This window comes from Pseudomonas sp. P7759 (assembly GCF_013386445.1).
Classification (GTDB): Bacteria; Pseudomonadota; Gammaproteobacteria; order Pseudomonadales; family Pseudomonadaceae; genus Aquipseudomonas; species Aquipseudomonas azotoformans_A.
This window is the reverse complement of sequence record NZ_JACART010000007.1, coordinates 273015-330008: the sequence shown is the minus strand read 5'-3', so window position 1 is coordinate 330008 and position 56994 is coordinate 273015. Positions and strand designations below refer to the sequence as shown.

The 56994-nt window shown below is 61.1% G+C and carries 52 protein-coding genes and 1 other RNA gene (2 of these 53 running past the window's edge); 27 read left to right on the top strand and 26 right to left on the bottom strand.

Going from position 1 to position 56994, the window contains the following annotated elements; genetic code table 11:
* From algG to HX823_RS10325, 7 genes are all read left to right on the top strand, one after another.
* Positions 1 to 1370: the 3' portion of a mannuronan 5-epimerase AlgG gene (gene algG, locus HX823_RS10355; protein WP_177074805.1), read on the top strand. It extends 220 nt beyond the left edge of the window; only the last 1370 of its 1590 coding nucleotides appear in the window; its start codon lies off the left edge, out of view; it ends in the stop codon at positions 1368 to 1370.
* 11 nt (positions 1371 to 1381) lie between these two features.
* Positions 1382 to 2830, top strand: coding sequence for an alginate O-acetyltransferase (locus HX823_RS10350; RefSeq protein WP_177074859.1), 1449 nt, complete (start codon positions 1382 to 1384; stop codon positions 2828 to 2830).
* Between the two features lie 8 nt (positions 2831 to 2838).
* Positions 2839 to 3948, top strand: coding sequence for a mannuronate-specific alginate lyase (locus tag HX823_RS10345; RefSeq protein ID WP_177074804.1), 1110 nt, complete (start codon positions 2839 to 2841; stop codon positions 3946 to 3948).
* A 228-nt stretch (positions 3949 to 4176) separates the two neighbouring features.
* Positions 4177 to 5718, top strand: coding sequence for an MBOAT family protein (locus HX823_RS10340; protein ID WP_177074803.1), 1542 nt, complete (start codon positions 4177 to 4179; stop codon positions 5716 to 5718).
* An 11-nt stretch (positions 5719 to 5729) separates the two neighbouring features.
* Positions 5730 to 6899: an alginate O-acetyltransferase gene (locus HX823_RS10335; RefSeq protein WP_038849947.1), complete on the top strand. Its 1170-nt coding sequence runs from the start codon at positions 5730 to 5732 to the stop codon at positions 6897 to 6899.
* 16 nt (positions 6900 to 6915) lie between these two features.
* Positions 6916 to 7572 (top strand): alginate O-acetyltransferase AlgF, encoded by a 657-nt coding sequence (locus tag HX823_RS10330; protein ID WP_021491856.1) that lies wholly within the window; start codon positions 6916 to 6918, stop codon positions 7570 to 7572.
* A gap of 105 nt (positions 7573 to 7677) precedes the next feature.
* Complete coding sequence (locus HX823_RS10325) at positions 7678 to 9129, top strand: mannose-1-phosphate guanylyltransferase/mannose-6-phosphate isomerase (RefSeq protein ID WP_038849944.1); 1452 nt, start codon at positions 7678 to 7680, stop codon at positions 9127 to 9129.
* A gap of 108 nt (positions 9130 to 9237) precedes the next feature.
* Here HX823_RS10325 and HX823_RS10320 read toward each other — a convergent pair whose 3' ends face one another.
* Together HX823_RS10320 and HX823_RS10315 are read right to left on the bottom strand one after the other, a co-directional pair.
* A complete protein-coding gene (locus HX823_RS10320; protein ID WP_177074802.1) occupies positions 9238 to 9657 on the bottom strand; it encodes a hypothetical protein in 420 nt (139 codons plus the stop codon).
* A gap of 155 nt (positions 9658 to 9812) precedes the next feature.
* The gene (locus HX823_RS10315; protein ID WP_177074801.1) at positions 9813 to 10280 is read right to left on the bottom strand and encodes a hypothetical protein; all 468 of its coding nucleotides are present in this window, start codon (positions 10278 to 10280) and stop codon (positions 9813 to 9815) included.
* 205 nt (positions 10281 to 10485) lie between these two features.
* Between HX823_RS10315 and HX823_RS10310 the strand changes: the two genes are divergently transcribed.
* From HX823_RS10310 to HX823_RS10290, 5 genes are all read left to right on the top strand, one after another.
* A complete protein-coding gene (locus tag HX823_RS10310) occupies positions 10486 to 10950 on the top strand; it encodes a hypothetical protein (RefSeq protein ID WP_038849941.1) in 465 nt (154 codons plus the stop codon).
* 14 nt (positions 10951 to 10964) lie between these two features.
* Positions 10965 to 11777, top strand: coding sequence for an SDR family oxidoreductase (locus HX823_RS10305; protein ID WP_033899544.1), 813 nt, complete (start codon positions 10965 to 10967; stop codon positions 11775 to 11777).
* On the top strand, positions 11777 to 12178 hold the full coding sequence (locus HX823_RS10300) for a DUF4440 domain-containing protein (protein ID WP_177074800.1): 402 nt from the start codon (positions 11777 to 11779) through the stop codon (positions 12176 to 12178). Before HX823_RS10305 ends, HX823_RS10300 begins: the two co-directional genes overlap by 1 nt.
* Before the next feature lie 105 nt (positions 12179 to 12283).
* Positions 12284 to 13210, top strand: coding sequence for a hypothetical protein (locus HX823_RS10295; RefSeq protein ID WP_050572488.1), 927 nt, complete (start codon positions 12284 to 12286; stop codon positions 13208 to 13210).
* Entirely contained in the window at positions 13200 to 13658 is a 459-nt protein-coding gene (locus HX823_RS10290; RefSeq protein WP_256350071.1) for a hypothetical protein, read from the top strand. Before HX823_RS10295 ends, HX823_RS10290 begins: the two co-directional genes overlap by 11 nt.
* A 6-nt stretch (positions 13659 to 13664) precedes the next feature.
* Here HX823_RS10290 and HX823_RS10285 read toward each other — a convergent pair whose 3' ends face one another.
* The 4 genes from HX823_RS10285 to HX823_RS10270 are packed head-to-tail and all read right to left on the bottom strand — an operon-like array spanning position 13665 to position 18428.
* Positions 13665 to 14528 (bottom strand): HlyD family secretion protein, encoded by an 864-nt coding sequence (locus HX823_RS10285; protein WP_177074799.1) that lies wholly within the window; start codon positions 14526 to 14528, stop codon positions 13665 to 13667.
* Positions 14529 to 14538: 10 nt separating this feature from the next.
* Positions 14539 to 14739 carry a DUF1656 domain-containing protein gene (locus tag HX823_RS10280; protein ID WP_012722318.1) on the bottom strand — a complete coding sequence of 67 codons (201 nt, stop codon included), beginning with the start codon at positions 14737 to 14739 and terminating at the stop codon, positions 14539 to 14541.
* On the bottom strand, positions 14729 to 16906 hold the full coding sequence (locus HX823_RS10275) for an FUSC family protein (RefSeq protein WP_177074798.1): 2178 nt from the start codon (positions 16904 to 16906) through the stop codon (positions 14729 to 14731). The genes HX823_RS10280 and HX823_RS10275 overlap by 11 nt, the downstream gene beginning before the upstream one ends.
* A gap of 10 nt (positions 16907 to 16916) precedes the next feature.
* Positions 16917 to 18428 carry an efflux transporter outer membrane subunit gene (locus HX823_RS10270; RefSeq protein WP_177074797.1) on the bottom strand — a complete coding sequence of 504 codons (1512 nt, stop codon included), beginning with the start codon at positions 18426 to 18428 and terminating at the stop codon, positions 16917 to 16919.
* 182 nt (positions 18429 to 18610) lie between these two features.
* Between HX823_RS10270 and HX823_RS10265 the strand changes: the two genes are divergently transcribed.
* The 5 genes from HX823_RS10265 (at position 18611) to HX823_RS10245 (ending at position 22935) form a co-directional block, all read left to right on the top strand.
* A complete protein-coding gene (locus HX823_RS10265; protein WP_016974978.1) occupies positions 18611 to 19579 on the top strand; it encodes a LysR family transcriptional regulator in 969 nt (322 codons plus the stop codon).
* A 62-nt stretch (positions 19580 to 19641) separates the two neighbouring features.
* Entirely contained in the window at positions 19642 to 20616 is a 975-nt protein-coding gene (locus HX823_RS10260) for a D-glycerate dehydrogenase (protein ID WP_177074796.1), read from the top strand.
* An 86-nt stretch (positions 20617 to 20702) separates the two neighbouring features.
* Positions 20703 to 21605 (top strand): chemotaxis protein CheV, encoded by a 903-nt coding sequence (locus HX823_RS10255; RefSeq protein WP_016974976.1) that lies wholly within the window; start codon positions 20703 to 20705, stop codon positions 21603 to 21605.
* Positions 21602 to 22084 carry an N-acetyltransferase gene (locus tag HX823_RS10250; RefSeq protein WP_038849927.1) on the top strand — a complete coding sequence of 161 codons (483 nt, stop codon included), beginning with the start codon at positions 21602 to 21604 and terminating at the stop codon, positions 22082 to 22084. The genes HX823_RS10255 and HX823_RS10250 overlap by 4 nt, the downstream gene beginning before the upstream one ends.
* Before the next feature lie 107 nt (positions 22085 to 22191).
* Positions 22192 to 22935, top strand: coding sequence for a YkgJ family cysteine cluster protein (locus HX823_RS10245; protein WP_038849926.1), 744 nt, complete (start codon positions 22192 to 22194; stop codon positions 22933 to 22935).
* A 51-nt stretch (positions 22936 to 22986) separates the two neighbouring features.
* Here the strand turns inward: HX823_RS10245 and HX823_RS10240 are convergent, their stop codons facing one another.
* Both HX823_RS10240 and HX823_RS10235 read right to left on the bottom strand, forming a co-directional pair.
* Complete coding sequence (locus HX823_RS10240; protein ID WP_177074795.1) at positions 22987 to 23757, bottom strand: transporter substrate-binding domain-containing protein; 771 nt, start codon at positions 23755 to 23757, stop codon at positions 22987 to 22989.
* A gap of 164 nt (positions 23758 to 23921) precedes the next feature.
* Positions 23922 to 24155 (bottom strand): hypothetical protein, encoded by a 234-nt coding sequence (locus tag HX823_RS10235; protein WP_033899501.1) that lies wholly within the window; start codon positions 24153 to 24155, stop codon positions 23922 to 23924.
* A gap of 214 nt (positions 24156 to 24369) precedes the next feature.
* Between HX823_RS10235 and HX823_RS10230 the strand changes: the two genes are divergently transcribed.
* From HX823_RS10230 to HX823_RS10205, 6 genes are all read left to right on the top strand, one after another.
* Positions 24370 to 25539 (top strand): efflux RND transporter periplasmic adaptor subunit, encoded by a 1170-nt coding sequence (locus tag HX823_RS10230; RefSeq protein ID WP_038849919.1) that lies wholly within the window; start codon positions 24370 to 24372, stop codon positions 25537 to 25539.
* Complete coding sequence (locus HX823_RS10225; protein ID WP_033899497.1) at positions 25536 to 28634, top strand: multidrug efflux RND transporter permease subunit; 3099 nt, start codon at positions 25536 to 25538, stop codon at positions 28632 to 28634. Before HX823_RS10230 ends, HX823_RS10225 begins: the two co-directional genes overlap by 4 nt.
* A gap of 31 nt (positions 28635 to 28665) precedes the next feature.
* Positions 28666 to 29343 carry a heavy metal response regulator transcription factor gene (locus HX823_RS10220; RefSeq protein ID WP_033899495.1) on the top strand — a complete coding sequence of 226 codons (678 nt, stop codon included), beginning with the start codon at positions 28666 to 28668 and terminating at the stop codon, positions 29341 to 29343.
* Positions 29333 to 30697 (top strand): heavy metal sensor histidine kinase, encoded by a 1365-nt coding sequence (locus HX823_RS10215; RefSeq protein ID WP_177074794.1) that lies wholly within the window; start codon positions 29333 to 29335, stop codon positions 30695 to 30697. The genes HX823_RS10220 and HX823_RS10215 overlap by 11 nt, the downstream gene beginning before the upstream one ends.
* 264 nt (positions 30698 to 30961) lie before the next feature.
* Positions 30962 to 32284, top strand: coding sequence for an OprD family porin (locus tag HX823_RS10210; RefSeq protein ID WP_177074793.1), 1323 nt, complete (start codon positions 30962 to 30964; stop codon positions 32282 to 32284).
* 86 nt (positions 32285 to 32370) lie between these two features.
* Positions 32371 to 33867, top strand: coding sequence for a sensor domain-containing diguanylate cyclase (locus HX823_RS10205; protein WP_133074623.1), 1497 nt, complete (start codon positions 32371 to 32373; stop codon positions 33865 to 33867).
* 52 nt (positions 33868 to 33919) lie between these two features.
* Here the strand turns inward: HX823_RS10205 and lpxC are convergent, their stop codons facing one another.
* The 18 genes from lpxC to rsmI form a co-directional block, all read right to left on the bottom strand.
* Positions 33920 to 34831 (bottom strand): UDP-3-O-acyl-N-acetylglucosamine deacetylase, encoded by a 912-nt coding sequence (lpxC, locus tag HX823_RS10200; protein ID WP_003171886.1) that lies wholly within the window; start codon positions 34829 to 34831, stop codon positions 33920 to 33922.
* A 112-nt stretch (positions 34832 to 34943) separates the two neighbouring features.
* The gene (ftsZ, locus tag HX823_RS10195; protein WP_016974964.1) at positions 34944 to 36149 is read right to left on the bottom strand and encodes a cell division protein FtsZ; all 1206 of its coding nucleotides are present in this window, start codon (positions 36147 to 36149) and stop codon (positions 34944 to 34946) included.
* Between the two features lie 65 nt (positions 36150 to 36214).
* Complete coding sequence (gene ftsA / locus HX823_RS10190; protein ID WP_010213031.1) at positions 36215 to 37477, bottom strand: cell division protein FtsA; 1263 nt, start codon at positions 37475 to 37477, stop codon at positions 36215 to 36217.
* 15 nt (positions 37478 to 37492) lie between these two features.
* A complete protein-coding gene (locus tag HX823_RS10185; protein WP_033899483.1) occupies positions 37493 to 38362 on the bottom strand; it encodes a cell division protein FtsQ/DivIB in 870 nt (289 codons plus the stop codon).
* Between the two features lie 4 nt (positions 38363 to 38366).
* The gene (locus HX823_RS10180; protein WP_099494070.1) at positions 38367 to 39323 is read right to left on the bottom strand and encodes a D-alanine--D-alanine ligase; all 957 of its coding nucleotides are present in this window, start codon (positions 39321 to 39323) and stop codon (positions 38367 to 38369) included.
* Positions 39320 to 40765, bottom strand: a complete 1446-nt coding sequence (gene murC, locus HX823_RS10175; protein WP_038849909.1) for a UDP-N-acetylmuramate--L-alanine ligase — start codon at positions 40763 to 40765, stop codon at positions 39320 to 39322. The genes HX823_RS10180 and murC overlap by 4 nt, the downstream gene beginning before the upstream one ends.
* On the bottom strand, positions 40758 to 41828 hold the full coding sequence (gene murG / locus HX823_RS10170; protein WP_038849908.1) for an undecaprenyldiphospho-muramoylpentapeptide beta-N-acetylglucosaminyltransferase: 1071 nt from the start codon (positions 41826 to 41828) through the stop codon (positions 40758 to 40760). Before murG ends, murC begins: the two co-directional genes overlap by 8 nt.
* A complete protein-coding gene (gene ftsW / locus HX823_RS10165) occupies positions 41818 to 43041 on the bottom strand; it encodes a putative lipid II flippase FtsW (protein ID WP_032864492.1) in 1224 nt (407 codons plus the stop codon). Before ftsW ends, murG begins: the two co-directional genes overlap by 11 nt.
* Positions 43038 to 44384, bottom strand: coding sequence for a UDP-N-acetylmuramoyl-L-alanine--D-glutamate ligase (gene murD, locus HX823_RS10160; RefSeq protein ID WP_177074792.1), 1347 nt, complete (start codon positions 44382 to 44384; stop codon positions 43038 to 43040). Before murD ends, ftsW begins: the two co-directional genes overlap by 4 nt.
* Positions 44385 to 44390: 6 nt before the next feature.
* Complete coding sequence (mraY, locus tag HX823_RS10155; RefSeq protein ID WP_028618893.1) at positions 44391 to 45473, bottom strand: phospho-N-acetylmuramoyl-pentapeptide-transferase; 1083 nt, start codon at positions 45471 to 45473, stop codon at positions 44391 to 44393.
* Positions 45473 to 46843 (bottom strand): UDP-N-acetylmuramoyl-tripeptide--D-alanyl-D-alanine ligase, encoded by a 1371-nt coding sequence (gene murF, locus HX823_RS10150; RefSeq protein ID WP_177074791.1) that lies wholly within the window; start codon positions 46841 to 46843, stop codon positions 45473 to 45475. The genes mraY and murF overlap by 1 nt, the downstream gene beginning before the upstream one ends.
* Complete coding sequence (locus HX823_RS10145) at positions 46836 to 48299, bottom strand: UDP-N-acetylmuramoyl-L-alanyl-D-glutamate--2,6-diaminopimelate ligase (protein ID WP_177074790.1); 1464 nt, start codon at positions 48297 to 48299, stop codon at positions 46836 to 46838. Before HX823_RS10145 ends, murF begins: the two co-directional genes overlap by 8 nt.
* Complete coding sequence (locus HX823_RS10140; protein ID WP_177074857.1) at positions 48299 to 50041, bottom strand: penicillin-binding protein 2; 1743 nt, start codon at positions 50039 to 50041, stop codon at positions 48299 to 48301. The genes HX823_RS10145 and HX823_RS10140 overlap by 1 nt, the downstream gene beginning before the upstream one ends.
* Positions 50041 to 50334, bottom strand: a complete 294-nt coding sequence (gene ftsL, locus HX823_RS10135; protein ID WP_016974953.1) for a cell division protein FtsL — start codon at positions 50332 to 50334, stop codon at positions 50041 to 50043. Before ftsL ends, HX823_RS10140 begins: the two co-directional genes overlap by 1 nt.
* On the bottom strand, positions 50331 to 51278 hold the full coding sequence (gene rsmH / locus HX823_RS10130) for a 16S rRNA (cytosine(1402)-N(4))-methyltransferase RsmH (protein WP_016974952.1): 948 nt from the start codon (positions 51276 to 51278) through the stop codon (positions 50331 to 50333). Before rsmH ends, ftsL begins: the two co-directional genes overlap by 4 nt.
* Positions 51275 to 51730 (bottom strand): division/cell wall cluster transcriptional repressor MraZ, encoded by a 456-nt coding sequence (mraZ, locus tag HX823_RS10125; RefSeq protein WP_003171868.1) that lies wholly within the window; start codon positions 51728 to 51730, stop codon positions 51275 to 51277. Before mraZ ends, rsmH begins: the two co-directional genes overlap by 4 nt.
* A gap of 354 nt (positions 51731 to 52084) precedes the next feature.
* Positions 52085 to 52438: RNase P RNA component class A (gene rnpB / locus HX823_RS10120), an RNA gene on the bottom strand.
* 96 nt (positions 52439 to 52534) lie between these two features.
* The gene (gene rsmI, locus HX823_RS10115; RefSeq protein WP_177074789.1) at positions 52535 to 53440 is read right to left on the bottom strand and encodes a 16S rRNA (cytidine(1402)-2'-O)-methyltransferase; all 906 of its coding nucleotides are present in this window, start codon (positions 53438 to 53440) and stop codon (positions 52535 to 52537) included.
* Positions 53441 to 53616: 176 nt separating this feature from the next.
* On the opposite strand from rsmI, the gene HX823_RS10110 reads away from it, so the two are divergent.
* From HX823_RS10110 to HX823_RS10095, 4 genes are all read left to right on the top strand, one after another.
* A complete protein-coding gene (locus HX823_RS10110; RefSeq protein WP_177074788.1) occupies positions 53617 to 55428 on the top strand; it encodes a penicillin-binding protein activator in 1812 nt (603 codons plus the stop codon).
* Positions 55428 to 55799 carry a YraN family protein gene (locus HX823_RS10105; protein WP_061435353.1) on the top strand — a complete coding sequence of 124 codons (372 nt, stop codon included), beginning with the start codon at positions 55428 to 55430 and terminating at the stop codon, positions 55797 to 55799. The genes HX823_RS10110 and HX823_RS10105 overlap by 1 nt, the downstream gene beginning before the upstream one ends.
* Positions 55800 to 55891: 92 nt before the next feature.
* Positions 55892 to 56485 carry a phosphoheptose isomerase gene (locus HX823_RS10100; protein WP_007904374.1) on the top strand — a complete coding sequence of 198 codons (594 nt, stop codon included), beginning with the start codon at positions 55892 to 55894 and terminating at the stop codon, positions 56483 to 56485.
* Positions 56482 to 56994, top strand: partial view of a BON domain-containing protein gene (locus tag HX823_RS10095; protein ID WP_016974948.1) — the 5' portion only. The gene runs 69 nt beyond the window's last position; 513 of the gene's 582 nt are visible here — the first part of the coding sequence; its start codon is at positions 56482 to 56484; its stop codon lies beyond the right edge, outside the window. The genes HX823_RS10100 and HX823_RS10095 overlap by 4 nt, the downstream gene beginning before the upstream one ends.

Below are 56994 nucleotides of genomic sequence, written 5' to 3'. Positions count from 1 at the left end.
ACACCGATGCGGCAATGGAAAAGAAAATCGTCAGAGGCAAGCCAGGCAAGGTCAGCCTGCGCCGCATGATGCAGGAAGACGCCCTCAAGGACTTCATCGGCGGTGACAACAAGATGGCCGAATGGGTGGTGCGCCAGCACGGCATTCCCCAGGCGATCTTTGTCGACGACGGCTACATGAACCTCAAGGACCTGCTGGGCAAGGTGCCCAAGCAGTACCTGAGCGAGACCTCGCCGGGTGTGATCGTGGCCAAACTGCCGATCGTGGTCGGCCGCAAGGGCATCCTGGAAATCGACAAGAAGACCCAGGAGCTTCGCCTGTCCCAGGAAGCCGGTTCGTTCCTGATCAACGACGGCCAGTTGTTTGTGCGTGACACCAAAGTCACCGGCTGGAGCGAAAAGGCCAACGGCCCGGCGCTGTTCAAGTCGCCGAAAGAATTCCGCCCGTTCCTGCTGGCCTGGGGCGGCACCGAGACGTACATCTCCAACACCAAGATGGCCAGTTTCGGCTACGCCAACAGTAAGTCTTACGGGGTGAGTATTTCCCAATACACGCCGAACATGGCCAAGGTGCTCAAGCGTGCGGAGCCGACCGGCTGGATCATCAACTCCGAGTTCTCGGACATGTGGTACGGCTTCTACTGCTACGAGACCACAGGCTTCGTGATCAAGGGCAATACCTACAAGGACAACATCGTCTACGGCATTGACCCCCATGACCGTTCCCACGGCCTGATCATCGCGGACAACACCGTCTACGGCACCAAGAAGAAGCACGGCATCATCATTTCCCGGGAAGTGAACGACAGCTTCATCTTCAACAACCGCAGCTACGACAACAAGCTCTCGGGCTTGGTGCTCGACCGTAACAGCGTCAACAACATCGTGGCCGACAACGAGTTCTACCGTAACCACACCGACGGCATCACCCTCTATGAGAGCGGCGACAACCTGCTGTGGGGCAACAAGGTGATCGCCAACCGTCGCCACGGTATCCGCGTGCGTAACAGTGTGAACATCAAGTTGTACGAGAACACCTCGATGGCCAACGGCCTGACCGGGCTGTACGGCCACATCAAGGACTTGACCGACACCGACCGTGACATCGCCCTCGACCCGTTCGACGCCAAGGTCTCGCTGATCGTGGTCGGCGGTGAGCTGGCGGGTAACGGCAGCGGGCCGCTGTCCATCGACTCGCCGTTGAGCGTGGAGCTGTATCGCGTGTCGATGCTGGCGCCGACCAAATCCAGCGGCATCAGCTTCAACGGCGTGCTGGGCGATCGCCAGGAAGAGATTCTCGACCTGCTGGTGCGCCAGCAGAAAGCCGTGCTGATCGACCCTGTCGAACGCCAGACCGAATTGCAGGACTGAGGATGACCCTTATGCACCCACACATGATCAAATTGCTGAGCCTCTCGGGTCTGACCCTCGGCCTGCTCGCGGCCAGCCAGGGCGTGCGCGCCGACGAAATCAAGGCGCCGACCTTCACCGCCGAGCCGTGCTGCAGCCTGTGCCCGGCCGCCCATGATGCGAAGAACTACACCACGCGCTACCAGCAGAACTTCACCACCCTGGTGCAAGCCCAGGGCGACTGGCTGTTCCGGACTCAGGAAGACCTGCGCACCGAGTTCGACACCACCCCGTCCGGCTACAAGCGCATGCAGCAGTTGCACGATGCGTTCAAGGCCAAGGGCGTGGAACTGGTGGTGGTCTACCAGCCGACGCGCGGCCTGGTGAACCGCAACAAGCTCAACCCAGAAGAGAAAGCCAAGTTCGATTTCGACAAGGCGCTGGGCAACTACAAGACCATGCTCGGCCGTTTCGCCAAGATGGGCTACGTGGTGCCGGACCTGTCGCCGTTGACCAATGAGCAGTTGCCGGACGAGTTGCCGGCCCACGACTTCTACTTCCGTGGTGACCAACACTGGACCCCGTATGGCGCCCAGCGCACCGCGAAAATCGTTGGCGAGAAAGTGCGCGCCATGCCTGAGTTCGCGGATATTCCCAAGCGCGAATTCGAGACCAAACGCTCCGGACGCATGGGCAAGACCGGCACCCTGCACAACATGGCCGGGCAACTGTGCGGCACCAGCTACGCGATCCAGTACATGGACCAGTTCACCACCGAGCCCAAGGGCGAAGCGGGCGACGGCGACCTGTTCGGCGACTCGGGCAACCCGCAGATCACGCTGGTGGGCACCAGCCACAGCGGCAAGAACTACAACTTCGCAGGGTTCCTGGAGCAGGAAATCGGCGCCGACATCCTCAACGTCGCCTTCCCTGGCGGTGGTCTTGAAGGCTCGATGATCCAGTACCTGGGCAGCGACGAATTCCAGAAGACCCCGCCAAAAATCCTCATCTGGGAGTTCTCGCCGCTGTATCGCCTGGACCAGGAGACCATCTACCGCCAGATGATGTCGCTGCTGGACAACGGCTGCGAAGGCAAGCTGGCACAGATGACGGCCAGCACTTCGTTGAAGCCGGGCAAGAACGAATTGATGGTGAACAGTTCGAACAAAGACCTGCGTAATGCCAATCACCAGGTTGATATCCGCTTCGCCGACCCGTCGGTGAAAACCCTGCAAGCCACCCTCTGGTACATGAACGGGCGCCACGAGGACATCAAGATCGAGAAACCCGAAACATCCGATACAGACGGGCGTTTCGCCTTCGAACTGCGTACCGATGAAGACTGGGCCTCGCAGAACTTGCTGGCCGTGGAAGTCCAGGGCCCGGAAGCGGGCCAGGCTGCGCAGAAGGTTGAAGCGAAAATTTGCACACGCAACGTATTCCCAGCGGGCGGTCAACAGACTGCCTCGACAGGGCAATGAGGTTACCTATGCAGAAGTTATTGATTCCAACGCTGCTGGGCCTGGCGATGTTCGCCGGTTCAGTCAACGCCGCCGCCCCACTGCGTCCACCCCAGGGCTATTTCGCCCCAGTGGAAGCGTTCAAGACCGGCGACTTCAAGAATGACTGCGACGCCATGCCGGCGCCGTACACCGGCTCGCTGCAATTTCGCAGCAAGTACGAAGGTTCGGACAAAGCCCGCGCCACCTTGAACACCCAGTCCGAAAAAGCCTTTCGCGACAGCACCGCCGACATCACCAAGCTGGAAAAAGACACCAGCAAGCGCGTGATGCAGTTCATGCGTGACGGTCGCCCGGAGCAGCTGGAATGCACGCTCAACTGGCTGACCAGCTGGGCCAAGGCAGACGCACTGATGTCCAAGGACTTCAACCACACCGGCAAGTCCATGCGCAAATGGGCGCTGGGCAGCATGGCTTCGGCCTATGTGCGCCTGAAGTTCTCCGACTCGCACCCGCTGGCCAACCACCAGCAGGAATCGCAGCTGATCGAAGCCTGGTTCAACAAACTGGCCGATCAGGTGGTGAGCGACTGGGACAACCTGCCGCTGGAAAAAACCAACAACCACTCCTACTGGGCCGCCTGGTCGGTGATGGCCACGTCCGTCGCCACCAACCGTCGCGACCTGTTTGATTGGGCCGTCAAGGAATACAAGGTCGGCGTGAACCAGGTCGACGACCAGGGCTTCCTGCCCAACGAATTGAAGCGCCAGCAACGCGCGTTGTCGTACCACAACTACGCGCTGCCGCCGCTGTCGATGATCGCCAGTTTTGCCCTGGTCAACGGTGTGGACCTGCGCCAGGAAAACAACGGCGCGCTCAAGCGCCTGGGCGACAAGGTGCTGGCCGGGGTCAAGGACCCAGAGATCTTCGAACAAAAGAACGGCAAAGAGCAGGACATGAAGGACTTGAAACAGGACATGAAATTCGCCTGGCTCGAACCTTTCTGCACCCTCTACACCTGTGCGCCGGATGTGCTCGAGCGCAAGCACGGGATGCAGCCCTTCAAGACGTTCCGCCTCGGGGGTGACCTGACCAAGGTCTACGACCCGACGCACGAAAAAGGCAACAAAGGCTCTTGAAAAAGCAACTGACGAAACGGGGCACAAATGTGGGAGCGGGCTTGCTCGCGAAGGCGGAGTGTCAGTCGACACATCTGTTACTGAACCACCGCTTTCGCGAGCAAGCCCGCTCCCACAGTTTGAACCGGTTTCGTCAGTAGGAATGTTGTACCGCCCTCCCCCGAATTCCGTGGGGGGGTTTGGGGGGGCTCTGGCCCTTGACTGTTGGTTAAACATGGAGAGATCGGGATGGTTTTCTCGTCCAATGTGTTCCTGTTTCTGTTCTTGCCGATCTTTCTCGGCTTGTACTACTTGAGCGGGCAACGCTATCGCAACTTGCTGCTGCTGTTGGCCAGCTACGTGTTCTACGCCTGGTGGCGAGTGGACTTCCTGGCACTATTCGCCGCCGTGACGCTGTGGAACTACTGGATCGGCCTCAAGGTCGGTGCGGCCGGCGTGCGCACCAAGCCGGCCCAACGCTGGCTGCTATTGGGCGTGGTGGTTGACCTGTGCATCCTCGGCTACTTCAAGTACGCCAACTTCGGCGTCGACAGCATCAACGTCATGATGAAGTCGGCCGGCCTGGAGCCGTTCATCCTGACCCACGTGCTGCTGCCGATCGGGATCTCGTTCTACATCTTCGAGTCCATCAGCTACATCATCGACGTGTACCGTGGTGATACCCCGGCGACCCGCAACCTGATCGACTTTGCGGCGTTCGTGGCGATCTTCCCGCACTTGATTGCCGGCCCGGTGTTGCGCTTTCGCGACCTGGCCGACCAGTTCAACAACCGCACCCACACCCTCGACAAGTTCTCCGAGGGCTGCACGCGGTTCATGCAGGGTTTCATCAAGAAGGTGTTCATTGCCGACACCCTGGCAGTGGTGGCCGACCATTGCTTTGCCCTGCAAAACCCGACCACGGGCGACGCCTGGCTCGGCGCGCTGGCCTACACCGCGCAGCTGTATTTCGACTTCTCCGGCTACAGCGACATGGCCATCGGCCTGGGCTTGATGATGGGCTTCCGCTTCATGGAGAACTTCAAGCAGCCGTACATCAGCCAGTCGATCACCGAGTTCTGGCGGCGCTGGCACATCAGCCTGTCCACCTGGCTGCGTGACTACCTGTACATCACCCTGGGCGGCAACCGTAAAGGCACGCTGACCACCTACCGCAACCTGTTCCTGACCATGCTGCTCGGTGGCCTGTGGCACGGTGCGAACATCACCTACATCGTCTGGGGTGCGTGGCACGGCATGTGGCTGGCTATTGAAAAAGCCATCGGCCTCAACACTTCGCCGCGCAGCTTCAACCCGGTGCGTTGGGCCTTCACCTTCCTGCTGGTGGTGATGGGCTGGGTGATCTTCCGCGCCGAGAACCTGCACGTCGCCGGCCGTATGTACGGTGCGATGTTCAGCTTTGGCGAGTGGTCGCTGTCGGAACTCAACCGCGCCAACCTCACCGGCCTGCAAGTGGCCACCCTGGTGGTGGCATACGCAACCCTGGCGTTCTTCGGCCTGCGCGACTTCTACACCAACCGCCCAGCCGAGAAGACCGAGGAAACCCAGCCAGCCGACCCGAGCCTGATCAAGGCCGTACCGGGCGACAACCCTGGCAGCATCCACGAACCCGGCTTCACCGTGGGCCAGGATGCCGCCGTGCAACCGGCCTACTGGACCGCTGACTGGCCACGCTACGCCATGCGCGCTGCGGTGCTGCTGCTGTTCGTGGCGTCGATTCTCAAACTGTCGGCGCAGAGTTTCTCGCCGTTCCTTTACTTCCAATTCTGAGGGAGCCGACCATGACCCGTTCATTACGCGTCCTCTATATCGGCCTGTTCCTGGTGCTGCTGCTGGCCCTGGGCGCCTGGTCGCTGCGCAGCTTCTTCGGCTTCAGCACCAACGCCGACGCCACCGTGCTCAATGGTCGCTGGACCAAAGCCGTCGAGACCCACTACGACGACGAGTTCCCGATCAAGCGCATCGGCACCAACCTGTGGGCCGCGCTGGACTACAAGCTGTTCAATGAAGGCCGCCCTGGCGTGGTGCTGGGCCGCGATCACTGGTTGTACAGCGATGAGGAGTTCAACCCCGCCGTCAACGAAGACCAGAACCTGCAAGGCAACTACGCGCTGGTCGAAGGCGTGCGCCAGAAGCTCAAGGCCCAGGGTATTCAACTGGTGATGGCGATCGTGCCGGCCAAGGTGCGCCTCTACCCGGAACACCTGGGTGAAGTGAAACCGGCGAGCATCCACGCCAACCTCTACGACGACTTCCACGCCCGTGTCGCGGCCGACAAGATCATCGCCCCGGACCTGCTCGGCCCGCTGCAACAGGCCAAGCTCGGCGGTAAGCAGGTGTTCCTGCGCACCGACACCCACTGGACCCCGGACGGTGCCGAAATCGCGGCCAAGCAATTGGCCAAGACCATCGCCGACAAGACGCCACTGAGCGGCGAGCCGCAGCGCTTTGTCACCGAGGCCGAGCACACCGCGCCGCACAAAGGCGACCTGCGTCTGTTCCTGCCGCTGGACCCGCTGTTTGAAAACCTGATGCCGCCGAAAGAGCCGCTGGAAAAACGCGTGACGCACCTGGCCGAAACCAAAGGTGACGACGCCCTGTTCAGCGACAGCGAAACCCCAGTGGCCCTGGTCGGCACCAGCTACAGCGCCAACCCCAACTGGAACTTCGTCGGCGCCCTCAAGCAAGCCTTGGGCAGCGACGTGGTCAGCTACGCCGAAGACGGCCATGGCCCGATCCTGCCGATGCTCAGCTACCTGAAAAGCGATGACTTCAAGAACAGCCCACCCCAGGTGCTGATCTGGGAGTTTCCTGAACGTTATCTGCCCGTGAACAACGAAATCGGTGATGCCGACCCCGCGTGGGTTGCGCAGCTTAAACAAGCCGGTTCGCGCCAACAGAACATGGCTATCAACACTAAATCCGAGACGCCCGACCGGGCGCAAAACTGAAAGAGAGGTAACTCACATGACTTTCACTACAACTCCTCGTCGTCTCGCTAAAACCCTGGCTATCGCGGCCGGCCTGAGCTTCGTTTCGATGTCCGCCTTCGCCGGTGGCGACGCGGCCCTGTACGGCCCTACCGCGCCAAAAGGCTCGAGCTTCGTGCGGATCTACAACGCCAGCAACCAGGAAGTCAGCGCCACCGTCGGCGCCACCAACCTGAGCGACGTTGCACCACTGGCCAGCAGCGACTTCAGCTTCATGCCCGGCGGTGACTACAGCGCCAAGGTCGGCAGCCAGACCGTACCGGTCAAACTCGCAGCCGACCACTACTACACCCTGGTCAACAGCGGCAGCGGCCAGCCACAACTGATCGAAGAGCCACCGTTCAAGAACAAGCAGAAGTCCCTGGTGCGCGTGCAGAACCTCAGCGACAAGGCCCTGACCTTGAAGACGGCTGACGGCAAGACCGATGTGGTCAAGGCCGTTGCGGCCAAAGGGCGTGGCGAGCGTGAAATCAACCCGGTGAAGGTGAGCCTGGCGTTGTATGACGGTGACAAGAAAGTTGGCGATGTGAAGCCGGTGGCCCTGGAGCGTGGTGAGGCAGCGGTGCTGTACGTCACCGGTTCTGGTTCGAGCCTGTCGCCAGTCTGGGTGAAACGCCCCGTGTCGACCCGCTAAACCATTTTCCGGGTTGGTTAAGACCAACCCGGACCGAGACAAAAACAAGAGTGAAACGACAAACCTTCGTAGCTCTGACCCAAATCGATTCAAGGAGAAACACCCATGATTCCAGTAATCCTTTCCGGTGGTAGCGGCTCACGTCTTTGGCCGCTTTCCCGTAAACAGTTCCCTAAACAATTCCTGGCCCTGACCGGCGAGCACACGCTGTTCCAGCAAACCCTGGAACGCCTGGTGTTCGAAGGCATGGACACCCCGATCGTGGTCTGCAACAAGGACCACCGCTTTATCGTCAACGAGCAACTGGCCGCGCGTAAGCTGGAAAGCCAGCGCATCCTGATGGAACCGTTCGGCCGCAACACCGCGCCGGCCGTGGCCCTCACCGCGATGATGCTGGTCAATGAAGGCCGCGACGAGCTGATGCTGGTGCTGCCCGCCGACCACGTGATCGACGACCAGAAAGCCCTGCAACGCGCGCTGGCACTGGCCACCGTGGCCGCCGAGCGTGGCGAGATGGTGCTGTTCGGGGTACCGGCCACCCGTCCGGAAACCGGTTATGGCTACATCAAGTCCACCAACGATTCGCTGCTGCCCGAAGGCGTGAGCCGCGTCGAGCAGTTCGTGGAAAAACCCAATGAAAAACGCGCCATCGAGTTCGTCAAAAGCGGCGGTTACTTCTGGAACAGCGGCATGTTCCTGTTCCGCGCCAGCCGCTTCCTCGAAGAACTGAAAAAGCACGATCCGGACATCTACGACACCTGCCTGCTGACTCTGGAGCGCAGCGAACAGGATGCAGACACCGTGTCCTTCGACGAAGCCACCTTTGCCTGCTGCCCGGACAATTCCATCGACTACGCCGTGATGGAAAAAACCCAGCGCGCCTGCGTGGTGCCGCTGAGTGCCGGTTGGAGTGACGTGGGTTGCTGGGCATCGTTGTGGGCCGTCAACGACAAAGACGTGCACGGCAACGTGAGCAAAGGCGACGTGGTGATCCAGGACAGCCGCAACTGCATGATCCACGGCAACGGCAAACTGGTGTCGGTGATCGGCCTGGACAATATCGTGGTGGTGGAAACCAAGGACGCGATGATGATTGCCCACAAGGACAAGGTCCAGGGCGTCAAGCAGATGGTCTCGACCCTCAACGACCAGGGCCGCAGCGAAACCCAGAACCACTGCGAAGTCTATCGTCCGTGGGGCTCCTACGACTCGGTGGACATGGGCGGGCGTTTCCAGGTCAAGCACATCTCGGTCAAGCCGGGCGCATGCCTGTCACTGCAGATGCACCACCACCGCGCCGAACACTGGATCGTGGTCAGCGGCACCGCCGAAGTGACCTGTGACGAGAACGTGTTCCTGCTCACCGAGAACCAGTCCACCTACATCCCGATCGCCTCGGTGCACCGCCTGCGCAACCCGGGCAAGATCCCGTTGGAGATCATCGAAGTGCAATCGGGCAGCTATTTGGGTGAAGACGATATCGAGCGCTTTGAAGATATCTACGGTCGCTCGACCCCGGTTGAACGTGGCGTGTCGGTGAAAACTATCGCGCAGTAACAGAGTCGTACAAGAAGCCCCCGTCCAGCCGACTGCGTCCCCTATCCGCAGCCGGTTGGGCGGGGGCTTTTTAATGCCGCGAATACCCCGCAGGCATTATGAGCGCCGTTACCGACGGTCAGCATTCTGGATTTTTTCAGCACCGTACAACTGGGCAACCTGTCCCCCCAAAGCCATCGCCGTACCCAAGACTTTGCCGAGCGTACCGTGACTGTTGGCAATCGTATGTCCAACGTCCTTGACCACAGCACCGCCCATGACAATCCCGACCCCCTTGGCTTTTTGGGCGTTCACACTGGCGCTGTCAGGACGCGTCTTCGGGAAACAACCCTGGGACGATTCCAGTATCTGTTGCTGCAAGCTCGTCAGTTTCTGACCTTGTCTTCGATCCAACGGGCGACAGGACGCGTTCGCACTCGTTTGCGCGGACGCGCCAGCATCGGACGTTCGCTGGGGAAGGATAAGAGAAGATGCCACAGAGGCAAGTGCAGAGGTCACGGCCGGGACAATAATGGCTGATGCGATCATAGTTCGTCTCACTGGGTCAGATTGCGGTGATACCCACTTGGGTAGTCTGTATTTCCCTATGTTCGATCTGTGGAAAAAATGAGTCATCAGGTTCCCTCTCGCCCAGCCGACCGCGTCGTTTATCCGCAGGCGGCTGGGCAGAGGACTCCTTAGCTCTATTTCGCCCAGTTACGCGGGGCAAAGGCGTTGTAACTGCCGCTGCTGTTGTCCTTACCCGCGTCTTTATACTCGGCCTTGCCAATTTTCTCGGCAGTTTTGCCCCCCCACATTAAAGCCGTACCGACGGCTTTTGTGGTTGCCCCCCCCGTTTTCGCCATGTTCTTCCCAACCGTTTTTGCCACTCCCCCAAAGATCGTCATGGCAGCTGCTTGGGCTTGGTCCGAGTTCGGCAGCATGGAAAGCCGCGGAGAGACGTATGAAGCAAGGTGCTCGTTGATGCCTTGCATCAACGTTTGCCGCAGGTTCGTAAGCCCCAGGTTTTGCATACGAGACACCATGGATGAACTGACCTCATGTTCAGGATGAGTTGCCCCCGTCTGGGTGGGTGCTGGTGCAGCGGTTGCCAAAGGTGTTGGCGCAATTGGAGACGTCAGTACGGGTGTCGAAATAGTTGAAACGGTCATAAAAATCTCGCTTTGCAAGCTTTAGGTTAAGGACCGTCCTGGTTTTGCAGTGTTTCCTTCCGTGCTCAATCTCAGTGGAAAGATCTCGGAACCGGTTCCTGTCTTTAAAAAATAAACAGCTGCGCGCCCTCAAGAGTGCAAGCCGCAATAGGCATCAAGCCCAACCCGCAGGTAGGATGTTTTATCCGCATATGAGGTTGTCACCATGTTCTTCGGCGTCCTACTGATCATCACCTGGCTGGTCCTGCTGCTGCGCTACCCAGCCAAAGCCTTGCCGGTGTCGTTGGCTGCCGCCGTCGGCCTGGGGTTCGTGGCGATCTGGGTGGTCTGGCTGGACAACCGCGAAGCCTCCCAACTGGCCCGCCTGGAGCTGCGCATCATCTACGCCGTCGACGAATGCCCCGCCGACCGCCCGCTCAAGTTGACCTTGAACAACGGCAACGACGTGCCGCTTACCGAACTACGCTGGCGCGTCGCCGCGTATGCGCCGGGCGATACGGTGAACCTCGCGGACAACGTCTATGCTGCCCCACGCTATCGCGGCCCCGGTGAGTTGCAAGCCGGCGCCACCTGGGAAGACTGCCTGCCCACTCCGCCCTTGCGCCCCGGCTACCGCGCACAAACCCTGGAATTTCGTGCCGAGCACCTGCAAGGCAGTTTCTCGGACTGATTAAGGATCGATCCATGCCCAACGTACTCATCACCGGTTGTTCCAGCGGCATCGGCCGCGCCCTGGCGGACGCATTCAAAGCCGCCGGCTACACGGTATGGGCCAGCGCCCGCCGCCCAGAAGACGTCGCCGCCCTCGCTGCGGCGGGCTTTAATGCCGTCGAACTGGACGTCAACGACAGCGCTGCCCTACGGCGCCTGGCCGAGCAATTGGGCGAATTGGATGTGCTGATCAACAACGCCGGTTATGGCGCCATGGGTCCGTTGCTCGACGGCGGCACCGAAGCGATGCAACGTCAATTCGAAACCAACGTGTTCTCCATCGTCGGCGTGACCCAGGCGTTGTTCCCGGCCCTGCGCCGCAGCCAGGGATTGGTAGTGAATATCGGCAGTGTTTCCGGTGTGTTGGTAACGCCGTTTGCGGGCGCCTACTGCGCATCGAAAGCGGCCGTGCACGCCTTGAGCGATGCGCTGCGCATGGAACTGGCACCGTTTGGCGTGCAGGTGATGGAGGTGCAGCCAGGGGCCATTGATACGAGCTTCGCCAAAAACGCCGGGGCCCAGGCTGAATTGCTGATCAACGAACAGTCCCCCTGGTGGCCGCTGCGCGAAGGCATCCGCGCCCGCTCCCAGGCCTCGCAAGACAACCCTACCCCGGCCCACCGGTTTGCCGCGCAAGTGCTCAAGGGCGTACAGCACCCCGTGCCACCGCGTTTGCTGCGCGCCGGAAATGGCAGCCGAGCGTTACCGTTGATGGCCGCGTTACTGCCCAAAGGTTTATTGGAGCGCGTTTTGAAGAAACGCTTTGGATTGGAACGGAGTTTGTAATGATCGACTACAGCGACTTTTTTGAAGAAGTGATCCAGACGCACGTCGAGATCGAGCAATGGTTTGCCGGGGTTGCACCCGAGGGCACCTTGCAAAACCTGCTCGCCCGTTTCTCCCCGGAATTCAGCATGGTCGCCCCGGCCACTGGCGCTCGGGTCAACGCGGCCGGGGTCAATGCCCTGTTTACACGGTTGGGCGGCATGCGCCCGGGGTTGGAGATCACCTTGAGCGAGATGGCCGGTATCGATCGCCATGCACGTGGCGCCACGGTGACCTATCGCGAACATCAGGTGGATGCCAGCGGCACCCAGACAGATCGCCGTGCCACGGTGGTGTTCGAGAAGCAGGCCAGTGGCGCGTTGCTGTGGCGCCATTTGCATGAAACGTTTATCGCGCAATGACATAGCTATCAGGCCATGTCCTACAAAAAACAGCGAACAGCCTGACATCACTTAAAGGAATCAATCCCCAGGCTCTTTCACCTCTGTCTGCTCACAGGTGAAAGGATGCCTAGGGATTTTCTGCAAAGCGGTGTGCCGCAAGCGCACACCACCACTCGCCAGCGGCTGAACAGCCTGCTGGACCTCCCCAAACTCTATCGAACAATCGACGCCGACCCGGGCATCGTCGGCGCCGGCGTGGTGCATATCGGCAGTGACTACCAAGTGACGGTGCTGCGTGAATTTGTGCCGTTGTGCAGCATCAGGCCCAAACGTGTGATTTTGCGGGAGGTGTCGGGGCCTGTGATGACTGGGGAGGAGTATGCGCAGTTGGCGGCGGGGTCGCCGCGTGAGTCTCAGCTGTGGCGGGAGGCGTCGGGGATGGCTCTATCCTGCGCAGGGGCTGCGATTGGAATCGTGGTGGCAAAGGCAGGCATCGCGACGGCTCCACTCAGTGCAGGTTCCAGCCTGACCGTCTCTTATATTGCCTACACAGCCGCCGCTACCAGTGGTGTGCAATGTGCCAATGGCTTATGGCGAACCTACAAAGAACTCACTAACCCGGCAGAAAACGATTATTACGACAGCCTGAGCTGGTATCAGACAATGACCTTGGCCCTGGACGGCATCTCATTGGTGGGCGCAGGTAGCACGACATTTGTCACGATAAAGACAGTCATGATGGTCAAAAGCACAACGGGCCGCGATCTGACTGACATTTTGAGGCGAATGAGCCGCCAGGAACGCGCAAAGCTGACAAACGAAGTGCTGCGCCTGCAAAACCCTCGTCACCCCCGCGAAATGATCCGTTTAAAGCAGCTGGCCGGAAAACTTCCCAAACGTTTCAGCAATGCCCAGATACGTCAGGACATTCTCATTCAAATTGCCGATCAGTTGGCTGGCGCTTTTGCTGTAGCCGGCAGCGTTCTATCAGGAAACATCAACCACCTCGTCATCGCACTCTATGAGGAGTTCGACAGCCATGAGCACTAAAAACGGCCCGATGCCAGCACCGGGAACATTGAGCAGTTACACCAGGCGTTTTGCTTTCACGGCAGGGACTGCGGTGGCCATGATCTTGGCCAGCAGTTCAGGCAACCTGTCACATAGCCTGTCCTACTACGCCCGAATCAACTACCTGCCCAGCGAATATGCAATAGCGGCGTGCTTTTCATTTGTATTGGCAATGTGCATCGGGTTAGCGCTGGTCGCGGCGGGCTTACGTTCAGGGCCTCCTCTACTGGTGGGCGTCGCAACATTGAACGCGTTACTGTCGACTGGCTACTTAGGGAATCATCCCATTACTCTGTTTGCAGTATTTCCGTTGTTTCAATCTCTGGTTTGCCTGCTGATGCTCAACACAAGAAACCACCGCCGATACGTCAGTATGTTGAGGGTCAAACGCCGTCGCAAAGTCAGAACCAAAATGCTCTGGCAATAACCGACCTCAATCTGCTGATAACTCCCGCACGATCACCGTGCAAGTAATCCCCGCCGCCAACAACACCCCTTCCGGCACTTCGTCGATATGAATCCGCACCGGCACCCGCTGGGCCAGGCGCACCCAGTTGAAGGTCGGGTTCACATCGGCGATCAGCTCGCGGCTTTCGGGGTTGTCGCGGTCGTAGATGCCACGCGAGATGCTTTCCACATGGCCCTTCAAGGTCTCGCCGCTCATCAATTGCATATCGGCTTTATCGCCGACCTTGACGTGGGGCAGCTTGGTTTCTTCGAAGAAGCCATACACCCAGAACGAGTTCATATCCACCACGGCCATCTTGGCTTCGCCGATGCGGGCGTAGTCGCCGCGATGCACATTGAGGTTGGTGACGTAACCATCGACGGCCGCCACCACTTGGGTGCGTTTCAAATTGAGTTCGGCCGCTTCCAGTTGCGCCAGTGCGTGTTGGTAATCGGCCAGCGCCGAGTCGGCGATGTTGCTGGCGTCGTCGCGGTTTTCCTTGGAGATCACCAACGCATCGAGGTCAGCCCGACGGTGAGCATTGACCTTGCGCATTTCCCACGTGGCTTTGCGCGACGCCACCAGCGATTGCGCCTGCTTGACCGCAATGCGGTAGTGCTCGGGGTCGATCTGCATCAGCAGGTCACCCTTTTTCACCAACTGGTTGTCAAGCACCGGTACGTCGACCACCTCACCGGTGACGTCGGCGGCGACGTTGATGATATCGGCACGCACACGGCCGTCACGGGTCCACGGGGTTTCCATGTAGTGCACCCACAGCGTGCGGCCAATCCAGATGGCCAAGGCCAATACCAGCAAGGTCGCGAGCAGGCTGAAAAACTTTTTCATCGGGGCATTCTCAACGGTAGACGGTCAGCGCCAGGGCGCCGAACAGGCAAACGAACAGGCTCAGGCGCAGCAACGCCGGGTGCCAGAAAAAACGGTACAGGTCGAACCCGGCCAGGAACCGATCAAGCGCCCAGGCCAATACGGCTGCGATCAGGAACATCAGGGTCATGGTCGGCATGTACACGCCGTGGAACGCGATTTCACGGGGCATGCGAGGATCCTTTTAGAGCGGCCAGCGGCGATTGCGGGTCCAGCAGCGAGGTGCGGATAAAGTGCAGGTAGCTTTTCACCCGGCGCAGGGCCGAGGTGTCGAAGTGCGGGGCGAAGGGTTCGTCGGTGGCCTGCACGCGGCTGATCGCATGGTCGACCGCGATCAGGCCACGCTCCAGGTTGCTCGCGCTCGGTTGCAGGAACAGCCGCACCAGCGAGCGGCCCATCACGCGGATCGCCTGGCGCCACGGCTGGGATTCGGCGTACGCCGGATGCACCGGCAGAATCGCCTGTTCCTTGCGCAACTCGATGATCGCGTGGCCGACTTCCAGCACCACGAACATCCAGCGCAGCAGGTCGCGCTGTACTTGCGGCTGGCCGACGGCAAGACCGTAGGCCTGGTGCAGCAAATCGCGAGTGCGGCTTTCGAAACTCGACGCCAAGCCCTTGAGCTTGCCGCTGATTGCATACACCACTTGCTCGCGCAGGTCCTGCTCCAACCGCCGCCACAGCCAGCGGCTGTTGGGCGGCAGGATGATCGCCCCCGCCGCCGCGCACACCAGCATGCCGATGACCATGGCGATGTAGTCGTTGATGAAGGTGTAGGGGTTGTAGACCGTCAGGTTGTCCGGCACCGAGCCGGTGCTGAAGAAAATCAGCAGCCCCACGCCGACACCCGCGTATTGGGGGCGCGAAGCGAGGAACGCGCCAAAGATGATCACCGGGGCAAGCATCACGCACAGCAGTGGGAAACCGTCGATCCAGGGGAACACGAAGAACATTTCGACAAAGCCCACCAGGGCCCCGATCAAGGTTCCGCACGCCATCTGGAACGCCATGCGTTTCGGGTTCGGCGTGGCGGCGGACAAGCCCACCGTGGCGGCAGCGATCAGGGTCATGGTCGCGCCGCTAGGCCAGGCGGTGGCCACCCAATAGCTGCCCAAGACGATGAGGATGAATGACGCGCGAATTCCCGAGGCGGCGCAGGCCAGCCAGTTGGTCTTGGGGATGAAGGTTTCGTCCCACTGCTCGCGCGCATGGCTGTGATCCGCCAGGGAAGCGTGGGTTTGCGCGTAGTTATGCAGGTCGTCGACAAAACGGTAAAGAAGCTCGTAGGCGGTGTGGAAATCCAGTTGTTCGGCTTCACTGGGGTTCTCTTCCTGGAAAGCCGCCCGCAAGCTGCGGACCTTGGCGGGCAGGCCGTCCTTGTAAGCGCTCAGTTGGTTGACCAAGCGTGCCGCGTCCGGGCTGGTGAGCGCACGGCCGGAGAAGCCATCGAGCAGTTCGGCAAGATCCTGCAGGCCGGGTTTGATGGCCGCGACCACATGGTCCGCCTCATCCGTGCGCAAGCGCTCCAGCAACTGATGCAAGGCATTGAAGCGTGTGGTGATGCTCATGAACTCGCTGTTGAGGCGACTGAGCCGGCCGTTGCGCCGACGCATGTGCGGGTCTTCAAACACCGTGATGCTGCGCAGCCCTTCCAGGCCCACGGCTTCGGCGATAAAACGCACGTTGCTGGCCTCGAAACCCTCACGCTGGCTGCGCCCACGCAGGCCGTCGGTGACGAACAGCGCAAACACGCCGAAGCGCTGGTACAAGGCGTTGCGCATGGCGGCACTGCTGGTTTGCGGCAGGATCGCGGCACTCACCAGGGTGGAACACAGAATCCCCAGGGAGATTTCCAGCACCCGCCACACCGCCGCCATGAAGGCGCCGTCCGGATGCGCCAGGGCCGGCAGCCCGACCATCGCCGCCGTATAACCGGCCAGCACAAAACCATAGGCGCGAAAGTTGCGGTTGCGCGTGGCACCGGCGGTGCAGATGCCCACCCAGATCGCCAAGGCGCCGAGGAACAACTCGGTGTTCTGCGCAAACAAGGCAATCAACAACACCATCACCGCCGACCCCGCCAAGGTGCCAAGAAAGCGATAAAAGCTCTTGGCGAACACCTGGCCGCTTTGCGGTTGCATGACGATAAACACGGTGATCATCGCTGTGCGCGGTTGCGGCAGTTCCAGGCGCATGGCCAGCCACAGCGTGAGGAACGCGGCGATCAGCACCTTGAAGATATACACCCAGGTCACGCCGTCGCTGCGTGCCCAGTCGAAAAAGCCACGGCGCCACTCAAGGGCATGCAGCCAGCGCAGCGGTGCAGGCAAGGGAGTCATCGCATCCTACTCAGTGATCAAATACGGCCAGCGCCGCTGGGGTCTTGCTCGGAAGGGTCTTGGCGTCTTGCGGCACATCGTTGCCAGCGCCGAGGCCGCCGCCCAGGGCCGTCACCAGTTCGGCGTGGGCGCTCAGGCGAGCGGCCTGCACCTGTTGCTCGATCTGTTGCTGATGAAACAGCAAGGTCTGCGCATTCAGCACACTCAGGTAATCGGTGAGGCCACGTTGATAGGCGATCATCGCGATGTCGTAGGTCTTCTGCGCCGAGGCCACCGACTGCGCGGCGAAGGAGGCTTGCTTGTCCATCGATTCGCGGCGAATCAACTGGTCGCTGATGCCCTTGAGCGCATTGACCAGGGTCTGGTTGTACTGGGCGACGGCGATGTCATAACCGGCGCTGGCTTCGCCCAGTTCCGCACGCAGGCGGCCACCGTCGAAGATCGGCAAGGTGATCGCAGGTCCCACGTTGTAGTTGAATTTCTTGCCCGCCAGGAATTCCAGCATACCGCCACCGGTGGCCATGTAGCCGAGGCTGCCGACCAGGTCGACGTTGGGGTAGAAACCGGCGTGGGCCACATCGATGCCACGGGCCTGGGCCGCAACTTGCCAGCGGCGGGCAACCACGTCCGGGCGTTGGCCAAGCAATTGCGCGGGCAGGCTCGACGGTAATTTCAACGGTGCGGCCAGGGACAGGCTCGGGCGTTGCAACTGCGCGCCTTCCCCCGGGCCTTTGCCCGCCAGGGCCGCCAGCTGGTTACGGCTCAGGGCGATCTCTTCGTCGAGGGCGTCCAGTTGGCGATGGGTTTCCGGCAACGGGGTTTCGGCCTGGCTGACGTCGAAGTGGGTGCCGATCCCGGCATTCAAGCGCTTGTTGGCCAGGTCGAGGATCTGCTGCTGTTGCGCCAGGGTCGCCACGACGATATCGCGGTTGGCGTAATGCAACGACAACTGGATATAGGCGCGCACCACGTTGTTCTGCAATTCGAGCTGGGCCTGGCGCGCTTCGGCAACGCTCATGTGCGCCAGGTCGACTGCACGCTCGGTGGCATTGCTTTCGCGGCCCCACAAGTCGAGGGCGTAACTCAGGCCCAGGGACGCATTGTTGTCCCAGGTGTTGGCACCGCTCAGCTCGCCGGGACCATAGAACTGATCCTTCGGCCAGTTGTGGCGCTTGAGGGTGGTGTCGCTGTTGATCTGCAGCGACTCGGCCGACTCGGCAACCCCGGCCATGGCCCGCGCTTCACGCACTCGCGCGGCGGCCATGGCCAGGCTCGGGCTGTGTTGCGTGGCCAGGTCGACCCAGCGGTTCAGTTGCGTGTCGCCGTAGGCTTGCCACCATTGCCCGGTGGGCCAGCGGGCGTCCTGGGCGGCGCTCTGGATGGCTTCGTCGGTGGCCAGGTGGTTGGCGTCGAGAGATTGGCCTTGTGGGGCGATTCCTCCGGTTCCGATGCAGCCGCTGATTGCTAACGATAGAGCCCAAACACTGAGAGTCTTAAGCTCTCTGTTGATGCGACGCGGCACGGCAAGCGACTTCCTGAGGTGGTGGTGCAGGGTAGGTGGCGCAATTCTAGGGGGCGGCATGAAGGACGATAAGCTGGTATTCCTGTGAATCTTTGTTACCGTTCAGGCGATAATCCGTTGGTAGGGATCACTGGACGGCGTAACTTTCTGTCACAATTTGTTATCTCCCCTGAGAACACTCCATGGACACTTTGCAAAACATGCGCGCCTTCAGTTGCGTGGCCGAAGCCGGCAGCTTCACCGCCGCCGCCGTGCAACTGGATACCACCACGGCCAATGTGTCGCGCGCGGTCTCCAACCTTGAGGCCCATCTGCAAACCCGCTTGCTCAACCGCACCACCCGCCGCATCGCGCTGACCGAAGCCGGCAAACGTTATCTGCTGCGCTGCGAGCAGATCCTGGCCTATGTCGAGGAAGCCGAGGCCGAAGCCAGTGACGCCCACGCGCGCCCCGCGGGGCAGTTGAAAGTGCACACCATGACCGGTATCGGCCAGCACTTCGTCATCGATGCGATTGCGCGCTACCGCCGTACCCACCCGGACGTGACCTTCGACCTGACCCTGGCCAACCGCGTGCCGGACCTGCTCGATGAGGGCTACGACGTGTCCATCGTGCTGGCCAGCGAGCTACCGGACTCAGGCTTCGTGTCCCAGCGCCTGGGCATCACCTACAGCATTGCCTGCGCCTCGCCGGATTACGTCAAGGCCAAAGGTTGCGCGCAGCGCCCACAGGACTTGCTCAACCACGCCTGCCTGCGCCTGGTCAGCCCGGTGATCCAGTTGGATAAATGGACCTTCAACGGCCCCGAAGGCCAGGAAAGCGTGGCGATCAACACCTCGCCGTTCCTGGTGAACTCCGCCGATGCGATGAAAACCGCGATCACCAGCGGCATGGGCGTCGGCCTGTTGCCTGTGTACGCGGCCATCGAAGGCCTGCGCAATGGCACCCTGGTGCGAGTGATGCCCAACTATCGTTCCCAGGAACTGAACCTGTACGCCATCTACCCGTCGCGCCAATACCTGGATGCGAAGATCAAAACCTGGGTGGAATACTTGCGCGGTTCGCTGCCGGAGATCCTGGCGGCACACCAGGCGGAACTGGTGGCGTATGAGTTGAGTGGCAGCCTCAGCGGCGTGCGGATGGCGAACTGACAATCCGCAACAGGAATGTTAGCGTGCTTGGCATTCTTCCGTAGTCGATGAGCCCGCCTGCAATGAAAAAGACTGTCCTCGCCTTCAGCCGCGTCACCCCGGAAATGATCGAACGCCTGCAACAGGATTTCGAGGTGATCGCGCCCAACCCCAAGCTGGGCGACCTCAACGCTCAATTCAATGAAGCCCTGCCCCACGCCCACGGCCTGATCGGCGTGGGCCGCAAGCTGGGGCGCGAACAGTTGCAGGGCGCGAGCAAGCTGGAAGTGGTGTCCAGCGTGTCAGTAGGCTATGACAACTACGATGTGGCGTACTTCAACGAACGCGGGATCATGCTCACCAACACCCCCGACGTGCTCACCGAAAGCACAGCCGACCTGGCCTTCGCCCTGCTCATGAGCAGCGCCCGCCGGGTGGCCGAGCTGGACGCCTGGACCAAGGCCGGCCAGTGGAAAGCCAGCGTCGGCGCGCCGTTGTTCGGTTGCGACGTGCATGGCAAAACGCTGGGCATCGTCGGCATGGGCAACATCGGTGCGGCCGTGGCGCGGCGTGGGCGCCTGGGTTTCAACATGCCGATCCTGTACAGCGGCAACAGCCGCAAGCCAGCACTGGAGCAGGAACTGGGCGCACAGTTTCGCAGCCTGGATCAGTTGCTGGCCGAGGCGGATTTCGTCTGCCTGGTAGTGCCGTTGAGCGACAAGACCCGTCACCTGATCAGCACCCGCGAGCTGGGCTTGATGAAGTCCAGCGCGATCCTGATCAACATCTCCCGTGGCCCGGTGGTCGACGAGCCGGCGCTGATCGAAGCCCTGCAAAACCAGACAATCCGTGGCGCCGGGCTGGATGTGTATGAGCAGGAGCCGCTGGCCGAGTCGCCGCTGTTCCAACTGAGCAATGCCGTGACCTTGCCGCACATCGGCTCGGCCACCCACGAAACCCGTGAAGCCATGGCCAACCGCGCCCTGGACAACCTGCGCAGCGCCCTGCTGGGCCAACGTCCGCAGGACTTGGTGAACCCGCAGGTGTGGAAGGGCTGACTTTAAGGGCCCATGCCCCTAAAGCATGGGCCTCTCAAGTCGATAACCTTCCATAGATCGTCATCCCTGATCCACAGAAGGTTTTTATGTCCACCACCAAAGCCCGCGCAGACTCACTTTCGCTTCTGCTCTTTACCTTGCGCAGCGGCAAGCTGATGGCGATCAACCTGCTGAAAGTCAGCGAAATCATTCCCTGCCCGCCGCTGACCAAGCTGCCGGAGTCTCACCCCCACGTCAAAGGCATCGCCACCCTGCGCGGTAACTCGCTGGCGGTGATCGACCTGAGCCGCGCCCTCGGCGAAATGCCTCTGGCAGACCCCGACGGCGGCTGCCTGATCGTCACCGACGTAAGCCGCTCCAAACAAGGGTTGCACGTGCAGGCGGTGAGCAAGATCGTGCATTGCCTGACCACCGACATCCGTCCACCGCCCTATGGTTCTGGCGGCAACCGCGCGTTCATCACCGGGGTCACGCAGGTGGAAGGCGGCCTGGTGCAGGTGCTGGACATCGAGAAAGTCATCCACGGCATCGCCCCGGCACCGATCGAAGCGGCGCCGACCGACCTGACCATGGAAGAGGCCGAAGTGCTCGGCAATGCACGCATCCTGGTGGTGGACGACAGTCAGGTCGCCCTGCAGCAATCCGTGCACACTCTGCGTAACCTTGGCCTCACCTGCCACACCGCGCGTAGTGCCAAGGAAGCCATCGACGTGCTGCTGGAGCTGCAAGGCACGGTTGAGCAAATCAATGTGGTGGTGTCGGACATCGAGATGTCGGAAATGGACGGCTACGCCCTGACCCGCACCCTGCGCGAAACCCCGGATTTCCAACACCTCTACGTACTGCTGCACACCTCCCTGGACAGTGCGATGAACAGCGAAAAAGCCCGCTTGGCCGGCGCCGACGCCGTACTCACCAAATTCTCATCGCCGGAGCTGACCAAGTGCCTGGTGGTAGCCGCTCAAACGGTGGCGCAAAAAGGCCTGTGAGCGATTATTTCCAACTGCTGCGCCGCGACCTTACTGGCAGCCTGCCCGCCCCGCAATGGCCCGCCGGGGTGCAGCTGGACCACTACCGCGACGACCTGGCGCCAGCGATTCACGCCGTGTTGCGCCTGACCCAGGAACAGGGCGGCGGCCGCGTGCCCAACCTGGAAACCTGGCAGCACCAATTCACCACCGATGCCGAGTTCGATCCCACCCTGTGCCTGGTGGTCAGCAACGACGACGGCATTCTCGGCGTGGCCCAATGCTGGACCAGTGCCTTTATCAAAAACCTCTGCATTCACCCTTGCGCCCAAGGCCAAGGGCTGGGGCGTGCCCTGTTGCTGCACAGCTTCCAGGTGTTCAAGCAACGCGGTGAGCCCTATGTGGACCTCAAGGTGCTGGAGAGCAATGGGCGTGCTCGCCAGCTGTATGAAAGCGCGGGGATGAAATTTGTCCTACGCGACGTAGTCGCTCAGGACTGACACGCACTGGCGTGTAACTTGCTTCCAGAGAGCGAATCGGTGAACAGAGGTAAAAACCCGTCACCGTTCTTGCGTGCCCTCTGACCTAGCCTGGTGACAGATCCGCCATGAATACTCAATTTTCTTGCGTCGGTTGCGGCAAATGCTGCTCCGACCACCACGTGCCCCTGACCCTCGAAGAAGCCCGGATGTGGGCGGCGGACGGCGGTAACGTCATCGTTCTGGTGGAAGGTTTCCTATGCAATGGCCTGGGCCTGCCCCAGCAGCAACGCGAACACGCCGAGCGCCGTTCGGTGGTGGTGCCCAGCGGCAATACCGAGGCGTTTGTGGCAATCACCTTTGCCGCCTACAACGCCGGACGCTGCCGGAATCTTGACGACGACAACCGGTGCCGCATCTATGAGCGCCGCCCATTGGTGTGCCGCATCTACCCGATGGAAATCAATCCGCATATCCCGTTGAACCCCGCCGCCAAGGATTGCCCGCCAGAATCCTGGGAACAGGGGCCGGCGCTGATCGTCGGCGGTGAGCTGATGGACCAGGAACTGGCTGAACTGATCCGCCGCTCGCGCCAGGCCGACCGCGACGATGTGCAGACTAAAGAGGCGGTGTGCGCTTTGCTGGGCATTCGCACCACGGCGCTCAAGGGCGATGGATTTACGGCCTATCTGCCAGACATGGGCGCCTTCGCCCAGGCTATCGAGTTGGCGGTGAATCAGCCGTGCGTGGCCAATGAATGGGTGTTCCATGTGTCGGGGCTCGATATCGCCGAACAAGTGCTGGATGCCGGGGCGCAGATTGCCACCGAGGTGCCGGCCAACTATGCGTTTATCCCGTTACGCGCGGCTTAGACCGAGAACGCAAACACCGATCCGGCTCATGCTCCGTGCAATCAACAGTCATCATTGTGGGGCCAATCGATAAGGCGCAAGGATCCGTTGGTATTCGCCATTGTGCTTGAGCTGTTCGAGGGCGCGGTTGAGCTCCGTGCGTAAGGCCGTGTCGGTGTTGCGCAGCGCAATCGCTACGCCATCACCCAACATCTCGGCGGATACGGCGGCGCCCATGAAGTCGAAATCCTCGCCGGCTGCTGTGTCGAGCAACGCGCTGCGCATTTCGACGGTGCCCTGCAAAGTTGCATCGATATCGCCTGCCACCAGACTGCGGATCAATTCGTCGTTGAGCCAGAAGCTTTTGATGATCACCCCTTTTCCGGCCCATTGAGTCCGAACGAAGGCTTCGCGATTACTGCCCAGCAGCACACCGACCCGCTTGCCTTTGAGGGACTTTGTGGTCGGCATCAGCCCTGAGTCTCGGCGTGCCACTAGCCGTGTCGTGAAGGGGTAGAGGATATCGGTGAAACTCACCCAGCGTCGTCGCTTCGGGGTTGGCGCGATCCCCATGATTGCGTCGAATTGGCGGGCCTCAAGGTCTGCGAAGTTCTCCACCAGCACCTGGTCGACCCAGGTACAGCGCACATTCAACTGCTGGCAAAGGGCATTTCCCAATTCGATATTCAGGCCGACCAACTGCCCTTGCGGGTTGCGGCTCTGGAACGGCGGAAATAGAGCGGCGACGGCGAAACGGATTTCACGTCGCGGTTGATCCAGGCCCGCGACGGCATCCACTGCAAGTAACAGGGCAAGCGCTACACACAGGCGTACAAAGGCCACAGGATACGTCCTTTTCCGGAAAGAGCTCCCTCCTGCCCAGCCGGGTAAAAAATCAGGGCTGGGCAGAAACTGTGCAAGCTTTCAAGAAAGGATCGCAGGCCTACAAGCAGAAAGTTCGGCGATCAGCGTAGGCAACGTCCGTGAAACATTGCAGCGAATTATTCTTAACGTTTACCCATGGAGCGGCGAGTGCCCGGCGGTGCCATGCCTGGAGTCTTGGTATGACCGTTCTTGGCGCCGTTCTTGTACCAGGGCTGGGCGTTATTCTTGCTCCCCTCCAGCTCACCCGGCTTGAAAGGAAACTTGAACGCCGGGATCTCGGCTTTTTCAACGCCATCGGCGCTGGCCGAATCGACGAGATCGGTCGCTTCAACAGGGGATTGTGTCGGGGATGTCATGAAAGCTCCGGGGCGTGCAGGAAGTGATGCGGGCACACATTAAGGGCCACGTATGTAGGAAGTATACCTGCGCAACGCAAATCTTTGACCTGCGTCGTACGAGTGGTCAGGCCTTTACTGACGCGGCTGTCAGATAGCGGTCACTTTACTGACCGGGTCCGCAGGCTATAAATACTCACCCCATCTCTTTCCCTTCGTCCTGGCGCCTTACCGCATGCACATTCCTAGAAGAAAAACTGCAGTGATCGTGGGAGTCCTCATCCTGCTGGCCGTGGCGGCCTGGGCGCTGACCCGGCCTGCCAAGACCAAGCTGGTCGCCTCCACCGCCGTGCCGGTCCGCGTGATGAAAGTGGTGGAGCAGGATTTGCCACGCTACGTTACGGGCATCGGCTCGGTGCTGTCGTTGCACAGCGTGGTCATCCGCCCGCAAATCGACGGCATCCTCACACGATTGCTGGTCAAGGAAGGGCAATTGGTCAAGGCTGGCGATCTATTGGCGACCATCGACGACCGCTCGATCCGCGCCAGCCTCGACCAGGCCAAGGCACAATTGGGCGAGAGCCAGGCGCAACTGCAAGTGGCCGTGGTCAACCTCAAGCGGTACAAGGAACTGAGCGTTGATGACGGCATTTCCAAGCAGACCTACGACCAGCAACAGGCACTGGTCAACCAACTGAAAGCAACGCTACAGGGAAATCAGGCCGCCATCGACGCGGCCCAGGTACAGCTGTCATACACGCAGATTCGCTCGCCGGTCACCGGCCGCGTCGGCATCCGCAGTGTGGATGAAGGCAACTTCCTGCGCATGAGTGATGCCCAGGGGCTGTTCTCGGTGACCCAGATCGACCCGATTGCCATCGAATTCTCCCTGCCGCAACAGATGCTACCGACATTGCAGGGCCTGATCGCGGCCGCTTATCCCGCACGCGTGGACGCCTACCTCGGTGCCGATACCGAAAGTGAAAACTCCGACCTGCTGGGCCAAGGCCGCTTGAGCCTGATCGACAACCAGATCAGCGGCACCACCGGCACCATCCGCGCCAAGGCCGAATTCAGCAACAGCACGCAGAAACTCTGGCCGGGCCAGCTGGTGACGATCAAGATCCAGACCGCCCTCGACCGCAACGCCCTGGCAGTGCCGCCCAGCGTTGTGCAACGCGGCCTGGACTCGCACTTCGTGTACCGCGTCAACGGCGACAAGGTCGACATCGTGCCGGTGCAAGTGGTGTATCAGGACAGCGACCGCAATATCCTCAAAGGTGTTCAGGTCGGCGATGTGCTGGTCAGCGATGGCCAGTCGCGGCTCAAGGCCGGCGCCAAGGTCGAAATTCTCAAGGAGCCACCCCAGGCGATCCAGACCGCTGACGCCAAGGTGCAGCCATGACGACATCGCGGGGCTCGATTTCCGCCTGGTGCATCGACCGTCCGGTCGCCACCCTGTTGCTGACCTTCGCCCTGGTGCTGCTCGGACTGATTGCCTTTCCCAAGCTGCCTATCGCCCCGTTGCCGGAAGCCGAATTTCCGACGATCCAAGTGACCGCGCAACTGCCCGGCGCCAGCCCCGACACCATGGCATCGTCGATTGCGACCCCGCTGGAGGTGCAGTTCAGCGCCATCCCCGGCATGACCCAGATGACGTCCAGCAGTGCTTTGGGCTCCACCTTGCTGACCCTGCAATTTACCCTCGATAAGAGCATCGACACCGCTGCGCAGGAAGTGCAGGCCGCCATCAACACCGCCGCCGGCAAGTTGCCGAGCGACATGCCAAGCCTGCCGACCTGGCGTAAGGTCAACCCGGCAGACAGCCCGGTGCTGATCGTCAGTGTCAGCTCCCATGACATGCCCGGCACCGAACTGAGCGATCTGGTGGAAACCCTGCTGGCCCGGCAGATCAGCCAGATCGACGGCGTCGGCCAGATCAACATTACCGGCCAGCAACGCCCGGCGATTCGCGTGCAAGCGTCTCCCGACAAGCTCGCCGCCATCGGCTTGACCCTGGCCGACATCCGCCTGGCGATCCAGCAATCGAGCCTGAACCTGGCCAAAGGTGCGTTGTACGGCAAGAACAGCGTGTCCACCCTGGCAACCAACGACCAACTGTTCCACCCGGATGAATACGGCGACCTGATCGTTTCCTACAAGAACGGCGCCCCCGTTCAACTACGCGACGTAGCCAAGGTGGTTGATGGTTCGGAAAACGCCTACGTTCAGGCCTGGGCCGTGGACACACCCGGCGTCAACCTGGTGATCACCCGCCAGCCTGGCGCCAACATTGTCGAGACCGTGGAGCGCATCCAGGCCGAACTGCCGCGCCTGGAGGCCATGCTGCCGGCCTCGGTGCAGGTCAGCGTGTTGATGGACCGCACCACCACCATCCGCGCCTCGCTACACGAAGTCGAAATGACCCTGCTGATCGCCGTGTTGCTGGTGATCGGCGTGATGGCGATTTTCCTGCGCCAGTGGTCGGCAACCGTAATTGTGTCCAGCGTGCTGGGCGTGTCGTTGATCGCCAGTTTTGCCTTGATGTACGTGATGGGCTTCAGCCTGAACAACCTGACCTTGGTCGCCATCGTGGTGGCCGTGGGGTTTGTGGTGGACGATGCGATTGTGGTGGTGGAGAACATCCATCGCCACCTTGAGACAGGGTTGGACAAGCGCGAGGCGGCAATCAAGGGCTCCAGCGAAATTGGCTTTACGGTGGTGTCCATCAGCGTGTCCCTGGTGGCAGCCTTCATTCCGCTGCTGTTCATGGGCGGCGTGGTCGGCAGGCTGTTCAAGGAGTTTGCCTTGACCGCCACCTCGACCATCCTGATTTCCGTGGTGGTGTCCCTGACACTCGCGCCGACCCTGGCCGCATTGTTCATGAATGCGCCCAGCCATCGTCCCCATGACAAACCCGGCTTTGGTGAAAGGCTGCTGGCAGCCTACGAAAGAACCCTGCGCCGCGCCCTGGCCCACCAACGCACCATGGCCGGCATTTTCATGCTGACCCTGGCGCTGGCCGTGGCCGGCTATGTGTTTATCCCCAAGGGATTCTTCCCGGTACAGGACACCGGTTTCATCCTTGGCACCAGCGAGGCAGCTGCGGACGTGTCTTACCCGGACATGGTCGAAAAGCACAAGGCGCTGGCTGAGATCATGAAGGCTGATCCGGCTGTGCGGGCGTTCTCCCACTCCGTCGGCGTGACCGGTAGCAACCAGACCATCGCCAACGGTCGCTTCTGGATTTCCCTTGTTCCCCGAGGCGACCGGGATGTCTCCGCCAGCCAATTCATCGATCGCATCCGCCCCAAGCTGGCCAAGGTGCCGGGCATCGTGCTGTACCTGCGTGCGGGCCAGGACATCAACCTAAGCTCGGGCCCCAGCCGTAGCCAATACCAGTACGTACTCAAGAGTAACGACGGCGCAACGCTGAACACCTGGACCCAGCGGCTGACCGAAAAATTGCGCTCCATACCCGCGTTCCGCGATATCTCCAACGACCTGCAACTGGGCGGCAGCATTACCCACATCACCATCGACCGCCGCGCCGCCGCACGTTTCGGCCTGACCGCCACCGACGTTGACCAGGCGCTGTACGACGCCTTCGGCCAACGCCAGGTCAATGAGTTCCAGACCGAAATAAACCAGTACCAGGTGGTGCTGGAACTGGACACCCAGCAGCGCGGCAAGGCCGAAAGCCTGAATTACTTCTACCTGCGTTCGCCGCTGACCAATGAAATGGTGCCGTTGTCGGCGGTCGCCAGTGTCGATGCGCCCACCGTCGGCCCGTTGTCCATCAGCCACGACGGCATGTTCCCGGCCGCCAACCTGTCGTTCAACCTGGCGCCCGGTGTGGCGTTGGGCGATGCGGTGATCCTGCTCAACCAGGCGAAAAACGAAATCGGCATGCCAGCCTCGATCATCGGCAACTTCCAGGGGGCGGCGCAGGCGTTCCAGAGTTCGCTGGCCAGCCAACCCTGGTTGATCCTTGCGGCGCTGGTGGCGGTCTACATCATCCTCGGGGTGCTGTATGAAAGCTTCGTGCACCCGCTGACGATCATCTCGACGTTGCCTTCGGCCGGCCTGGGCGCACTGATCATGTTGTGGCTGTTGGGCCAGGACTTCTCGATCATGGCGCTGATCGGCCTGGTGCTGTTGATCGGTATCGTCAAGAAGAACGGTATCCTGCTGATCGACTTCGCCCTGGACGCCCAGCGCACCCGGGGGTTGTCGCCCCATGATGCGATCTTCGAAGCCTGCATCACACGGTTCCGGCCGATCATAATGACCTCATTGGCCGCATTGCTCGGCGCCCTGCCCCTGATGCTCGGCTATGGCGCCGGTGCGGAACTGCGCCAGCCGCTGGGCATTTCGGTGGTCGGCGGCCTGCTGGTGAGCCAGGCGCTGACGCTGTTCACCACGCCGGTCATATACTTGTACCTTGAGAAGTTTTTCCACAAGCCCAAACCAACGCCTGCGTTGGCGGCCACACAATGAGGCTGAGGCCCCGGCCTGGAGCAAAAGGCTCATGCGCGTCCTGATTATTGAAGATGAAGAAAAAACCGCGGACTACCTGCACCGCGGCCTGACGGAGCAAGGCTACACCGTCGACGTGGCGCGCGAAGGCGTCGAAGGCTTGCACCTTGCGCTGGAAAACGACTACGCGGTAATCGTGCTCGACGTGATGCTGCCGGGCCTCGATGGCTTTGGCGTATTGCGAGCGTTGCGTGCGCGCAAGCAGACGCCAGTGATCATGCTGACTGCCCGCGAGCGCGTGGAGGACCGCATCCGTGGCCTGCGCGAGGGCGCCGACGACTACCTGGGCAAGCCGTTTTCCTTCCTGGAACTGGTGGCCCGCCTGCAAGCCCTGACCCGCCGCAGCGGTGGGCATGAACCGGTGCAGGTGACCGTCGCGGACCTGTGGATCGACCTGATCAGCCGCAAGGCCAGCCGCAATGGCTTGCGCCTGGACCTGACTGCCAAGGAGTTCTCGCTGCTCAGCGTGTTGGCGCGGCGCCAGGGCGAAATCCTGTCCAAGACCGCGATTGCGGAAATGGTCTGGGACATCAATTTCGACAGCGACGCCAACGTGGTGGAAGTGGCGATCAAGCGCCTGCGCGCCAAGCTCGACGGGCCGTTTGACACCAAGCTGCTGCATACCATCCGGGGCATGGGGTATGTGCTGGAGAGTCGTAGTGTCGGCTAACTCCATCGCCCTGCGCCTCAGCAGCATGTTCACGCTGGTAGCGGCGTTGATCTTCCTGTTGATCGGCGGCGCGCTGTATCAGCAGGTGGACCGCAGCCTGGGTTTGTTGCCGGGCGCCGAGTTGGATGCGCGCTATAGCGTGTTGGAGTCTTCGGTCAACCGCTTCGGCACGCCGGACCATTGGGTGAAGATGCAGACCAAGCTCAAGTTACTGGGCGAGGAAGACAAACGCATCCGTTTCTGGGTAGTGAGCAGCGATCCGAACTACGAGTATGGCAACCCCGACGCGCAGATCCGCGCCTTTGCCGAGGGGCCGACGGGCAAGCGCGACTTGCGCTTGCCGGGGCGCGAATACCCGCTCAAGGTGCTGGTGAGCCAGTTCCCGGCCAAGGATCAGCGCCCGCCGCTGCGTTTCATGATCGCCATCGACACCGAGAATTTCCGAGCCACCCAGCACCACCTGTTGGTCGCGTTGGTCAGCCTCGCATTGGTCGGCGTGGTACTCGCTTCGTTATTGGGTTTCTGGGTCGCGCGCATCGGCCTCAAGCCGTTGGGCAAACTCTCGGATGAGGCGCAGAAACTCGCACCACCCAAGCTCTCCGGTCGTCTGCAGCTGTCACCGTTGCCGCCGGAACTGAGCCAGTTCGTCAACTCGTTCAACTCCACCCTGGATCGCGTCGAGCAGGCCTATTCGCGCCTGGAGTCGTTCAACGCCGACGTGGCCCATGAACTGCGCTCGCCGCTGACCAACCTGATCGGCCAGACCCAGGTGGCCCTGACCCGAGGACGGTCGGCCGAGCATTACTTCGAAGTGCTGCAATCCAATCTCGAAGAACTGGAGCGGCTGCGTTCGATCATCAATGACATGCTGTTCCTCGCCAGCGCCGACCAGGGCAGCAAGGCCACCAAGCTGATCGAAAGCTCCCTGGCCGATGAAGTGGCGACCACCCTCGACTACCTGGACTTCATCCTCGAAGACGCGCAAGTCGAGGTGCAGGTACGCGGCGATGCCACGGTGCAGATCGAAAAAGCCCACCTTCGCCGTGCCTTGATCAACCTGCTGAGCAATGCGGTACAACACACCGCACCCGGACAGGTCATCGTTGTGAACATCGAGGTGCAGGAGCACCAGGTGGCAATCGGCGTGACCAACCCCGGTGACGCGATTGCCAGCGAACATCTGCCGCGCCTGTTCGAACGCTTCTATCGAGTGGACGCGTCGCGCAGCAACAGCGGGGCCAATCACGGCCTGGGTCTGGCCATCGTCAAGGCGATTGCCTTGATGCACGGCGGTGATGTGTTCGTGCGCAGCGAGGGTGGCGGGAATACGTTTGGCATCACCCTGCCGGTCTAACCTCTGACTGTTGCGATTTGGGCAACAGTCATTATCTTGTTACACTCTGTATCGTACCGCTCGCCTGCGTTAATTTGACGCATCGATGAGCGCGACGGCAAAGGCAGTCTCCGCTTACCCGAATTTCCCTCGACTTTTTTCCAGGGCTCTACACTGGGAATCTGTCTTAAAGCCGCTGACTTCAGCGGCTTTTTTTTGCCGTAAAAAAGGCCAGGCACACCCAACGACATTGGCCGTTTCCGATAGACCAAAGGAGCTCCACCGGTGAAGAACTCGCTGACGTTCACCCCGTTATTCCTCGCGATTGCAGCAACGATTGCCCCCCTTGCCCACGCGGCAGACACCACCCCCGCCGACGGTTTCGTCGAAGGCGCCCACCTCAACATCAACACCCGCAACTACTACATGAACCGCGACCGTCGCGACATTCACACCGACGACAGCAAGGAATGGGGCCAGGGCTTTCTCGGCACCTTCGAATCCGGCTACACCCAAGGCACCCTCGGTTTCGGCCTGGACGCCCACGCCATGCTCGGCCTCAAGCTGGACGGCGGTGGCGGCACCGACGGATCCAGCATCCTTCCTTACGGCAGTGGCAACGGCAAGGCGCCTGGCTCGTTCTCGACGGCCGGCGGCACCTTGAAAATGCGTGGGTTCGATACCGAGTTGAAAGCCGGCGACCTGTTCCTCAACAACCCGGTGATCGCCGGCGGCATGACCCGTATGCTGCCGCAGACCTTTCGCGGCGTGAGCCTGACCAACCATAGCTTCGACGGCTGGATGTTCGAAGGCGGCCAGGCCAGTTTCACCAAGCTCTATAACCAGAGCGGCCACCGCCGCATCGGCACCAGCTACGGCGCTCTGCCGAATAATACCGACAGCCAGCACATGAACTGGGCCGGTGTGTCGTTCAGCGGCATCGAAGGGCTGACCAGCAACCTTTACGCCTCCGAACTCAAGGACGTGTGGAACCAGTACTACTACGACCTGGACTACACCTACGCGCTGAATGACCTGATCAGCCTCAACCCAGGCCTTCACTACTATCACACCCAAGACACCGGCCAGTCCCTGCTGGGGGATATCGACAACAACACCTACAGCCTGCACCTCACCGTCGGCGTGGGAAACCATAGCGTCACGGCCACCTACCAGCGGATCAACGGCAATACGCCGTTCGACTACATTGCCCAGGGCGACAGCATCTACCTGGATAACTCCCAGCAGTACTCCGACTTCAACGGCCCCAACGAACGCTCGTGGAAGCTCAAGTACGCCTACGACTTCGCCGGTCTCGGCATGCCCGGCCTGACCTCGGCCGTGTCCTACATCAGCGGTAAGACCGACCTGACCAAGGTCGATCCGCAAAGCCGTGGCTACAGCGCCTGGTACAGCGCCGATGGCAAAGATGCCAAGCACTGGGAACGAGATATCGACCTCAAGTACGTGGTACAGGGCGGCAAGGCCAAGGATCTTGCCGTGCGCCTGCAATGGGCGACCAATCGCGGCAGTAACGGCTACTCGGCGGTGGATCGCGACGTGGATGAATACCGGGTGATCGTTGATTACCCGATCAACGTGTTCTGACGGACAGATCTTTCTTTTTAACCAAGTATTTAATTTTCATCGGGTAGAACTAAACTGCCAGCATCCTCACCGCTGAAGTCTGCCCGATGAGTCAATCCAGTTCTCGCACCCTGCCGGCACGCCCGGAGCTGTTTCTGATGCTGGGCAGCGGCCTCACTGTCGTCCTGATCGTGGTGATCGTCGCGGCGCTGCTGATCCGCGAACACGCCAGCACCCTGCAGGCCGCCAAGCGCGCCACCAGCAACATCACCCAACTGATCAATGCCGATGTGCTGCGCAACGTCGAACTCTACGACTTGGCGCTGCAAGGGCTGATCGCCGCCACCACGCGCCAGGACTTGAACCAGGTTTCGCCGGACATCCGGCACCTGGTGCAGTTTGATCAATCCACGGCGGCCCCCTTCAAAGGTGAGGTGCTGTTACTGGACGCCAATGGCGCGGTGATTGCCGACTCTTCGACGCTGTGGCCGACGCCGCGCAACTTTGCCAATCGCGATTACTTCCAGGCCCATCAACGTACATCCCAGGCCGGGTTGTTCATCAGTCGCCCATTCAAGATCCACTGTGCCTGCGACCAGGTGTGGCGCATTGCATTCAGCCGCCGGGTGTCCGGCCCCAACGGTGAGTTTGCCGGTGTGGCCGTGGCGACCATGCGCTTGGCGTACTTCGATCAACTGTTCAACCGCCTGGCCATCGGCAATGGCAGCTCTGTCAATCTGCTGAATACCCACGGCATCCTCCTGGCCCAGCAGCCCTTGCTGGAACGCGACATGATCGACAAAGACCTGAGCGATCGCCCCAACTTCAAACGCATGCTGCGCGAGGGCGAAGGGAGTTTCCGGGCGATCTCCGCCCTTTCCGGCCAGGAACGCCTGTATACGTTCAGCAACGTCGGTGAGTTGCCGCTGATTGTGGTGGTGGCGCTCTCCGCCGATGACGTATTCGCGCCCTGGCAACGCGCCGCGCTGCTGGTCAGCAGTGCCACCGGCATCCTCTGTGTCGGCTTGCTCTGGCTGACCTGGATGCTGCGCCGGGAACTGCGCCGCCGTTATCGCACCGAGCGCGTGCTGTCAGAACTGGCAGCCACCGACGCGCTCACCGGCTTGGCCAACCGCCGTATCCTGGACGAGCGCCTGCGCCTGGAATGGGACCGCGCGCAACGTTCGACCGAGCCGCTGACGGTGCTGATGATCGATGTGGACCACTTCAAGGCGTTCAACGACCGCCACGGCCATCACGGCGGCGATGAAGCATTACGCACTGTCGCCCAGGTGATCGGTACCAATATCCGCCGCCCGGCCGACCTGGCCGCGCGCTATGGCGGCGAAGAGTTTGCGGTGGTGCTGCCGGTGACCGATGCCAAGGGCGCCTGGGTGATTGCCGAGCATATCCGCAGCGGTATCGAGCACTTGCCGAGGGTGGGAGGAGATGAACAGCCGATTACGGTGAGCATCGGCATGAGCACTTGGGACAAGCGCAGCCGTCAGTCGCTGGAGGCGTTGTTGCTGAGTGCGGATCAGGCGCTCTACGAAGCCAAGCACACCGGGCGTAACCGTATTGTGGATGCGAATAACCAGGCATAAAAAAAGGCCACCCGAAGGCAGCCTTTCAAAACTAAAGAAAGAGAGTTGTTACTTACACCGCCGCAACGGGACGCATGTAAGAGATCGGTGCGGTGCTGGCATCTTCGAAGGTCACGACTTCCCAAGCGTCTGTCTGCTCAATCAACTTGCGCAGCAGCTGGTTGTTAAGGGCGTGGCCCGACTTGAAGCCTTTGAACTCGCCTATCAGGCTATTGCCCAGCAGGTAGAGGTCACCGATTGCATCGAGGATCTTGTGCTTCACGAATTCGTCTTCGTAGCGAAGGCCGTCTTCGTTCAGTACACCATCCGCGTCGACCACAATGGCGTTTTCAACGCTGCCGCCGAGTGCGAGGTTGTGCTTGCGCAGGTACTCGATGTCACTCATGAAACCAAAGGTACGGGCGCGGCTGACTTCTTTTACGAACGAAGTGCTGGAAAAATCCACGCTTGCACTTTGGGTGCGGTCACGGAATACCGGGTGATCGAAATCGATCTCAAAGCTCACTTTAAAGCCTTCGAACGGGACGAAGGTGGCGCGCTTGTCGCCGTCTTCTACTGTCACTTCCCGCAGAATGCGAATGAACTTCTTGGCTGCGTCCTGTTCTTCCAGGCCGGCAGATTGAATCAAGAATACGAAGGGTCCAGCGCTGCCATCCATGATCGGGACTTCGGACGCGGAGAGCTCGACGTAGGCGTTATCGATGCCCAGGCCAGCCATGGCCGAGAGCAAGTGCTCCACCGTGTCCACTTTGACGTCACCGTTGACCAATGTGGTCGACATCGTGGTTTCGCCAACGTTTTCCGCGCGAGCAGGAATCTGCACCACAGGGTCCAGGTCGGCACGAACAAACACGATGCCGGTGTCGACAGGTGCGGGCTTGAGGGTCAGGTATACCTTCTCCCCGGAGTGCAGACCTACACCTGTGGCACGGATAATATTCTTCAGGGTGCGTTGTTTAATCATGGCTTGGACCGCTTGAGCGCAAATTGCGAACTGGTATCAACAAAGGCTGGCGATAATAGCAGACCAGACCTTTGCTGAACACCAATCACCTTCATAGCCCTGATACATTCCATTAATCGGCCTGACGACGCAGGAATGCCGGGATGTCCAAGTAGTCCAGATCATCTTGCGGATTCGGGCTACGGGACGCCGCAGCACCGGCCTGAGCCTGGTTGCGCATCACGGTCGGACGGTCTAGGTCACGGTAGTTCACCGACGGCAGTTCCTGGCGCGAAGGCGCTGGAGCGGCAGCCGCTTGGCTCGCGTGGCTGGCTTGGGCGTTGTGCAGGGTGTTGTCGATCACCTTCACAGGCTTCTCGATTTTTGCACCCAGGCCGGTCGCAACCACGGTCACATGCAGCTCGTCGCGCATGTCCGGATCGATCACGGTGCCGACTTTGACCATCGCGTGCTCGGAAGCGAAGGCTTCGATGATGCTACCCACGTCGGAGTACTCACCCAGGGACAGGTCAGGGCCGGCGGTGATGTTCACCAGGATGCCGCGTGCACCTTGCAGGTTCACGTCTTCCAGCAACGGGTTGCGGATGGCCGCTTCAGTAGCTTCACGTGCACGGTTCGGACCGCTGGCGCAGCCAGTGCCCATCATCGCCATGCCCATTTCGCTCATTACAGTACGTACGTCGGCAAAGTCGACGTTGATCATGCCTGGACGCTTGATGATGTCGGAGATACCGCGAACGGCACCGGCCAGTACGTCGTCAGCCTTGGCGAAGGCGGACAGCAGGCTGGCGTCCTTGCCCAGGATGGTCAGCAGTTTCTCGTTGGGGATGGTGATCAACGAGTCGACGCTTTCAGACAGCAGACGGATGCCTTCGTCGGCGATCTGCATGCGCTTGCGGCCTTCGAACGGGAACGGACGGGTCACGACAGCAACCGTCAGAATGCCCATTTCCTTGGCCACTTCGGCGATGATCGGCGCAGCACCGGTACCGGTACCACCGCCCATGCCGGTGGTGATGAACACCATGTTGGTGCCTTGCAGCACTTCGGCAATACGCTCGCGGTCTTCCAGGGCGGCTTGACGGCCGACTTCCGGATTGGCGCCAGCACCGAGGCCCTTGGTCACGGCTGTGCCCAATTGCAGGATGGTCCGCGCGCCGATGCTTTTCAGCGCCTGGGCATCAGTGTTGGCGCAGATGAATTCAACGCCTTCAATGTTGCTCTTGACCATGTGGTTGACAGCGTTGCCGCCGCCACCGCCGACACCGATTACTTTGATAACCGGGCTTGCGGGGATGTTGTCTACGAGTTCGAACATGTTCCCTCTCCTTTCATTTCTCTAGTTTTTTCGCCTACTGCTTACAACGGTGTCGCGGTAAATCTTTAAAAATTGCCTTTGACCCATGCCTGCAACCGCTCGAACAACGGCGCTTTCGCCTCGTCGTCACTGCGGTAGCTGTCACGGTTGCTCGGGCCCGACAGGGAAATGCCGTCGGTCTGCTTTTGCAGCCCGTACAACAGCAAGCCCACACCGGTGGAGTAAATCGGGTTGCGCACCACGTCGCCCAGGCCTTTGACGCCATGGGGCACGCCCAGGCGGACGGGCATGTGGAAGATTTCCTCGGCCAGTTCGACCGCGCCTTCCATCTTCGAGGTGCCACCGGTCAGCACGATGCCGGCCGGGATCAGATCTTCGTAGCCGCTGCGGCGCAGTTCAGCCTGGATCAGGGTGAACAGTTCGTCGTAGCGCGGCTCGACCACTTCGGCCAGGGCCTGGCGCGACAGTTCGCGCGGTGGACGGTCGCCCACGCTCGGCACCTTGATGGTCTCGCCGGCACCGGCCAGCTTGGCCAGGGCGCAGGCGTAGCGAATCTTGATTTCTTCGGCGTACTGGGTCGGCGTACGCAGCGCCATGGCGATGTCGTTGGTCACCTGGTCACCGGCAATCGGGATCACGGCGGTGTGACGGATCGCACCCTCGGTGAAGATCGCGATGTCGGTGGTGCCGCCGCCGATGTCGACCAGGCATACGCCCAGTTCTTTTTCGTCGTCGGTCAGTACCGAGTAGGCCGAAGCCAGTTGCTCAAGAATGATGTCGTCGATTTCCAGGCCGCAGCGGCGCACGCATTTTTCAATGTTCTGTGCGGCGTTGACGGCGCAGGTCACCACGTGGACCTTGGCTTCCAGGCGTACGCCCGACATGCCCAGCGGCTCGCGAACGCCTTCCTGGTTGTCGATCACGTAGTCCTGCGGCAGCGTGTGCAGCACGCGCTGGTCAGCCGGGATCGCCACGGCCTGGGCAGCGTCAAGGACGCGCTCCAGGTCGGCGGAGCTGACTTCGCGGTCGCGGATCGCCACGATGCCGTGGGAGTTCAGGCTGCGGATATGGTTGCCCGCCACGCCAACGAACGCCGAGTGGATCCGGCAACCGGCCATCAGCTGCGCTTCTTCGATGGCGCGCTGGATCGATTGCACGGTGGACTCGATGTTCACCACCACGCCCTTCTTCAGGCCCCGGGACGGATGCGTGCCAATACCGACGATTTCGATAACGCCGTCTTCCCCGACCTCGCCCACCAGCGCCACCACTTTGGAGGTGCCGATGTCGAGACCGACGATCATTTTGCCGCTTTGCACGTTTGCCATGGGTCCTGCCTCTTCTTAATTCTTCGCGACAGCGGGTTGCGCTGCCGTGGGCGCTGCCGGTTCACGCCAGCCGACGGCCAGGCCGTTGGCGTAACGCAGGTCGACGCTCGCAATGTTCGTAATCTGTTCTTTCAAGGTCTTGTCATAGATGGCAATGAAGCGGCGCATCTTTTCCACCAAGCGGTCGCGTCCCAGCAACAACTGGATGCCCGGGCCGGAACTGCCTGCCCCGGTCGTCAAAAACCAGCTACCCCGTTCACGCAGTTCCAGGCGTGCAATGGAGAAGCCCATGGGACGCAGCATCTGGCTCAAGGCCTGGTACTGCTGCATCACTTGTTGCTGCGCCCGCTGCGGCCCGAACAGCTGCGGCAGGTGCTCGTAGTTCGCCAGCTCACGCGGGGTGAACGCCTGGCCCTGGTTGTTCAACAGCGCTTCGTCGCCCCAACGGGCCACGGGCAGTTGTTCTTCCAGGCGGATCGTCACCTGGTCCGGCCATACTCGGCGGACTTCGGCGTGGGCGATCCACGGCATCTGTTCCAGCTCCGAGCGCATACCGGCCAGGTCGATGGTAAAGAAGCTCGCCGCCAGGTACGGGCCGATGCGCTGCTGTACCGCTTGCTGACTGATGTAGCTCAAGTCGCCCTGCACGCTGATCTTGGTGATCGGCCGGTCGGCATACGGCAACAGACGCTGCGCGCCTTCGTAGGTTCCGAAACCCAGCACCACCAGCAACACCGGCCAGAACAGCGCCTTGAGGAAACCAAAGTTGGCTTTCGGCAGGCGCGCCGACATCGGCTCTTTAGCCACCATTCGGCTGGCACCCCGTGGCACCGGCTTGCGGCTCGGTGCTTGTGGGGGCTGATGACGAAGCGATGCGCCTTTCATGTCCTTAGCCTCTTGGCTCAATGCTGTCGGCCAGGATCGCCAGCACTAACTGCTGGAAGTCCAGACCGGCCGCACGGGCTGCCATGGGGACCAGGCTGTGGTCGGTCATGCCCGGTGCGGTGTTGACTTCCAGGAACCAGAAATTCCCTTGGTCATCCTGCATCACGTCTGCCCGCGCCCAACCGGCGATACCCAGCGCCTCACAGGCTTTCGCCGTGAGGTCCATCAATTCCTGTTCTTTGCTTGCGTCAAGGCCGCACGGGATCCGGTACTGGGTATCGGAAGCCAGGTACTTGGCGTCGTAGTCGTAAAAGGTGTGGGGCGTGCCCAATGCGATAGGCGGCAAAACCTGACCACGCAGGGTGGCGATGGTGTACTCGGGACCCTGGATCCACTGTTCCACCAACACTTGCGAATCGTAGGTACTTGCCGCTTTCCATGCGTCGATCAATTCGGCGGCCGAGTTCACTTTAGCCATGCCGATACTGGAGCCTTCATGGGCAGGTTTGACGATCAAAGGCAGGCCCAGTTCCTTGGCTGCAGAAATACAATCGTCTTCGCTGCACAGAACACTGTGACGCGGGGTGGGAATGCCCAGGCTGTGCCACACCTGCTTGGTGCGCAACTTGTCCATCGCCAACGCGGAAGCAAGGATGCCGCTGCCGGTGTAAGGGATGCCGGCGCACTCCAACAAGCCCTGCATGCTGCCGTCTTCACCGCCACGGCCGTGGAGAATAATGAAGGCGCGGTCGATTTTCTCGGCCAGCAGGCGGGCGAGGAAATCATCGCCCACGTCGATACCGAAGGCATTCACGCCGGCGCTTTGCAGGGCTTCGAGCACAGCGTTGCCCGACTTGAGCGACACTTCGCGCTCAGCGCTTTTACCGCCGAACAACACCGCGACGCGGCCGAAGTCAGCGGGTGCGATTGTGGAAAATAGGGAGCCGTAGTCGTTGATCATTTCGACTTCCCCTTCGCAGCAGCAAACAGCGGGCTTGCCAGCAACTTAGGCGCAAGACCACCGATGTCACCGGCGCCCTGGCACAGCAAAATATCACCGGCACGCAGCAGCGGCTTGACGATTGGCGCCAGGTCCACACCACGCTCGATGTAGATCGGGTCCAACTGGCCACGCTGACGGATGCTGTTGCACAGCTTGCGGCTGTCGGCGCCTGGAATCGGTTCTTCACCGGCCGGGTACACCTCCATCAACAGCAGCACGTTGGCGTCGGCCAATACATTGACGAAATCGTCGTACAGGTCGCGGGTACGGCTATAGCGGTGCGGCTGGTAGACCATCACCAGGCGGCGCTCCGGCCAGCCACCGCGCACGGCCTTGATCACGGCAGCGACTTCGGTCGGGTGGTGACCGTAGTCGTCCACCAGCATCACGTCACCCCCTTCTACCGGCAACTGACCGTAGACCTGGAAGCGACGACCCACGCCGGCAAAGCGCGACAGGCCTTCGACGATGGCTTCATCGCTGACGCCCTCGTCGGTGGCGATACAGATGGTCGCCAGGGAATTGAGTACGTTGTGGTTGCCCGGCATGTTCACCGAGACATCCAGCGGCTCGCGGTCGGGACGCAGCACGGTGAAGAAGGTTTGCATGCCTTCCTGGCGCACATTGATGGCGCGCACGTCGGCGTCTTCGCTGAAGCCGTAGGTCACGGTAGGACGCTTGACCAGTGGCAGGATTTCGCGCACCACCGGATCGTCCAGGCACACCACGGCTAGACCATAGAACGGCAGGTTGTGCAGGAACTCAACGAAGGTTTTCTTCAACTTGTTGAAGTCACCGTCGTAAGTTGCCATGTGGTCTTCGTCGATGTTGGTGACGACGGCGACCAGCGGTTGCAGGTGCAGGAAGCTCGCGTCGCTTTCATCGGCTTCGGCGATCAGGTAACGGCTGGTGCCCAGTTGTGCATTGGTGCCGGCTGCATTCAGGCGGCCACCGATGACGAACGTCGGGTCCAGGCCACCGGCCGCGAACACCGAGGCGATCAGGCTGGTGGTGGTGGTTTTGCCGTGGGTACCGGCGACGGCAATGCCGTGGCGATAACGCATCAGCTCGGCCAGCATCTCGGCGCGCGGCACCACGGGAATGCGACGCTCCAGGGCGGTGGCCACTTCCGGGTTGGAGGTGTTCACGGCGCTGGACACCACCAGCACATCGGCTTCAGCGGCGTTCTCGGCGCGGTGGCCGATATAGATCTGTGCACCGAAGGTCTTCAGGCGATCGGTGACCGGCGACTCTTTCAAGTCAGAGCCGGACACCTGGTAGCCCAGGTTCAGCAACACTTCGGCAATCCCGCACATGCCCACGCCGCCGATACCGACGAAGTGGATACGACGGATGCGGCGCATTTCCGGTTGCGGCATGGCTTTCTGATTCTCAACCATGGGCCACCTCCAGGCAGATATCGACCACGGTGCGGGTTGCGTCAGGTTTGGCCAGGCGGCTTGCGGTGCTCGCCATGCTATTGAGTCGTTCCGGTTGCATCAAAACCTCGGTCAGGCGTGCGGCCAAATCGGCGGCGCCAGTCGTTCTTTGCGGCAGCAGGAAGGCAGCGCCCTCCCCGGCCAAATATTCGGCGTTGCGGGTCTGGTGATCGTCGATCGCGTGGGGCAAAGGCACCAGCAAGGACGGCAGACCGGCGGCCGCCAGTTCACTGACAGTCAGCGCACCGGAGCGGCAGACCACCAGGTCGGCCCAGCCATAGGCGTGGGCCATGTCTTTGATGAAGGGCTGTACGTTCGCCTCGACACCGGCTTCGCGATAACGCGCGGCGGTGACTTCACCGTGATCTTTGCCAGCCTGATGGAAGACTTCCGGGCGCAATTCCACAGGGAGTTGCGCCAGCGCTTCCGGCAGCAGTTTGTTCAAAGGCTCGGAGCCCAGGCTGCCGCCCATGACCAGCAGGTGCGGCTTGCGCCCTTCCAGTGCTTCACGGGCGATGTCCATAAACAGTTCGGTACGCACCGGGTTGCCAGTGGTGCGCAGCTTGTCCGAGGCACCAAAGGTTTTCGGAAATGCTTCACACACCCGCGCAGCCAACGGCACCAGCAGACGGTTGGCGGTACCGGCGACGGCGTTCTGCTCGTGCACGATCACCGGCACACCGGCGAGCTTGGCGGCAACACCACCAGGACCGGTCACATACCCACCAAAACCGAGCACACACACCGGCTTCAGCTCACGAATGACTTTGCGCGCCTGCCACACCGCCTTGAGCAACACGAACGGCGCCTTGAGCAGGGACAACTTGCCCTTGCCACGCAGGCCGGTGACGTTGATCAGGTGCAGTGGCAAACCGGCATTCGGCACCAATTCGTTTTCGATGCCACGCGGCGTGCCCAACCAGTGCACGGTGTAGCCACGGTTCTGGAATTCGCGCGCGCAGGCCAGGGCCGGGAACACATGGCCCCCGGTGCCGCCCGCCATGATCAGCACGTTAGCGCCCATGGGTCGGCTCCTCGGCAAAATCGCTTTCGCTGAATTCCATCTCTTCGCTGCCCAAGTGGGTTCGACTCTCCCACTCGATGCGCAGCAACAAGCCCAGGCACGCGCAGCAGATCACCAACGAACTGCCGCCGTAGCTGAGGAACGGCAAGGTCAGGCCCTTGGTCGGCAACAGGCCGACGTTCACCCCGATGTTGATCAGGAACTGGCCGATCCACAGGAACGACAAGCCGTACGCCACATAAGCAGCGAAATACTGTTTGGCCTTTTCGGCCCACAAGCCGATGTACATGCCGCGTACACACACGAACACGAACAATGCGACGGTGCACAGCGAACCCACCACGCCCAGCTCTTCGGCAAGTACCGAGAACACGAAGTCGGTGTGCGCTTCCGGCAGGTAGAACTGCTTCTGCACACTGTTGCCCAGGCCCACGCCCAGCCACTCGCCGCGACCGAAGGCGATCAACGCCTGGGTCAACTGGTAGCCGGAACCGAACTGGTCGGACCACGGATCGGTAAAGGTGATCAGACGCGCCATCCGGTAGGGTTGCGCCTGTACCAGAATGGTCACGGCGGCCACGGCCAGCACCACCATCAAGGTAAAGCGGAACAGGCCCACGCCGCCGAGGAACAGCATCGCCGCCGCAGCCCCCATCATCACGACGGTGGCGCCGAAGTCGGGCTCCATCAGCAACAGGCCGGCCATCGGCAGCAGCACGATGAACGGCTTGAAGAAGCCCATCCAGCTTTCGCGCACTTCTTTCTGGCGACGTACCAGGTAACCGGCCAGGTAAATCACCACGAACACCTTGGCGATTTCCGACGGTTGCACGTTGAACGCGCCGAAGCCGATCCAGCGCATCGAACCGTTCACTTCGCGGCCGATACCGGGCAGGATCACCATGATCAGCAAGCCGAACGCACCGATCAGCATCAGCCAACCCAGGCGTTGCCAGGTGGCGATCGGGATCATCATGGTGACGATGCACGCGCCAAGGCCGATCACCAGGTACACCAGGTGACGGATCATCATGTACAGAGTGTTGCCCGACTGCACGGCCGCCACTTCGGACGACGCCGACGTGATCATCACCAAGCCCAGGCCGAGCAACGCCAGGCAACCGGCGAGCATCGGGAAATCGAGGTCGACACCGCGCCCAGTGATGATCGGCGACGGGTACGGCTTGATGATGTTCCGAAAGTTGATACTCATGCCAAGGCCTCCACGGCGGCGGCGAACAGCTGGCCGCGCTCTTCGTAGTTCTTGAACATGTCGAAACTGGCGCACGCCGGCGACAGCAGCACCGCATCGCCAGGCTGGGCCAGGGCTTTGCATTGCGCGATGGCGTCGTCCAGGGAGGTGGCACGCACTTGCGGCACCGCATCGCCGAGGGCAGCGGCGATCAAATCGGAGTCGCGGCCCATCAACACCACGGCGCGGCAATGCTCGGCGACCGGGCCTTTAAGGTCCTTGAAGTCGGCACCCTTGCCGTCGCCACCGGCGATCAGCACCAGCTTGCCGTCGATATCGGCGCCAAGGCCTTCGATAGCCGCCAGGGCCGCACCGACATTGGTGGCCTTGGAATCGTTGTAATAGCTGACGCCGTCGAGATCGCGCACCCACTGGCAGCGATGTTCCAAGCCGCCGAATGTACGCAGGGCCGACAACATGGCGTCGAATGGCAGGCCAACGGCATGCCCCAGCGCCAGAGCCGCCAGGGCATTGGACTGGTTATGCGCGCCACGGATTTTCAGCTCGCGCACCGGCATCAGGTTCTGGAATTCGAAGGCCAGGTATTTCTCGCCGTTCTCTTCGCGAATGCCGAAGGCTTTGAAGTCGGGTTTGCCCAGGCCGAAGGTCCAGCATGGCAGGCCCTCGCCCATCAGCGGACGGCTCAAGGCGTCCTGACGGTTGACCACCACTTGCTTGGCGCCACGGAAGATCCGGTGCTTGGCCAGGTGGTACGCCGGCAAGCCGCTGTAACGGTCCATGTGGTCTTCACTCACGTTCAACACGGTCGCCACTTCGGCCCCGAGGTCGTGGGTGGTTTCCAGTTGAAAGCTCGACAGTTCCATCACGTACAGCTCGACGTCGTCGCTGAGCAGGTCCAGCGCCGGCGTGCCGAGATTGCCGCCCACGGCCACGCGCTTGCCGGCCGCAGCCGCCATCTCGCCGACCAGGGTAGTCACGGTGCTTTTCGCGTTGGAACCGCTGATGGCCACGATCGGCGCCTGCGCGTTACGCGCGAACAGGTCGATATCGCCCGACAGCTTCACGCCACGGGCGGCGGCGGCTTGCAGGGCCGGGGTCGCGATGGCCAGGCCGGGGCTCACGTAAAGCTCGTCGGCACGGCACAGAAACTCGACATCCAGCTCGCCACAACGCACTTCCACGTGCGGGTAGTCACGGCGCAGCGTGACCAGCTCCGGTGGATTTTCCCGCGTATCGGCCACGGCAAACGGCTTGCCCCGGTTCGCCAGGAAGCGAACCAGGGACATGCCGCTCTTGCCGAGGCCGACAACGATGCGGAAGTGGTCTGAAGCGATCAGGGACACTCGTTTCTACCTCAGTTTCAGGGTGGCAAGGCCGATCAGCACCAGAATCACGGTGATGATCCAGAAGCGGACGATCACACGCGGCTCAGGCCAGCCCTTGAGTTCAAAGTGGTGGTGAATCGGTGCCATGCGGAACACGCGGCGCCCGGTCAATTTGAAGGAGGCCACCTGGATGACCACCGACAGGGTTTCCATCACGAACACACCGCCCATGATGAACAGCACGATTTCCTGGCGAACGATCACGGCGATGGTGCCGAGGGCCGCGCCCAGCGCCAGTGCGCCGACGTCACCCATGAAGACTTGTGCGGGATAGGTGTTGAACCACAGGAAGCCCAGGCCAGCACCGATCAGCGCACCGCAGAACACGATCAATTCACCTGCGCCCGGCACATAGGGGATCAGCAGGTATTCAGCGAATTTCACGTTACCCGACAGGTAGCAGAAGATGCCGAGCGCGCCGCCGACCATCACCGTTGGCATGATCGCCAGGCCGTCGAGGCCGTCAGTCAGGTTGACCGCGTTACTGGAGCCGACGATCACGAAGTAGGTCAGCACCACGAAGCCAACGCCCAGGGGAATGCTGGCGTCCTTGAGCATCGGGATGATCAAAGTGGTTTCCACGGCGCTTGGCGCGGTGGTGTAAAGGAAGATCGCAGCGCCGAGGCCGAACACCGACTGCCAGAAATACTTCCAGCGGCTCGGCAGCCCTTTCGAGTTTTTCTCGATCACTTTGCGGTAGTCGTCCACCCAGCCGATGGCGCCGAACAGCAGCGTCACCAACAAAACGGTCCACACATAACGGTTGTGCAGGTCAGCCCACAGCAAAGTGCTGATGCCGATGGACGACAGGATCAGCGCGCCGCCCATGGTCGGGGTGCCGGATTTGGACAGGTGCGACTGCGGGCCGTCATTACGAACCGATTGACCAATTTGCAGGTTCTGCAGGGTGCGGATCATCCACGGCCCCAGGAACAGCGACAAACACAACGCGGTCAGCACACCCAGGATCCCGCGCAGGGTCAGGTACTGAAAGACCGCGAAGCCTTTGTGGAACTGTTGCAGATACTCAGCCAGCAGCAGCAGCATTAATGTTTCTCCGTACTTGAGCCACACAAGGCCGCGACGACGTTTTCCATCACCGCGCTGCGCGATCCCTTGATCAAAATGGTTGTGTGTTTGTCGTGTTCAGCCGCCGTCAGCGCCTGGATCAGCTCGGCCTGGGTCGCGAAATGGCGGGCACCAGGGCCGAAAACGCTCACGGCGTGCGCCATGTGCGGGCCGACGGCGTAAAGCGCGTCGACTTTGCCGGCGGCATAGGCGCCGACTTCGCGGTGGGACTGTTCGGCCCACTCGCCCAGCTCGGCGATATCACCCAGCACCAGCACTTTGCGGCCGTCGAAGCTTTTGAGCAGGTCGATGGCGGCGCAGATGGAGGACTGGTTGGCGTTATAGGTGTCGTCGATCACGCGCATGCCGTTGCTGGCCAACTGCGCCACGGTGCGCCCCTTGACCGGCTGCACCGCACCCAAACCTGTGGCGATACCGAACAGCGACACGCCCAGGGCGTACGCGGCAGCGGCGGCGGCCAAGGCATTGGCGACGTTATGGTTGCCCAGCAGATTCAGCTGCACGTGTTCATTGCCTTGCGGGGTGTGCAAGGTAAAGGACGGGCAGCCACGCGCATCAACGGTAATGTTGGAGGCGTGGAAATCAGCCGCGGCGTTGAGCACGGCAAACGTCAGGACCTTGCGACCGGCGGCGCGTACACGCCAGGTTTGGAAGGCCTTGTCGTCGAGATTCAACACAGCGGTGCCCGAGGCATCGAGGCCTTCAAGGATTTCGCCCTTGGCTTCGACGATTTTCTCCGGGCCACCGAACTCGCCAACGTGGGCGGTGCCGGCATTATTGATGATCGCCACGTGGGGCTTGGTCAGCGCCACGGTGTAGGCAATTTCGCCGACGCGCGATGCGCCCAACTCGATCACGGCAGCGGTGTGTTCCGGGGCCAATTCAAGCAGGGTCAGCGGAGCGCCGAAATCATTGTTCAGGTTGCCACGGGTCGCGAGAACCGGGCCGCGTGTACGCAACACACCGGCGAGCAGTTCCTTGACCGTGGTCTTGCCGCTGGAACCGGTGATGGCTGCAACAGGCTTGTCGAAGGCCGCACGGTTCAGCGCACCCAGTTGACCCAAGGCCAAACGGGTATCGGAAACCAGCAGTTGTGGCAGTGTGGAATCCGCCACTTCGCGTTGCACCAAGGCACCGACGGCACCTTTGGCGGCGACGTCATTCAGGTAGTCGTGACCATCGAAGCGCGGGCCCGCCAGGGCGACAAACAATTGCCCTGGCTTGATGGCGCGGCTGTCGATACTGACGCCGTCGAAACTGCAATCGCTCGACAGCACACGGGCCGACAGGGCCTGGCTCAGTTCGCTGAATGTCATTGCCTTAAGCATGGGCGACCTCCCAGGCGGTCAAGGCATGGTCGGCCTCGACCAGATCGGAGAAGGCGTGGCGCTCACCGTTGATTTCCTGATAGTCCTCGTGACCTTTACCGGCCAACACCACCACGTCGTCAGCACCGGCGCTGGCGATCAATTGGGCGATGGCTGCACCGCGACCGGCGACAAACGTGGCCTTGGACACGTCTTTGAAGCCGACACGGATGTCGTCGAAAATCTGGCTCGGGTCTTCGCTGCGCGGGTTGTCGTCGGTGACGAGCACGCCATCGGCCAGGCGCTCGACGATCTCGGCCATCAACGGGCGTTTGCCGCGATCACGGTCACCGCCGCAACCGAACAGGCACAGCAGCTTGCCCTTGGCGTGTGGGCGCAGGGCCACCAGGACTTTTTCCAGGGCGTCCGGTGTGTGGGCGTAGTCGACCACCACCAGCGGCTGCTTGCCGCCACCCAGGCGCTGCATGCGACCGACCGGGCCTTCCAGCTTCGGCAGTACACGCAGGATTTCGTCGAGGGCGTAATCCAGGCCGAGCAACGCACCGACGGCCGCCAGGGTGTTGCTTAGGTTGAAGCGACCGAGCAGGCTGCTGCGCAGATGATGCTCGCCCTGCGGCGTCACCAGCGTGGCGCGCACGCCTTCGTCATTGAACTGGGCTTCGCGGCAATACAGGTACGCGCTGGAATCCTCCAGGCTGTAGCTGATCAGGCGCGACTCACGCTCTTCGGCAGCCAGTTGGCGGCCGAACGCATCATCCAGGTTTACCACGCGGCACTTGAGGTCGTTCCAGGCAAATAGCTTGGCCTTCTCGGTAGCGTAGGCTTCCATGGTGCCGTGGTAGTCGAGGTGATCGCGGGACAGGTTGGTCATCACCGCCACATCAAACGCCAGCGCAGCAACGCGGCCTTGATGCAAACCGTGGGACGACACTTCCATGGCAACCGCCTTGGCACCGGCCTTTTTCAGGTCAGCCAGGGTCGCTTGCACGGCGATCGGATTTGGCGTGGTGTGCAGGCCGCTTTGCAGCGCGCCATAGAAACCGGTGCCCAGTGTGCCGACGATGCCGCAATGCTGACCCAGCAGGTCAAGCGCCTGGGCGATCAGTTGGGTCACGCTGGTCTTGCCGTTGGTGCCGGTGACGCCGACCAGATTGACGTGTCGACTCGGATCACCGTAAAAACGCCCGGCGATATCCGAGAGCTGCTTGGCCAGACCTTTGACCGGAATCAACGGCACGTCGGTGATCGGCAGCACGGTGGCGCCTTCCACTTCATAAGCCACGGCGGCCGCACCGCGTTGCAACGCATCCGCGATATGCGCGCGGCCATCGAATTTACCGCCAGGCACCGCCAGGAACAGGTCACCGGCACGCACATTACGGCTGTCCAGGCTCAACTCGCGAATCAGCAGATCGCGACCGGCGTGGGCAAAAATCTTGTTCAGGCTAAGAGACATCAGCCGCGCCCTCCATTGGCTTTTACGGCAGCGGCCGGTGGTCCGGCGTTCGCTTGTTGGGTCGGCGGCAGGTTGTCCGGCGTGATGTTCATCAGGCGCAGGGTGCCGGACATCACTTTGCTGAACACCGGCGCCGATACCAGGCCACCGAAGTAGCCGGCTTTGCTCGGCTCATCGATCACCACGACGATGGCGTAGCGTGGATCGCTCATCGGGCCGAAACCGGCGAACAGCGAACGGTAGGAGTTTTCGGCGTAGCCCTTGGTGCCCACCGAGGTTTTACGCGCCGTACCCGACTTGCCGGCCACGTGATACGCCGGCACCTGGGCACGGAATACGCCGCGCGGTGCTTCGATCACTTGTTGCAGCATGCCTTGCATGGTCTTGGCGACGTTTTCCGGGATCACCTGGGTGGCTTTCGGCGCTTCATCGACGTGGATCAGGCTCAGCGGAACCATCCGGCCATTATTCGCCAATACAGAGAAAGCGTGGGCCAGCTGGATCGCCGTCACCGACAGGCCGTAACCGTAGGAAAGCGTGGCGGTCTCGGCCTTTTTCCAGTCGCGGTAGTTCGGCAGGTTGCCCACGCGCTCGCCCGGGAAATCCAGGCCGGTGGGCTGGCCCAGACCGATCTTCTGCGCCAGGTGGTAGATGGTTTCACCGCCGATATCGAAGGCGACCTTACTCATGCCCACGTTACTGGAGTTGATCAGGATACCTGTCAAATCCAGCACCGGACCTTCGGTGCGGGACACGTCACGAATGGTGTATTTGCCCAACTGCAAGGTGCCTGGATACACCTCGACCTTGTCGCTGGGCTTCCAGCGTCCGGTTTCGAGGGCAGCACTCATGGAGATGGCTTTCATGGTCGAACCCGGCTCGAACACGTCGATCATCGCGCGGTTGCGCATCATCGCCGGTTGCAGGTTGCGGCGGTTGTTCGGGTTGTAGGTCGGCTGGTTGACCATGGCGAGGATCTCGCCGGTCTTCACGTCCATGATCACCAGGCTGCCGGCCTTGGCGCCGTTCTCGATGATCGCGTTACGCAGCTCGCGGTTGGCCAGGTATTGCAGGCGCAGGTCAATCGACAACGCCAAGGGCTTACCGGCCTTGGCGTTTTTGGTGACTTGGACATCCTTGATCAGTCTGCCGCGCCGATCCTTGATGACTTGTCGTTTGCCGGGAACCCCGGCGAGCCATTCATCGTAGGCGAGTTCCACGCCTTCGCGGCCATGGTCATCGATGTCGGTGAAGCCGACCATATGCGCGGTGGTTTCACCGGCCGGGTAGAAACGACGGAATTCCTCGATGCCGTAGACACCAGGGACTTTGAGGTCGAGCACTTGCTGGCCTTGTTCGGGGGTCAGCCCGCGAACCAGGTAGATAAACTCTTTATTGGCCTGGGCTTCCAGGCGCTCAGCCAAGGCTTTCGGATCTTGTCCCAACGCAGAGGCAAGGGCCGGCCAACGATCCTTGGCGACCTGCAATTCCTTTGCGTTCGCCCACAGGGTGGTCACCGGGGTACTAACGGCCAAGGGCTCGCCGTTACGGTCGGTGATCAGGCCGCGGTGTGCAGGAATCGGGATATGACGCAAGCTACGGGCGTTACCCTCGCCGATCAGGAAGTCGCGATCGACCACTTGCAGATCGACGATCCGCCAGGCAATCGCACCGACCATCAATGCCAGCAAGCCGAGCATCAGGCGGAAGCGCCAGGGGTAGAGTGCACCCTCGAGTTTCATCATGGCGCCACCATGCGGACTTCAGCCGCGCCAGGAATATGCATTTTCAGCTGTTCGGTGGCTAGCACTTCGATACGGCTATGGGCCGTCCAGGTGCTTTGCTCCAGGATCAACCGACCCCACTCCGCTTGCGCCTTGTCACGCACACTCAGTTCCCCGTACAGGGTATTGAGCAATTGACGGTTGTAGTGGGCGCTGTAGGACACCGCAATCGCGGAAACCAGCACACCGACAAACAGCAGCATCATAAAGAAGCTGCCGCCCGGGAGGGGCTTGGCAAAAAGCTTGCTCACCGCAGCTTCTCGGCAACGCGCATGACGGCGCTGCGGGAACGTGGGTTGGCCTTGAGTTCGGCTTCGGAAGCGAACTGCGCTTTGCCATGGATTTTGATTTTCGGCACAAAGGCTTCGAAACGTACCGGCAGGTTGCGCGGCAGGTTGTCGGACTCACCCTTGACCAGGCGACGCATGAACAGTTTGACGATGCGGTCTTCCAGCGAGTGGAAGCTGATCACGACAAGGCGACCGCCCACTTCCAGCGCCTCGAGGGCAGCCTCAAGGCCGGCCTCCAGGTCGCCCAATTCGTTGTTGACGTGAATGCGCAGGCCTTGGAACGCACGGGTGGCCGGGTTCTTGCCCTTTTCCCACGCTGGGTTGGCGACTTTCAGCACTTCGGCCAAGTCGGCGGTGCGTTCGAATGGCTGGATTTCACGGCGCTCGACCACGGCACGGGCCATGCGACCGGCGAAGCGTTCTTCACCGTATTCCTTGAACACGCGGGTGATTTCTTCATGGGGCGCGGTCGCAATGAACTCCGCTGCGCTGATACCCCGAGTCGGGTCCATGCGCATATCGAGCGGGCCATCGTTCATGAAACTGAAGCCGCGCTCCGGGTCGTCGAGCTGTGGCGAAGACACGCCCAGGTCGAGCAAAACCCCGGCCACCTTGCCCGCCATGCCACGTTCGGCGACTTCGGCACCCAGTTCGGCAAAGCTGCGCTGCACAACGACAAAGCGGCCGTCTTCGGCCGCTAGCGCTTGCCCGGTGGCAATCGCTTGAGGGTCTTTGTCGAACCCGAGGAGTTTGCCGTCGGACCCGAGCTGGCTGAGTATCAACCGGCTATGCCCGCCCCTGCCGAAGGTGCCATCCAGATAGCAGCCATCCGCGCGTACGGCGAGAGCCTCAACGGCTTCGTCAAGCAGTACGGTGATGTGGTTAAAGCCGCTATCAATAGTCACAGGATCAAATCACGCAGTTCATCAGGCATAGCGCCCGGTTGTTGAATAGCAGCCAGGTCAGCTGCAGAAACAGCATCCCAGGCATCTTCGTCCCACAATTGGAACTTGTTCAGTTGGCCAACCAGCATTGCGCGCTTATCCAGCTTGGCGTACTCGCGCAGACGCGGAGGCACCAGGAAGCGACCGCTGCCATCCAACTCAAGGTCGACGGCGTTACCAATCAGCAAACGCTGCAGGCGGCGGTTCTCTTCACGCAACGAAGGCAGGGCGCGCAGTTTGGTTTCGATCAACTCCCACTCATCGAGGGGGTAAACACATAAACAAGGGTCAACGGCATCGATCGTGATGATCAACTGTCCAGAACTTCGCGAAATCAGCTCGTCACGATACCGGCTCGGCATAGCGAGACGGCCTTTTGCATCGAGACTGATAGCGTTAGCTCCGCGAAACACAGATGCGTTTCTCCAAATTTTAGCGTTTTACGTTCAAAAAACCCACTTTGTGCCACTTTCCGCCACTTGCGCACACTATAGGAATGCGCCCACCACACCGTCAAGGCGCGGATTCAAGGAAAAGCCTTACAGAACGGAGATTTAGGAGCGTAAAAGGAGGAGAAACCGGAGTTCAGCGATGTTTTTGGCCCAACAAGCACAAATAGCTCAAAGAGCTATAGCTCGAAGTTAAAGTAATTTATTAAGAGTAAGATTTTTTTGGTATTACGAAGATGCATCTGCCAATGATTCGGCAGGGAGGGATTCTTGCGTTACTACCGGTTTTCTGCCCGAGATTCGGACAGAAGGGAAAAGGTGGAGAGTCGATCTGTAAGCCGGGTTCTGTCTTGAACAGTCATTCGTCTACGATGGCCATCACTGGACATCTTTAGCAACCTACCCGGTCCCAGCGCGGGCCACGCCTTGGGACCCTATTTGGTCTTGCTCCAAGTGGGGTTTACCTAGCCACGAACTGTTGCCAGTCGTGCGGTGCGCTCTTACCGCACCTTTTCACCCTTACCGGCACCGAAGTGCTTAGGCGGTTATTTTCTGTGGCACTTTCCGTAGGCTCACGCCTCCCAGGCATTACCTGGCACTTCGCCCTATGGAGCCCGGACTTTCCTCCCCCCCCTAATTTTCATAGAGGGCAGCGACTGTCCAATCGACTCTCCGCCGCGCAGGTTAACGGCACGGCGGACTTAGGACAAGTAATAAAAGTTCAGAATTGCCATCACGTTCAGACGCAATACCGGTTTAACACCGGAACTATTCGGCTTTCTGCTTATCGAGCGCCGCTTGATACAAGAGGTTCTTGCGCACACCAGTAATTTCCGCCGCCAGGGCTGCGGCTCGCTTGAGCGGCATCTCCTTGAGCAGCAGGTCCAGGACGCGCATGGCCTCGCTGCCCACGGCGTCTTCGTCCTCTGGCGCGGTCCAGCCCGCCACCAGCACCACGCACTCGCCGCGCTGTTGGTTGCTGTCGCCCTCGACGAACGCACGCAGCGCTTCCAATGGCAGGCCCTTGAGGGTTTCGAAGGTCTTGGTCAGCTCGCGGGCCAGCAGCGCCAGGCGTTCGCCGCCAAATACCAGCTCCATGTCCTGCAGGCATTCAAGGATGCGATGCGGGGCTTCATAGAAGATCAAGGTGCGGGGTTCTTCTTTCAGCGCTTGAAGGCGTGCGCGACGTCCAACAGCCTTGGCCGGCAGAAAACCTTCAAAGATGAAACGGTCGGACGGCAACCCCGCCGCCGACAATGCAGCGATCAGCGCGCACGCACCCGGAACAGGCACTACATTGATACCAGCGGCCCGCGCCTGGCGCACAAGGTGGTAGCCAGGGTCGGAGATCAGCGGCGTGCCCGCGTCGGAGATCAGCGCCACATCGTCGCCGGCCAGCAGGCGCACGATAAAGCGACTGCCTTCCTCGCGCTCGTTGTGCTCATGGCAAGCCGCTAATGGCGTGCTGATACCAAAATGCTGCATCAACCGCTGGGAGTGACGGGTGTCTTCAGCCGCGATCAATTTAACCTCGCGCAACACTTTCAATGCTCGCGCACTGATGTCGTCCAGGTTGCCAATGGGCGTCGCCACGACAAAAAGCGAGCCTGCAGTGGAATTCAAAGGACCTGGAGCAGTCAAAACGCACACCTCGATGGTTGGCAAAAGCGACATTGTAGCGCGTAGGCGCCTGGAAAATATGCCATCACGGCCGATGCCTTTTCAGCCGTTTAAAGCCAACTGCAACATTTGCACGACCTAAATCGACGGTTTCACGCCAGTAACATCGCGCCTGGGCCAGTGCTTGGGTACAATTCCACGCTAATTTGATCGGTATCAGGAACACTTACATGATCGCTTGCCTGCGGCTGCTCTCCGCCCTCTGCCTCGCTGCCTTGTTGGCCGCGTGTGCCAGCTCGCCCTCGTCCAGCCTTGGCGACCTTCCACGGACCCCGGACGCCAGTATCGAGCAACTGCTCGAACAGGCCACCACCGCCAAGACGCCAGAAAAGGCCGCATTGCTGCGCCTGAGTGCGGCAGACATGGCCTACAAGCAGAACAACCCCGGCCGCTCGTCGCAGATTCTTGCGCAGGTGCCCCTGGATGTCCTCAAGCCCGCCGCGCAAGTGTTTGCCAGTACCTTGGCCGCCGAACTGGCCATGGCGCGCAACCAGCCCAAGGCCGCGCTGACCGCCCTGAACCACCCGAGCCTGCAAAGCCTGAAGGACCTGCCGCCTGAACAGCAGGTCCGCACCGGCAGCGTGCACGCCCGTGCCTATGAAGCCGATGGCCAGACCCTGGCCGCCGCCCGCGAACGTGTGGCCATGGCCCCGCTGCTCACGGGCGATGCCGCCAAAAGCAACCATGAAGCCATCTGGGTATTGATCGCCGCACTGCCGGCTGAACAGCTGCAGGCCAGCGGCAACCCGACGCTCGACGGCTGGATCACCCTGGCCCAGGCGGTCAAGGGCGCCGGCACGCTGGAGCAGCAACAGGCCGCCATCGATACCTGGCGCGCGCAGAACCCGGGTCACCCGGCGGCTGTGCAGCTGCCAACGCCACTGACCAAGCTCAAGGAGCTGGCGAGCCAGCCACTGACCAAGATTGCCCTGCTGCTGCCACAGGACGGCCCGCTGGCTTCCGTCGGCAAGGCGCTGCGTGAAGGCTTCATGGCTGCGCACTACCAGGCTGAACAAGCCGGGCAGAAGCCGCCGGTCATCGAGTTCTATGACAGCTCGCGCCTCAACTCCCTCGACGACTTCTACGCCAAGGCCCAGGCTGCCGGCGTGCAACTAGTGGTCGGCCCGCTGGAAAAACCGCTGGTCAAACAGCTCAGCGCACGTCCGCAGTTACCAATCACCACCCTGGCGCTGAACTACAGCGAGACTGATCGCAGCCCGGCGCAACTGTTCCAGTTCGGTTTGGCCGCTGAAGACGAAGCCCGCGAAGTATCGCGCCGCGCCCGTGCCGATAGCCTGCATCGCGCGGCTGCAATGGTGCCCCGTGGCGAATGGGGCGAGCGCGTCTACAAGGCCTTCCGCCAGGACTGGGAAGCCAATGGCGGCCAGGTCATGGGGGTCGAGTATGTCGATCAGCCAGTCGCCCTTGCCCAGCAAATTGCCGACCTGTTCCAACTGCGTAAAAGCGAAGGCCGCGCCAAGAGCCTGCAAAGCACCGTCGGCACCGACGTCGCCGCGCAACCTTCGCGTCGCCAGGACATCGAGTTCATCTTCCTGGCCGTGACCCCACAACTGGCCCAGCAGATCAAGCCAACCCTGAACTTCCAATACGCAGGCGACGTGCCGGTGTACGCCACGTCCCACGTGTTCAGCGCCAGCGGCGACAAAAACCAGTACCTGGACATGACCAACGTGATGTTCTGCGAGACCCCATGGTTGCTCAACACCACCGACCCACTGCGCAACCAGGTTGCCGCACAATGGCCGCAAGCCAATGGCAGCCTCGGCCGCCTGTACGCGATGGGCGTCGATGCCTACCGCCTGGCGCCGCGCCTGGGGCAGCTCAAGGCATTGCCGGACACCCGTGTTGACGGCCTGTCGGGCAACCTGGGCATCAGCGCCAACCAGCGCGTTGATCGCCAGATGCCATGGGCCAAGTTTGTCGGCGGTGAGATCCAGCGCCTGCCGGACACCCCGCGCTGATGCCCGAGCGGTCCAGCGCACAAAGCGGCAAGGATGCCGAACTACAAGCTCTGAAACACTTGCAACAACAGGGTCTGCGCCTGCTGGCGCAGAACTGGTTGTGTAAACGCGGCGAGCTTGATCTGGTCATGCTTGACGGCGATACAGTAGTATTCGTCGAAGTCCGCTACAGAAAACACGCACAATGGGGTGGCGCGCTCGCCAGTATTGACGGGCGCAAGCGTCAAAAGCTGATACTCGCCGCGCAGTTTTTCCTGCAAAAAGAGCATCGCTGGGCCGACGCCCCCTGCCGTTTCGATGTGGTTGCCATAGAAAGCACACCGTCTGGTCAGGCTGATCTGAACTGGCTGAAAAATGCCTTCGACAGCTGATTCGCCGGACATCTTCACCACACACTTTTGCTCTTTGCTTTGCGGGCTGCACATTCCTGTGCCAAACAGCCGCGCTACTTAAGGTCACACAGATGGACATGCAATCCCGAATTCGCCAGCTTTTCCAGGCCAGCATCGACACCAAGCAACAGGCGATGGACGTACTTGCACCGCACATCGAGCAAGCCAGTCAGGTCATGGTCAATGCCTTGCTCAACGAGGGCAAAATGCTTTCGTGCGGCAACGGTGGTTCGGCCGGCGACGCCCAGCATTTCTCGTCCGAGCTGCTCAACCGCTTCGAGCGTGAGCGCCCTAGCCTGCCGGCCATTGCCTTGACCACCGACTCGTCGACGATTACCTCGATCGCCAACGACTACAGCTATAACGAAATTTTCTCCAAGCAGATCCGCGCCCTGGGCCAACCCGGCGATGTGCTGCTGGCGATTTCCACCAGCGGCAACTCGGCGAATATTATTCAGGCGATCCAGGCCGCACATGATCGCGAAATGATTGTCGTAGCATTGACCGGGCGCGATGGCGGCGGCATGGCTTCGCTGCTGTTGCCTGAAGATGTGGAGATTCGCGTCCCGGCCAATGTCACCGCACGTATCCAGGAAGTCCACCTGCTGGCGATCCACTGCCTGTGCGATCTGATCGACAGCCAACTGTTTGGGAGTGAAGAATGACCGTTAACCGCCTGAGCCTTTTGGCCATCACCCTGTGCCTCGCTATCAGCGGCTGCAGCACGGCCATCACTGCAACACGCGACACCCCTATTCAGGATGACAAGGGCACCCGTACCTTCGGCAGCAAGATCGATGACTCGCTGATCGAAACCAAGGTTGAAGTCAACGTCGCCAAGGCCGCCACCGACCTGGGCAACGGCGCCTCGCGCATTGTGGTCACCAGCTTCAACGGCGTAGTGCTGCTCGCCGGCCAGACGCCACGCGCCGACCTCAAGGCCCAGGCCGAACAAGCCGCCGCCGCTGTACAGCGCGTGAAGAAGGTGCACAACGAATTGCAGGTGATGGACCCGATCACCCTGCTGGCCATCAGCAACGACGCGCTGCTGACGACCAAGATCAAGGCGCAGATGCTCACCGATAACGCGATCCCTGGCTCGCGCATCAAGGTCGTGACCGATAACGGCATCGTCTACCTGATGGGCCTGCTCACCCAGGCCGAAGCCACTCGC

What these genes read in the sequence shown, in the direction of transcription:
- HX823_RS10350 (WP_177074859.1), top strand. Translation starts at nt 1,382, where the DNA reads ATGCACCCACACATGATCAAATTGCTGAGCCTCTCGGGTCTGACCCTC.
- HX823_RS10345 (WP_177074804.1), top strand. Translation starts at nt 2,839, where the DNA reads ATGCAGAAGTTATTGATTCCAACGCTGCTGGGCCTGGCGATGTTCGCC.
- HX823_RS10340 (WP_177074803.1), top strand. Translation starts at nt 4,177, where the DNA reads ATGGTTTTCTCGTCCAATGTGTTCCTGTTTCTGTTCTTGCCGATCTTT.
- HX823_RS10335 (WP_038849947.1), top strand. Translation starts at nt 5,730, where the DNA reads ATGACCCGTTCATTACGCGTCCTCTATATCGGCCTGTTCCTGGTGCTG.
- HX823_RS10330 (WP_021491856.1), top strand. Translation starts at nt 6,916, where the DNA reads ATGACTTTCACTACAACTCCTCGTCGTCTCGCTAAAACCCTGGCTATC.
- HX823_RS10325 (WP_038849944.1), top strand. Translation starts at nt 7,678, where the DNA reads ATGATTCCAGTAATCCTTTCCGGTGGTAGCGGCTCACGTCTTTGGCCG.
- HX823_RS10320 (WP_177074802.1), bottom strand. Translation starts at nt 9,657, where the DNA reads ATGATCGCATCAGCCATTATTGTCCCGGCCGTGACCTCTGCACTTGCC.
- HX823_RS10315 (WP_177074801.1), bottom strand. Translation starts at nt 10,280, where the DNA reads ATGACCGTTTCAACTATTTCGACACCCGTACTGACGTCTCCAATTGCG.
- HX823_RS10310 (WP_038849941.1), top strand. Translation starts at nt 10,486, where the DNA reads ATGTTCTTCGGCGTCCTACTGATCATCACCTGGCTGGTCCTGCTGCTG.
- HX823_RS10305 (WP_033899544.1), top strand. Translation starts at nt 10,965, where the DNA reads ATGCCCAACGTACTCATCACCGGTTGTTCCAGCGGCATCGGCCGCGCC.
- HX823_RS10300 (WP_177074800.1), top strand. Translation starts at nt 11,777, where the DNA reads ATGATCGACTACAGCGACTTTTTTGAAGAAGTGATCCAGACGCACGTC.
- HX823_RS10295 (WP_050572488.1), top strand. Translation starts at nt 12,284, where the DNA reads ATGCCTAGGGATTTTCTGCAAAGCGGTGTGCCGCAAGCGCACACCACC.
- HX823_RS10290 (WP_256350071.1), top strand. Translation starts at nt 13,200, where the DNA reads ATGAGCACTAAAAACGGCCCGATGCCAGCACCGGGAACATTGAGCAGT.
- HX823_RS10285 (WP_177074799.1), bottom strand. Translation starts at nt 14,528, where the DNA reads ATGAAAAAGTTTTTCAGCCTGCTCGCGACCTTGCTGGTATTGGCCTTG.
- HX823_RS10280 (WP_012722318.1), bottom strand. Translation starts at nt 14,739, where the DNA reads ATGCCCCGTGAAATCGCGTTCCACGGCGTGTACATGCCGACCATGACC.
- HX823_RS10275 (WP_177074798.1), bottom strand. Translation starts at nt 16,906, where the DNA reads ATGACTCCCTTGCCTGCACCGCTGCGCTGGCTGCATGCCCTTGAGTGG.
- HX823_RS10265 (WP_016974978.1), top strand. Translation starts at nt 18,611, where the DNA reads ATGGACACTTTGCAAAACATGCGCGCCTTCAGTTGCGTGGCCGAAGCC.
- HX823_RS10260 (WP_177074796.1), top strand. Translation starts at nt 19,642, where the DNA reads ATGAAAAAGACTGTCCTCGCCTTCAGCCGCGTCACCCCGGAAATGATC.
- HX823_RS10255 (WP_016974976.1), top strand. Translation starts at nt 20,703, where the DNA reads ATGTCCACCACCAAAGCCCGCGCAGACTCACTTTCGCTTCTGCTCTTT.
- HX823_RS10245 (WP_038849926.1), top strand. Translation starts at nt 22,192, where the DNA reads ATGAATACTCAATTTTCTTGCGTCGGTTGCGGCAAATGCTGCTCCGAC.
- HX823_RS10235 (WP_033899501.1), bottom strand. Translation starts at nt 24,155, where the DNA reads ATGACATCCCCGACACAATCCCCTGTTGAAGCGACCGATCTCGTCGAT.
- HX823_RS10230 (WP_038849919.1), top strand. Translation starts at nt 24,370, where the DNA reads ATGCACATTCCTAGAAGAAAAACTGCAGTGATCGTGGGAGTCCTCATC.
- HX823_RS10225 (WP_033899497.1), top strand. Translation starts at nt 25,536, where the DNA reads ATGACGACATCGCGGGGCTCGATTTCCGCCTGGTGCATCGACCGTCCG.
- HX823_RS10220 (WP_033899495.1), top strand. Translation starts at nt 28,666, where the DNA reads ATGCGCGTCCTGATTATTGAAGATGAAGAAAAAACCGCGGACTACCTG.
- HX823_RS10205 (WP_133074623.1), top strand. Translation starts at nt 32,371, where the DNA reads ATGAGTCAATCCAGTTCTCGCACCCTGCCGGCACGCCCGGAGCTGTTT.
- lpxC (WP_003171886.1), bottom strand. Translation starts at nt 34,831, where the DNA reads ATGATTAAACAACGCACCCTGAAGAATATTATCCGTGCCACAGGTGTA.
- ftsZ (WP_016974964.1), bottom strand. Translation starts at nt 36,149, where the DNA reads ATGTTCGAACTCGTAGACAACATCCCCGCAAGCCCGGTTATCAAAGTA.
- ftsA (WP_010213031.1), bottom strand. Translation starts at nt 37,477, where the DNA reads ATGGCAAACGTGCAAAGCGGCAAAATGATCGTCGGTCTCGACATCGGC.
- HX823_RS10185 (WP_033899483.1), bottom strand. Translation starts at nt 38,362, where the DNA reads ATGAAAGGCGCATCGCTTCGTCATCAGCCCCCACAAGCACCGAGCCGC.
- HX823_RS10180 (WP_099494070.1), bottom strand. Translation starts at nt 39,323, where the DNA reads ATGATCAACGACTACGGCTCCCTATTTTCCACAATCGCACCCGCTGAC.
- murC (WP_038849909.1), bottom strand. Translation starts at nt 40,765, where the DNA reads ATGGTTGAGAATCAGAAAGCCATGCCGCAACCGGAAATGCGCCGCATC.
- murG (WP_038849908.1), bottom strand. Translation starts at nt 41,828, where the DNA reads ATGGGCGCTAACGTGCTGATCATGGCGGGCGGCACCGGGGGCCATGTG.
- ftsW (WP_032864492.1), bottom strand. Translation starts at nt 43,041, where the DNA reads ATGAGTATCAACTTTCGGAACATCATCAAGCCGTACCCGTCGCCGATC.
- mraY (WP_028618893.1), bottom strand. Translation starts at nt 45,473, where the DNA reads ATGCTGCTGCTGCTGGCTGAGTATCTGCAACAGTTCCACAAAGGCTTC.
- murF (WP_177074791.1), bottom strand. Translation starts at nt 46,843, where the DNA reads ATGCTTAAGGCAATGACATTCAGCGAACTGAGCCAGGCCCTGTCGGCC.
- HX823_RS10145 (WP_177074790.1), bottom strand. Translation starts at nt 48,299, where the DNA reads ATGTCTCTTAGCCTGAACAAGATTTTTGCCCACGCCGGTCGCGATCTG.
- HX823_RS10140 (WP_177074857.1), bottom strand. Translation starts at nt 50,041, where the DNA reads ATGAAACTCGAGGGTGCACTCTACCCCTGGCGCTTCCGCCTGATGCTC.
- rsmI (WP_177074789.1), bottom strand. Translation starts at nt 53,440, where the DNA reads ATGTCGCTTTTGCCAACCATCGAGGTGTGCGTTTTGACTGCTCCAGGT.
- HX823_RS10110 (WP_177074788.1), top strand. Translation starts at nt 53,617, where the DNA reads ATGATCGCTTGCCTGCGGCTGCTCTCCGCCCTCTGCCTCGCTGCCTTG.
- HX823_RS10105 (WP_061435353.1), top strand. Translation starts at nt 55,428, where the DNA reads ATGCCCGAGCGGTCCAGCGCACAAAGCGGCAAGGATGCCGAACTACAA.
- HX823_RS10100 (WP_007904374.1), top strand. Translation starts at nt 55,892, where the DNA reads ATGGACATGCAATCCCGAATTCGCCAGCTTTTCCAGGCCAGCATCGAC.